General features: G+C 60.9%; 54 protein-coding genes and 3 tRNA genes (1 of these 57 only partly in view). 35 read left to right on the top strand and 22 right to left on the bottom strand.

From position 1 onward, the window contains the following. Positions 1–960: the 3' portion of a COX15/CtaA family protein gene (locus tag AC07E3_RS13280; protein WP_478362482.1), read on the top strand. 141 nt of this gene lie to the left of the window's left edge; the window shows 960 of its 1,101 coding nt (coding positions 142–1,101); its start codon lies beyond the left edge, outside the window; it ends in the stop codon at positions 958–960. Here the strand turns inward: AC07E3_RS13280 and AC07E3_RS13275 are convergent. The 6 genes from AC07E3_RS13275 to AC07E3_RS13250 all read right to left on the bottom strand — a co-directional run bounded on the left by AC07E3_RS13275 (position 954) and on the right by AC07E3_RS13250 (position 5,560). Beyond that, positions 954–1,808 (bottom strand): aminoglycoside phosphotransferase family protein, encoded by an 855-nt coding sequence (locus AC07E3_RS13275; protein WP_478362480.1) that lies wholly within the window; start codon positions 1,806–1,808, stop codon positions 954–956. The two genes, AC07E3_RS13280 and AC07E3_RS13275, sit on opposite strands and share 7 nt — an antisense overlap. Continuing rightward, a complete protein-coding gene (gene argC / locus AC07E3_RS13270) occupies positions 1,798–2,733 on the bottom strand; it encodes an N-acetyl-gamma-glutamyl-phosphate reductase (RefSeq protein WP_478362478.1) in 936 nt (311 codons plus the stop codon). The genes AC07E3_RS13275 and argC overlap by 11 nt, the downstream gene beginning before the upstream one ends. Before the next feature lie 90 nt (positions 2,734–2,823). Further along, entirely contained in the window at positions 2,824–3,771 is a 948-nt protein-coding gene (gene speB / locus AC07E3_RS13265) for an agmatinase (RefSeq protein ID WP_478362476.1), read from the bottom strand. A gap of 104 nt (positions 3,772–3,875) precedes the next feature. Continuing rightward, positions 3,876–4,358 (bottom strand): 30S ribosomal protein S9, encoded by a 483-nt coding sequence (gene rpsI, locus AC07E3_RS13260; protein WP_007007924.1) that lies wholly within the window; start codon positions 4,356–4,358, stop codon positions 3,876–3,878. Further along, complete coding sequence (rplM, locus tag AC07E3_RS13255) at positions 4,358–4,822, bottom strand: 50S ribosomal protein L13 (RefSeq protein WP_007007923.1); 465 nt, start codon at positions 4,820–4,822, stop codon at positions 4,358–4,360. Before rplM ends, rpsI begins: the two co-directional genes overlap by 1 nt. Before the next feature lie 279 nt (positions 4,823–5,101). Further along, positions 5,102–5,560 (bottom strand): PaaI family thioesterase, encoded by a 459-nt coding sequence (locus AC07E3_RS13250; RefSeq protein ID WP_065817689.1) that lies wholly within the window; start codon positions 5,558–5,560, stop codon positions 5,102–5,104. A 131-nt stretch (positions 5,561–5,691) separates the two neighbouring features. Between AC07E3_RS13250 and AC07E3_RS13245 the strand changes: the two genes are divergently transcribed. Continuing rightward, positions 5,692–6,510: an enoyl-CoA hydratase gene (locus AC07E3_RS13245; RefSeq protein ID WP_478362471.1), complete on the top strand. Its 819-nt coding sequence runs from the start codon at positions 5,692–5,694 to the stop codon at positions 6,508–6,510. A 60-nt stretch (positions 6,511–6,570) separates the two neighbouring features. Here AC07E3_RS13245 and AC07E3_RS13240 read toward each other — a convergent pair whose 3' ends face one another. Continuing rightward, entirely contained in the window at positions 6,571–6,855 is a 285-nt protein-coding gene (locus tag AC07E3_RS13240) for a hypothetical protein (RefSeq protein ID WP_478362468.1), read from the bottom strand. Between the two features lie 222 nt (positions 6,856–7,077). Next, the gene (locus tag AC07E3_RS13235) at positions 7,078–7,410 is read right to left on the bottom strand and encodes a hypothetical protein (RefSeq protein WP_336065321.1); all 333 of its coding nucleotides are present in this window, start codon (positions 7,408–7,410) and stop codon (positions 7,078–7,080) included. Positions 7,411–7,583: 173 nt separating this feature from the next. Between AC07E3_RS13235 and AC07E3_RS13230 the strand changes: the two genes are divergently transcribed. After that, the gene (locus tag AC07E3_RS13230; protein ID WP_336067545.1) at positions 7,584–8,105 is read left to right on the top strand and encodes a CoA-binding protein; all 522 of its coding nucleotides are present in this window, start codon (positions 7,584–7,586) and stop codon (positions 8,103–8,105) included. Positions 8,106–8,206: 101 nt separating this feature from the next. Further along, positions 8,207–9,490 carry an O-acetylhomoserine aminocarboxypropyltransferase gene (locus tag AC07E3_RS13225; protein WP_478362465.1) on the top strand — a complete coding sequence of 428 codons (1,284 nt, stop codon included), beginning with the start codon at positions 8,207–8,209 and terminating at the stop codon, positions 9,488–9,490. 83 nt (positions 9,491–9,573) lie between these two features. On the opposite strand, the gene AC07E3_RS13220 is transcribed toward AC07E3_RS13225, so the two are convergent. Next, positions 9,574–10,824 carry a cytochrome P450 gene (locus AC07E3_RS13220; RefSeq protein WP_478362463.1) on the bottom strand — a complete coding sequence of 417 codons (1,251 nt, stop codon included), beginning with the start codon at positions 10,822–10,824 and terminating at the stop codon, positions 9,574–9,576. A gap of 213 nt (positions 10,825–11,037) precedes the next feature. Between AC07E3_RS13220 and AC07E3_RS13215 the strand changes: the two genes are divergently transcribed. The 4 genes from AC07E3_RS13215 (at position 11,038) to hupB (ending at position 16,646) form a co-directional block, all read left to right on the top strand. After that, positions 11,038–11,670, top strand: a complete 633-nt coding sequence (locus AC07E3_RS13215; protein ID WP_065817681.1) for an ATP-dependent Clp protease proteolytic subunit — start codon at positions 11,038–11,040, stop codon at positions 11,668–11,670. Between the two features lie 319 nt (positions 11,671–11,989). Then, positions 11,990–13,264 carry an ATP-dependent Clp protease ATP-binding subunit ClpX gene (gene clpX, locus AC07E3_RS13210; protein ID WP_336065313.1) on the top strand — a complete coding sequence of 425 codons (1,275 nt, stop codon included), beginning with the start codon at positions 11,990–11,992 and terminating at the stop codon, positions 13,262–13,264. Positions 13,265–13,594: 330 nt separating this feature from the next. Continuing rightward, a complete protein-coding gene (gene lon / locus AC07E3_RS13205; protein ID WP_336065311.1) occupies positions 13,595–16,018 on the top strand; it encodes an endopeptidase La in 2,424 nt (807 codons plus the stop codon). 352 nt (positions 16,019–16,370) lie between these two features. Then, complete coding sequence (hupB, locus tag AC07E3_RS13200; protein WP_007007911.1) at positions 16,371–16,646, top strand: DNA-binding protein HupB; 276 nt, start codon at positions 16,371–16,373, stop codon at positions 16,644–16,646. An 87-nt stretch (positions 16,647–16,733) separates the two neighbouring features. Here hupB and AC07E3_RS13195 read toward each other — a convergent pair whose 3' ends face one another. After that, on the bottom strand, positions 16,734–17,180 hold the full coding sequence (locus tag AC07E3_RS13195) for an acetyltransferase (protein ID WP_478362459.1): 447 nt from the start codon (positions 17,178–17,180) through the stop codon (positions 16,734–16,736). Positions 17,181–17,271: 91 nt separating this feature from the next. Beyond that, positions 17,272–17,347, bottom strand: a tRNA-Val gene (locus AC07E3_RS13190). Positions 17,348–17,531: 184 nt separating this feature from the next. Here AC07E3_RS13190 and AC07E3_RS13185 point away from each other — a divergent pair. Next, positions 17,532–17,608, top strand: a tRNA-Asp gene (locus AC07E3_RS13185). 195 nt (positions 17,609–17,803) lie between these two features. Here AC07E3_RS13185 and AC07E3_RS13180 read toward each other — a convergent pair. Further along, positions 17,804–17,962, bottom strand: coding sequence for a hypothetical protein (locus AC07E3_RS13180; protein WP_336065306.1), 159 nt, complete (start codon positions 17,960–17,962; stop codon positions 17,804–17,806). 160 nt (positions 17,963–18,122) lie between these two features. On the opposite strand from AC07E3_RS13180, the gene AC07E3_RS13175 reads away from it, so the two are divergent. Next, a complete protein-coding gene (locus tag AC07E3_RS13175; RefSeq protein ID WP_478362456.1) occupies positions 18,123–19,559 on the top strand; it encodes a GGDEF domain-containing protein in 1,437 nt (478 codons plus the stop codon). 300 nt (positions 19,560–19,859) lie between these two features. Here the strand turns inward: AC07E3_RS13175 and AC07E3_RS13170 are convergent, their stop codons facing one another. The 4 genes from AC07E3_RS13170 to AC07E3_RS13155 all read right to left on the bottom strand — a co-directional run bounded on the left by AC07E3_RS13170 (position 19,860) and on the right by AC07E3_RS13155 (position 24,149). Further along, positions 19,860–20,099: a hypothetical protein gene (locus AC07E3_RS13170; RefSeq protein WP_478362454.1), complete on the bottom strand. Its 240-nt coding sequence runs from the start codon at positions 20,097–20,099 to the stop codon at positions 19,860–19,862. A 204-nt stretch (positions 20,100–20,303) separates the two neighbouring features. Beyond that, a complete protein-coding gene (locus AC07E3_RS13165; RefSeq protein ID WP_478362452.1) occupies positions 20,304–22,010 on the bottom strand; it encodes a pilus assembly protein TadG-related protein in 1,707 nt (568 codons plus the stop codon). Positions 22,011–22,068: 58 nt separating this feature from the next. Further along, positions 22,069–22,497, bottom strand: coding sequence for a TadE/TadG family type IV pilus assembly protein (locus AC07E3_RS13160; protein WP_478362450.1), 429 nt, complete (start codon positions 22,495–22,497; stop codon positions 22,069–22,071). A 437-nt stretch (positions 22,498–22,934) separates the two neighbouring features. Further along, entirely contained in the window at positions 22,935–24,149 is a 1,215-nt protein-coding gene (locus tag AC07E3_RS13155; protein ID WP_478362448.1) for a winged helix-turn-helix domain-containing protein, read from the bottom strand. A gap of 368 nt (positions 24,150–24,517) precedes the next feature. Between AC07E3_RS13155 and AC07E3_RS13150 the strand changes: the two genes are divergently transcribed. From AC07E3_RS13150 to AC07E3_RS13045, 22 genes are all read left to right on the top strand, one after another. Beyond that, positions 24,518–24,883, top strand: coding sequence for an NADH-quinone oxidoreductase subunit A (locus AC07E3_RS13150; RefSeq protein WP_007007904.1), 366 nt, complete (start codon positions 24,518–24,520; stop codon positions 24,881–24,883). Then, a complete protein-coding gene (locus AC07E3_RS13145) occupies positions 24,874–25,449 on the top strand; it encodes a NuoB/complex I 20 kDa subunit family protein (RefSeq protein WP_007007903.1) in 576 nt (191 codons plus the stop codon). Before AC07E3_RS13150 ends, AC07E3_RS13145 begins: the two co-directional genes overlap by 10 nt. 8 nt (positions 25,450–25,457) lie before the next feature. Next, complete coding sequence (locus tag AC07E3_RS13140; RefSeq protein WP_065817673.1) at positions 25,458–26,060, top strand: NADH-quinone oxidoreductase subunit C; 603 nt, start codon at positions 25,458–25,460, stop codon at positions 26,058–26,060. A gap of 44 nt (positions 26,061–26,104) precedes the next feature. Continuing rightward, positions 26,105–26,473: a four helix bundle protein gene (locus AC07E3_RS13135; protein WP_336065288.1), complete on the top strand. Its 369-nt coding sequence runs from the start codon at positions 26,105–26,107 to the stop codon at positions 26,471–26,473. Positions 26,474–26,539: 66 nt separating this feature from the next. Next, positions 26,540–27,730, top strand: a complete 1,191-nt coding sequence (locus tag AC07E3_RS13130) for an NADH-quinone oxidoreductase subunit D (RefSeq protein WP_478362443.1) — start codon at positions 26,540–26,542, stop codon at positions 27,728–27,730. Continuing rightward, on the top strand, positions 27,731–28,858 hold the full coding sequence (locus AC07E3_RS13125) for an NADH-quinone oxidoreductase subunit E (RefSeq protein ID WP_478362441.1): 1,128 nt from the start codon (positions 27,731–27,733) through the stop codon (positions 28,856–28,858). It begins immediately after the preceding gene. An 11-nt stretch (positions 28,859–28,869) separates the two neighbouring features. Continuing rightward, positions 28,870–30,174, top strand: a complete 1,305-nt coding sequence (gene nuoF / locus AC07E3_RS13120) for an NADH-quinone oxidoreductase subunit NuoF (RefSeq protein WP_478362439.1) — start codon at positions 28,870–28,872, stop codon at positions 30,172–30,174. 48 nt (positions 30,175–30,222) lie between these two features. Further along, entirely contained in the window at positions 30,223–32,304 is a 2,082-nt protein-coding gene (gene nuoG / locus AC07E3_RS13115; protein ID WP_478362437.1) for an NADH-quinone oxidoreductase subunit NuoG, read from the top strand. 6 nt (positions 32,305–32,310) lie between these two features. Next, entirely contained in the window at positions 32,311–33,354 is a 1,044-nt protein-coding gene (gene nuoH / locus AC07E3_RS13110; protein WP_336065278.1) for an NADH-quinone oxidoreductase subunit NuoH, read from the top strand. A gap of 43 nt (positions 33,355–33,397) precedes the next feature. Continuing rightward, a complete protein-coding gene (gene nuoI, locus AC07E3_RS13105) occupies positions 33,398–33,889 on the top strand; it encodes an NADH-quinone oxidoreductase subunit NuoI (RefSeq protein ID WP_065817666.1) in 492 nt (163 codons plus the stop codon). A 122-nt stretch (positions 33,890–34,011) separates the two neighbouring features. Beyond that, positions 34,012–34,632: an NADH-quinone oxidoreductase subunit J gene (locus AC07E3_RS13100; protein ID WP_478362433.1), complete on the top strand. Its 621-nt coding sequence runs from the start codon at positions 34,012–34,014 to the stop codon at positions 34,630–34,632. Between the two features lie 5 nt (positions 34,633–34,637). Continuing rightward, positions 34,638–34,946, top strand: coding sequence for an NADH-quinone oxidoreductase subunit NuoK (gene nuoK, locus AC07E3_RS13095; protein ID WP_025030250.1), 309 nt, complete (start codon positions 34,638–34,640; stop codon positions 34,944–34,946). 10 nt (positions 34,947–34,956) lie between these two features. Next, positions 34,957–36,942 (top strand): NADH-quinone oxidoreductase subunit L, encoded by a 1,986-nt coding sequence (nuoL, locus tag AC07E3_RS13090; RefSeq protein WP_336065271.1) that lies wholly within the window; start codon positions 34,957–34,959, stop codon positions 36,940–36,942. Between the two features lie 3 nt (positions 36,943–36,945). Continuing rightward, a complete protein-coding gene (locus AC07E3_RS13085) occupies positions 36,946–38,460 on the top strand; it encodes an NADH-quinone oxidoreductase subunit M (protein WP_336065270.1) in 1,515 nt (504 codons plus the stop codon). 15 nt (positions 38,461–38,475) lie between these two features. Continuing rightward, positions 38,476–39,912: an NADH-quinone oxidoreductase subunit NuoN gene (gene nuoN, locus AC07E3_RS13080; RefSeq protein WP_336065267.1), complete on the top strand. Its 1,437-nt coding sequence runs from the start codon at positions 38,476–38,478 to the stop codon at positions 39,910–39,912. Between the two features lie 3 nt (positions 39,913–39,915). Next, entirely contained in the window at positions 39,916–40,740 is an 825-nt protein-coding gene (locus AC07E3_RS13075; RefSeq protein WP_336065265.1) for a biotin--[acetyl-CoA-carboxylase] ligase, read from the top strand. A 13-nt stretch (positions 40,741–40,753) separates the two neighbouring features. Next, entirely contained in the window at positions 40,754–42,457 is a 1,704-nt protein-coding gene (locus tag AC07E3_RS13070; RefSeq protein WP_478362429.1) for a ribonuclease J, read from the top strand. A gap of 50 nt (positions 42,458–42,507) precedes the next feature. Next, positions 42,508–42,912 (top strand): methylmalonyl-CoA epimerase, encoded by a 405-nt coding sequence (gene mce / locus AC07E3_RS13065; RefSeq protein WP_478362427.1) that lies wholly within the window; start codon positions 42,508–42,510, stop codon positions 42,910–42,912. A 7-nt stretch (positions 42,913–42,919) separates the two neighbouring features. After that, positions 42,920–43,189: a DUF1467 family protein gene (locus AC07E3_RS13060; protein ID WP_478362425.1), complete on the top strand. Its 270-nt coding sequence runs from the start codon at positions 42,920–42,922 to the stop codon at positions 43,187–43,189. A gap of 462 nt (positions 43,190–43,651) precedes the next feature. Then, on the top strand, positions 43,652–44,983 hold the full coding sequence (gene proS, locus AC07E3_RS13055) for a proline--tRNA ligase (protein WP_478362423.1): 1,332 nt from the start codon (positions 43,652–43,654) through the stop codon (positions 44,981–44,983). A 47-nt stretch (positions 44,984–45,030) separates the two neighbouring features. Then, positions 45,031–46,344: a lipoprotein-releasing ABC transporter permease subunit gene (locus AC07E3_RS13050; protein WP_478362421.1), complete on the top strand. Its 1,314-nt coding sequence runs from the start codon at positions 45,031–45,033 to the stop codon at positions 46,342–46,344. Then, positions 46,344–47,030: an ABC transporter ATP-binding protein gene (locus AC07E3_RS13045; RefSeq protein WP_478362419.1), complete on the top strand. Its 687-nt coding sequence runs from the start codon at positions 46,344–46,346 to the stop codon at positions 47,028–47,030. Before AC07E3_RS13050 ends, AC07E3_RS13045 begins: the two co-directional genes overlap by 1 nt. Before the next feature lie 472 nt (positions 47,031–47,502). Here AC07E3_RS13045 and ggt read toward each other — a convergent pair whose 3' ends face one another. Both ggt and lipB read right to left on the bottom strand, forming a co-directional pair. Then, positions 47,503–49,260: a gamma-glutamyltransferase gene (gene ggt / locus AC07E3_RS13040; protein ID WP_478362417.1), complete on the bottom strand. Its 1,758-nt coding sequence runs from the start codon at positions 49,258–49,260 to the stop codon at positions 47,503–47,505. 132 nt (positions 49,261–49,392) lie between these two features. Continuing rightward, complete coding sequence (gene lipB, locus AC07E3_RS13035; protein WP_478362415.1) at positions 49,393–50,109, bottom strand: lipoyl(octanoyl) transferase LipB; 717 nt, start codon at positions 50,107–50,109, stop codon at positions 49,393–49,395. Between the two features lie 184 nt (positions 50,110–50,293). Here lipB and AC07E3_RS13030 point away from each other — a divergent pair. Further along, a tRNA-Leu gene (locus AC07E3_RS13030) sits at positions 50,294–50,378 on the top strand. Between the two features lie 140 nt (positions 50,379–50,518). Here AC07E3_RS13030 and AC07E3_RS13025 read toward each other — a convergent pair. Further along, entirely contained in the window at positions 50,519–51,487 is a 969-nt protein-coding gene (locus AC07E3_RS13025; protein ID WP_478362413.1) for a hypothetical protein, read from the bottom strand. A 333-nt stretch (positions 51,488–51,820) separates the two neighbouring features. Between AC07E3_RS13025 and nudI the strand changes: the two genes are divergently transcribed. Beyond that, positions 51,821–52,252 carry a nucleoside triphosphatase NudI gene (gene nudI, locus AC07E3_RS13020; protein ID WP_336065246.1) on the top strand — a complete coding sequence of 144 codons (432 nt, stop codon included), beginning with the start codon at positions 51,821–51,823 and terminating at the stop codon, positions 52,250–52,252. 497 nt (positions 52,253–52,749) lie between these two features. Here the strand turns inward: nudI and AC07E3_RS13015 are convergent, their stop codons facing one another. From AC07E3_RS13015 to AC07E3_RS13005, 3 genes are all read right to left on the bottom strand, one after another. Further along, positions 52,750–52,932 carry a hypothetical protein gene (locus tag AC07E3_RS13015; RefSeq protein ID WP_478362411.1) on the bottom strand — a complete coding sequence of 61 codons (183 nt, stop codon included), beginning with the start codon at positions 52,930–52,932 and terminating at the stop codon, positions 52,750–52,752. A 95-nt stretch (positions 52,933–53,027) separates the two neighbouring features. Beyond that, positions 53,028–53,819: a maleate cis-trans isomerase family protein gene (locus tag AC07E3_RS13010; protein ID WP_478362409.1), complete on the bottom strand. Its 792-nt coding sequence runs from the start codon at positions 53,817–53,819 to the stop codon at positions 53,028–53,030. 224 nt (positions 53,820–54,043) lie between these two features. Then, on the bottom strand, positions 54,044–54,295 hold the full coding sequence (locus tag AC07E3_RS13005; RefSeq protein WP_478362407.1) for a hypothetical protein: 252 nt from the start codon (positions 54,293–54,295) through the stop codon (positions 54,044–54,046). A gap of 337 nt (positions 54,296–54,632) precedes the next feature. Between AC07E3_RS13005 and AC07E3_RS13000 the strand changes: the two genes are divergently transcribed. After that, positions 54,633–56,078, top strand: coding sequence for an alanine/glycine:cation symporter family protein (locus tag AC07E3_RS13000; protein ID WP_336065239.1), 1,446 nt, complete (start codon positions 54,633–54,635; stop codon positions 56,076–56,078). Positions 56,079–56,217: the final 139 nt, after the last annotated feature.

Genomic DNA, 56,217 nt, shown 5'->3' with positions numbered 1-56,217 from the left:
GAATCGGGCCTTTCCATCACCGAATGGAAGCCGATTCACGGCGTCATCCCGCCGCTGAGCGAGGCCGAATGGCAGGAGGAACTGGAGAAATACCGCCAGATTCCCGAATACCAGCAGATCAACAAGGGCATGAGCCTCGATGATTTCAAGACCATCTTCTGGTGGGAGTGGGCGCACCGGCTGCTGGCGCGCGGTGTTGGCTTCGTTTTTGCGCTGCCGCTGGCCTTTTTCTGGTTGACGGGGCGGCTCGAAAGCAGCCTGAAGCCGAAGCTTCTTGGCATTCTGGCGCTGGGTGGCCTGCAGGGTGCGGTCGGCTGGTGGATGGTCGCCTCCGGCCTGGTCGACCGGGTCGATGTGAGCCAGTACCGGCTTGCAACGCATCTCACCATCGCCTGCCTGATCTTCGCCGCGACCGCGCTCGTCGCGCGTGGCCTCGCGCCACACTCGGCGGGAAGGGCGGATGAGGGCATACGCCGCTTCGCCGGCTGGATGGTGGTGGCGGTGCTGTTTCAGATCTATCTTGGCGGCCTTGTTGCCGGTCTGCGTGCGGGCATGACCTACAACACCTGGCCGTTGATGGACGGTGCGCTGGTGCCCGGAGGTCTCTTCGCGCAGACGCCGGCCCTGATCAATTTCTTCGAGAACCCGAAGATGGTGCAGTTCGTGCACAGGCTGGGTGCCTATGCGCTGCTCGTTCTGGCGCTCTGGCAGATGGTGTTCGCGATCCGCCGCGCGCCGGGGACGACACATGCGCGCCGCACGATCCTCTTTGCGGTTCTGGTTCTGGCGCAGGCGGCCATCGGCATCGTGACACTCATCATGGTCGTGCCGATCGATGTTGCGTTGACCCATCAGGGCGTGGCGCTCGTCGTGCTCTTCTTCGCCTGTGCGCATTGGCGGGCAACCAAGGGGCCTTATCCTCTGCCGGCGCAGCGCCAGACGGAAGACGAGATTTACTGAAGCGCTGCTTCCAAAGCACGCGCGACGGCAAGGCTGCGCGCGGCTTCCTCCCCGTTGCCGTCTTCTAGGTGCCACGAAGCCGAGAGGCAGGCGTGGCCGAAGCCGTAGCGCAGGAAATCGCCCGCATCGCGTCCGAGTCGGCGCGAGAGGAGCGCGGCAAGCCGCGCGGCGCGGTCCGGATCGTTGCGCAGATCGTCGCGCTCCAGCGGATTGTAGAAAAGGTTGGCTGCGTCGTAGCAGGCGTCGCCCACAACGCCCGTCGGATCGATCAGCAGCCAGCCGCGAGGGCCGAGCATCATGTTCTCGTGATGGAAGTCGCCATGCAGGGGGCGCACGTCGCGCTGGTTCGACAAGAGGTCGTCGACGATGGATGCCGCGCGCGTCAACGGCGTTTCCCGGCCAGAGCCGCGGTCCTGGCGGGCCTTCGCGAACAGGCTGCGGAAATGGTCCCGCAGCGGCGTCAGACCTGGGGGCACAGGCGGACCGGCATCGCCGGCCAGCCGGGCAAGCATCTCGGCCGCCAGCGTGTTCGCCGCCTCGTCACCGCTCCCATCGAGCACGTCGAGCAGCGTGCGATCACCCGCGTGCTCGAGCAGATGGGCGTTGTTGTGCCGGTCGATCAGCTGCACCGCATCGCGGCTCGCCCGCCATAGCAGGAGGAGCGCGCCGGTCTCGTAATTCTCCAGCCCGGCGGGCTTGTGGTCCTTGACCACGGCGATGTCGCCGCCGCGGCGTGTCACTTCCCAGATATGGCTTGCCGGCGTGTCCGCCATGAGCCGGGCCGAGACGATGTCCCAGTCTGGCGGAAAGTCTGGTGGCAGGGGCGCTGCTGTGGCGTTATCGGCCATCGCTTCCGATCATCAGATCCATGTTCTGTACGGCCGCGCCCGAAGCGCCCTTGCCGAGATTGTCGTAGACGGCGACGAGCAGAGCCTGCGCGCGGGCGTCGTTGGCAAAGACGTGCAGCGTCATTGTGTTGGTGTCGTTGTGGATCTCGGGATCGATATCCGCCGTGCGTTCGATTGACGCGAGCGGGGCAACCTTTACCACACCGCCCTCAATCGCGCCGTAATGGTCGGCGAGTGCTGTGTGGAGTTCCGCGCCCGAGGGCACGCGGTCGAGATGGCCGAGCTGCAGGGGCAGGGCGGTCAGCATGCCCTGGGCAAAATTGCCCACTGCCGGCTGCATCAGCGGCACACCGGCAAGCTTGGCATAGGTCTGCAGCTCCGGCAGGTGCTTGTGGTTGAGCGTCAGCCCGTAAGGCATGAATTTGGGCGCGTCGGCGCCTCTGGCCTCATAATCTTCGATCATGTTGCGGCCACCACCCGAATAGCCCGAAATGCCGTTGACAGTGACAGGCAGGTCGGCCGGCAGCAGGCCGGCACCGATCAGCGGACGCAGGAAGGCGATGGAGCCCTGCGGCCAGCAACCGGGATTGGCAACACGTTTGGCATTGCGGATCGCAGCGCTTTGAGCCTTGTCCATCTCGGCAAAGCCATAGACCCAGCCTTCGGCGACGCGATGGGCCGTGGAGGCATCGATGACGCGCGTTGTGTCATTGTCGATCAGCGAGACGCTTTCGCGCGCTGCATCGTCCGGCAGGCACAGAATGGCGATGTCGGCGGCGTTGAGGAATTCCGCACGCGCTGCCGGATCCTTGCGCTTCTCGGCGGGGATGGAGATCACTTCGATGTCGCGGCGTTCGGCCAGAGGTGCCCTGATCTGCAGGCCGGTGGTGCCGTGTTCGCCGTCGATGAAGATTTTCGCCGTCATGATGTCAGTCCTGAAAAAGAGTCGTATTTCAACTGGTTGCGCACGCGTTCGGAATCAACCCGTAAAGCGCCTGAATCGATGCTTCAGCTCTCATCGTCGTTTTCGCGCCGCGAGAAGGCCGAGATAGTGCATGGCGATGGTCGCCCCCGCGATGGCTGTCACATCCGCGTGGTCATAGGCAGGAGCCACCTCAACAATATCCGCGCCAACAATCTCCAGCGCGCCGAGCTGGCGCAGCACTGAAAGCATCTTCGCGCTGGATGGGCCGCCGGCCACCGGCGTTCCGGTGCCCGGCGCGAAGGCCGGGTCGAGGCAGTCAATGTCGAAGGTGACATAGGCGGGGCGATGGCCGACGCGTGCGAGAATGGCTTCGGCGATTTCGCCGGCCTTCATTTCTTCCACGTCATAGCCATGCAGGATGGCGATGCCGCAATCCTCCGGCGCGTGGGTGCGAATGCCGACCTGGATGGATGCCGCCGGATCGATCACGCCGTCGCGCACCGCGCGCCCGACAAAGGATCCGTGGTCGATCCGCCTGCCATCGTCGTGCCATGTGTCCTGATGCGCATCGAACTGGACGAGGGCGAGGGGCCCGTGCTTTGCCGCATGCGCTTTCAAAAGCGGCCAGGTGACGAAGTGATCGCCGCCGAGTGAGAGAAGGAATGCGCCGGATTTGAGAATTTTCGCAGCTTCCCGCTCGATCGTCGCCGGCGTCTTCTGATGATTGCCATAATCGAGCAGGCAGTCGCCATAGTCGATGACGGACATCGTCTCGAACAGATCCGCGCCAAATGGGTATTGCGGATCATTGTCGAAGATCGCCGAGGCGCGGCGGATCGCCTGCGGGCCGAAGCGCGCGCCGGGGCGGTTGGATACCGCTGCGTCGAACGGGATGCCCCAGATCACTGCATCCGCGCCTTTAAGCGACTTGGTGAATTTGCGGCGCATGAAGGAGAGCGCCCCCGCATAGGTGGGGTCGCTGGCAGCGCCCGTCAGCGTGCGGGCGGTGAAAGCGTGGTCGATCGAGTTCGACGGCATGGGCTCCTCCTGTGGCGACCCAAATGGGTAGGGTCAAGCCAGAATCTGCGCAAGAAAAAAGCGGACCCGAAGGCCCGCTTTTCGTATCCGGCAGTTCTGGAAGCTTAGCGCTTGGAGAACTGGAACGAGCGGCGAGCCTTTGCCCGGCCATACTTCTTGCGCTCGACCACGCGGCTGTCGCGGGTCAGGAAGCCACCCTTCTTGAGGACGCCTCGCAGCGCCGGCTCGTAATGGGTCAGGGCCTTGGAGATACCGTGACGAACGGCACCGGCCTGGCCGGACAGACCGCCGCCGACGACGGTTGCGACGATGTCGTACTGACCGTTGCGGTCGGCAGCGACGATCGGCTGCTGCAGGATCATCTGCAGAACCGGGCGTGCGAAATATGCCTGGAACTCCTTGCCGTTGACGGTGATCTTGCCGGAGCCCGGCTTGACCCACACGCGGGCAATGGCGTTCTTGCGCTTGCCGGTGGCGTAAGCGCGGCCCTGGGCGTCCAGCTTCTGCACATGCACCGGAGCTTCCTGCTCGGCGGTCTGCGCAGCGGTTGCCGCACCCAGCTCTTCGAGGGAATTGATTTCGGCCATTACTGGGCCCTCACATTCTTCTTGCTCATGGCGGCGACGTCGAGCGTCTCCGGGTTCTGGGCGGCGTGCGGATGCTCGGCGCCGGCGTAGACGCGCAGATTTTTCATCTGGCGGCGGCCAAGCGGACCGCGCGGGATCATGCGCTCAACGGCCTTCTCCAGCAGACGCTCGGGGAACCGCCCCTCGAGCAGCTGGCGCGCGGTGCGCTCCTTGATGCCGCCGGGATGGCCCGTGTGCCAGTAGTATTTCTTGTCGGTGTATTTCTTGCCGGTCAGCACAACCTTGTCGGCATTGATGATGATGACATTGTCGCCATCGTCAACATGCGGGGTGAAGGTGGGCTTGTGCTTGCCGCGGAGACGGTTTGCAACGATGGAAGCGAGACGGCCGACAACAACGCCTTCGGCGTCGATCAGGATCCACTTCTTCGTCACTTCCGCAGGCTTCTGCGAAAAGGTTTTCATGGGTCGTTTTCCACTTTCATGAACCCGGCCCTGAGGCTGGGCGTTTCTTGTTGCTTGTGTTTGCGACCGTCTCGCCCGTGGGGCCGCGATCAGTTCAAACCATTGCAGCACCACATTTGAGGTGCAGCGCTGGTTACCTATAGGGGCGCGGGATGGGCGTCAAGTGCAATATTTTGAATGTCGTCGTGAAAACACCAATAAAAACAACATGTTAAAATTAAGGTATTTAGATACCGCTATAAATCAGCGCTGTTTGCCGCATTTCTGAGGCAAAACGGCTCATTCGGCGGGCGGGATCGAGTAGGTGCCGGTGGCGTGAGCGACGGTTTCGCCTGTATCGCCTGCCACCAGTTCGGCCTCGAAAACCATCAGCCGTCGGCCGAGTTTCAGAATGCGGCAATGGCCGTCCACCGTGCCGGGGCCGGCCTTGCGCATGAAGTTAATGTTGAGGTTGGTGGTCACGGCGAGCGCCTTGCGGCCGATATGGGAGAGCGCGCACACATAGCCGCCGATATCGGCCAGCGCGAAGAGTGATGGGCCGGAAACCGTGTCGCCGGGACGCAGATGCCGGAACCCGGCCTCAAGCCGCACCGTACAGCCACCCGGAGAGACATTGAGCGCGCGATAATCGGGAACCTCACCGCTGCAGGCCTGCGGAAACACGTCGCGCAGATAGAGATTGACCTCCTCGGCGTCCATCACCGGCTGAAACGTGCTCGATCCGCTTCGGGCATCCATAAACACTGTCCTCCCATTCTTTCCTGGCTGGCGCTTTGCGACGGCGGCCGGCAAGTGAGAGAATTGCCGGATTGCAGCAACAACACAAGCGGCACTAAGGTGACGACGCATTTGACCCAGGGAGGAAGACCATGGCCGACGCGGCAGCAGTTCAGGAGACGATAGAGGCACCGGTCGCGGTGAGCGAGGCGGGCGGGATCCTGCAGCTGACGCTTGCAAGCCCGCCTGCCAACGCGCTGTCGATTGCCATGATGGAGGCGCTGAAGGGCGCGCTCGAGCGCGCCCGCGACGACGACGCGGTGCGTGTCATCGTTCTGCGCTCCGAAGGCAAGGTGTTTTGCGCGGGCCACGATCTGAAGGAACTGACGGCGCATCGGGCCGACGCCGACCGGGGCAGGGAATTCTTTGAAGAAACAATGCGTCTCTGCGCCAGCCTGATGCAGACCATCGTGCGTCATCCCAAGCCGGTGATCGCCGAGGTGAGCGGGGTCGCCACCGCCGCCGGCTGCCAGCTCGTCGCCTCCTGCGATCTTGCGGTGGCAGGCGAGACGGCGCGGTTTGCGACGCCCGGCGTCAACATAGGTCTTTTCTGTTCGACGCCGATGGTGGCGCTGTCGCGGAATGTTTCGCGCAAACACGCCATGGAGATGTTGCTGACGGGAGAGATGATCGATGCGCAGACCGCGCTTTCGTTCGGTCTCGTCAACCGCGTGGTGCCGCAGGAGGTCTTGAATCAGACTGCGATGAATTTCGCACAAACCATTGCTTCCAAATCACCTTTGACGCTCAGGATCGGCAAGGAAGCGTTTTACGCACAGGCCGAAATGGCGCTTTCGCAGGCCTATGACTACACGGTCCGGGTGATGGTGGAGAACATGATGGCGCGGGACGCGGAAGAAGGCATCGGTGCCTTCATCGAGAAGCGTGCGCCTGAATGGCAGGGCAAATGAGATGTGCAGGCTGCGGGCGGTAGACGTGCCACCCGCAGCGGGCACCGCCCCCCACCGGCGTCAATCATTGTTCCAGCATATGTGCAGGGGACAGGCATCGGTATCGAGGGTGGGGACGTGCCGGATCTTCAATGTATTGAATGCGGCAGGGCATTCATTGAGGTTCGCCACGAACCGGTCATAGCGTTGGATGGGCCCGCCATTGCCCGATGGATAGCGAAGGATGATGGATCCGTGTTCCCTGATGGCTGCCTGGATCTGCTGGCAGGACTGACCGGCTGCCCATGTGCTGTTGTTTGGAAACAGCAAGACCACACCGACGATTACGACCAACGACTTGCGCATAGCTTCCCTTTCTGAGCATCGTTACAGGACGGCGCCTCTCCGATGGAACGTGGCGTTCGGGAGAGGGGCGGCGGGAAGTAATGCCGCAGGTCAAATGGAGACAAAAGCGGTTATAAACATAAATAAATAAAGGATTTTTTCTGTTCCCAAATATATCAATTCAGGGTGCGTCGGAGGCTGGCCAAAATGCGCAGTCCTGGTCATGCGCGATGCTGTGGCAGATCAGTTCGAGAACACCCAGGGGTGCCGGAAAAGCCGCTCCCTTATCTCCGGCTTGCAACGCAGCACCGGACAGTGGGCGCGGTCTGCGGTGGGAATGGTGTCGCGTGCGCCGATATGGCCGACGGGGCAAAGCCGCTCGTTCGCCACATAGCGGTCATAGCGCGGGAGGCTGGGGTTGTTGCGCGACTGGTAGCGCATTATCGCAGCGCCTTCGGAGGCGATCCTCGCTTGCACCTCGGCGCAGCTCATGGCAGTTGAGGTGTAACGGGATATGGCTTCGGCCGGGCTGGCGATGATGATCGCTCCGAAGGCCAGTACTGCATATCTCAACATGTTCGACCCCCTTGTTTATCCGCGGCTGTGCTGAGCGGAAACCATATCATGAACTGCGTTTGCGCCGACAATGAGGTTGGCCGTGATTTTCAGGGCCGGCGCAGGCGACCATGCTGCCAGTGGCACCGCGCGGCGCGGCGGGCGTTCTGACACTGCAAATTCCGGGAGCAACGATGAACCACGACAAATACGACGACGCCTACATCTCCAATATTTTGAACACGGTGAAGACCGTCGCCATTGTCGGCGCGTCGGCCAATGAGGTGCGCCCGAGTTTCTTCGTGACGAAATATCTAATCGACAAGGGCTATACCGTGTTCCCCGTCAATCCGGGGCAGGCGGGCAGGGAGATCGCCGGCCGCCCGGTCGTTGCCCGGCTCGCCGATCTGCCGGAGCCGGTCGACATGGTCGACATCTTCCGTCCCTCCGCAGCCATTCCCGGCGTGACGGATGAAATCCTGGCGATGGACCCGCTCCCCGGGGTTGTGTGGATGCAGCTTACCGTACGCGACGACGCCTCGGCCGCGAAGCTGGAGGAAAAGGGCATCAGGGTGGTCATGGACCGCTGTCCCAAGATCGAATATGCGCGGCTTTCACGTGAAATCGGCTGGAATGGCGTCAACAGCCGGGTCATTTCCTCGAAAAAGCCCATCATGCGCAAAGGTTTTCAGAGTTTCGGCATTCGTCAGCGCTGATTTTTCAGGCGCGTGCGGCCGGCAGGGACAAAACGCCTTTTCCTGCGACGGCGCGCTCTGTATTGATGCCCCACCGAATATTTGTTTATGGAGGAATAGTCATGAGTGAGCGTACGCCCGGTTTCGACACGCTGGCGGTGCATGCAGGAGCCCAGCCCGATCCGGCGACAGGCGCACGCGCCACGCCGATCTACCAGACCACCTCCTATGTCTTCGACGATGCGGACCATGCCGCCTCGCTGTTCGGCCTCAAGGCATTCGGCAATATCTACACCCGCATCATGAACCCGACCCAGGCTGTGCTTGAAGAGCGCGTCGCGGCCCTTGAGGGCGGCACGGCGGCACTCGCGACAGCGTCGGGCCATGCCGCACAGCTTCTGACGTTCCACACGATCATGAAGCCGGGTGCGAATTTCATCGCGGCCAAAAAGCTTTATGGCGGTTCGATCAACCAGTTCGGCCATGCCTTCAAGAATTTCGACTGGCATGTGCGCTGGGCCGATCCGGAGGATCTCGACAGTTTCGAAAGCCAGATCGACGAAGATACGCAGGCGATCTTTGTCGAAAGCCTCGCCAATCCCGGCGGCACCTTTGTCGATCTGGAGAAGATCGGCGACATCGCCCGCAGGCACGGCCTGCCATTCATTGTCGACAACACGATGGCATCGCCCTATCTGTTGCGCCCCATTGAGCACGGCGCGGATATTGTTCTGCACTCGCTGACCAAGTTCATGGGCGGCCACGGCAATTCCGTGGGCGGTGTGCTGGTCGATGGTGGTACGTTCGACTGGTCGAAGTCGGGCAAATATCCGATGTTGTCCGAGCCGCGCCCAGAATATGGCGGCATGGTGCTGCACGAGACCTTTGGCAATTTTGCCTTCGCGATTGCCGCCCGCGTGCTTGGCCTGCGCGATTTCGGCCCGGCGATCTCACCCTTCAACGCGTTCCTGATCCTCACAGGTATTGAGACGCTCGCGCTCCGCATGCAGCGCCACAGCGACAACGCGCTCAGGGTGGCCGATTGGCTGAAGGGCCACGACAAAGTGTCCTGGGTTTCCTATCCGGGCCTGCCCGACGATCCCAATCACGGCCTCATGAAAAAATATTCGCCCAAGGGGGCGGGTGCTGTCTTCACTTTCGGCCTGAAAGACGGTTTCGATGCCGGCGTGAAGGTGGTGGAGAGTGTCGAGCTCTTCTCGCATCTGGCCAACATCGGCGACACCAAGTCGCTCATCATTCACCCTGCCTCCACCACACATCGCCAGCTTTCCGACGAGCAGAAGGCTGCAGCTGGTGCAGGCGTCGATGTTATCCGTTTGTCGATCGGCATCGAGGATGTGGAAGACATCATCGCCGATCTGGAGCAGGCATTGGCCCAGATCTGAACCAGATACGCTTGCTTGGCTTTTTTATGTGGCGCGGGCTCTTTGGCCCGTGCCGTTTCCATTTCGCGCGAGACCGAGCCTCGTCAAGAGCCAGTGTTCCAGCGGCAGTCGAGCCGCTCAAGTCCATGAAAGTGATAGGTGTCGCCATAGGCCGGTGGCGCCTTCAGAGCGAGCGAGGGCAGGCGTTCGAACAGAACTTTCAATCCCACCTGCATTTCCAGTCGCGCCAGCGGCGCACCTATACAGAAATGGATGCCGGCACCGAACGAGACGTTCTTTTGATCTCCACGACCGGGCCGGAAGTTGCGCGGATGATCGAAGGCGCGCGGGTCGCTGTTGGCCGCACCCAGCATCAGCCCCACGGTTTCGCCGGGATTCAGGGTGAGGCCAGCCGTGACCTCAACTGTCTCGTAGGCGTAGCGTGTGAACATGTGCAGCGGCGGATCGTAGCGCAGGCATTCCTCGACCGTGGCCGCCGTCTCGGCCTCGGAGGCGAAGAAGCGGCGCGGGTCGCCGCCCTGCGCAAGAATGGTGGATATGGCATTGCCGAGCTGGTGCACGGTCGCTTCGTGTCCCGCATTCAGGAGCAGGATCGCAGAAGAAGCGAGTTCATCTTCGGAAAGCTGCTCACCATCTTCTTTCGCGGAGATCAGAAGGCTTAGCAGGTCATCGCCGGGAGAGGCACGCCGCTTCACGGCATGGGCACGGATGAAGGCGGAGAAGTCGCGTGCGGCCGCGTCGGCGCGGCGCTGGGTTTCCTCATCCGAGCCATGCATATACATGGCCACCATACGGTGCGACCACTCGACCAGTTGCGGCCCCATTTCGCCCGGAACGCCAAGCATTTCCGTGATGATGACCAGCGGTATGGGCGTTGCGTAGGCGGCAAGGAGCTCCGCCTCGCGATCCCGCTCGAAGCCGGTGATCAGGTCATGGCAAAGTGCTTCGACGCGCGGGCGCAGGCGCTCCACCTGACGCGAAACGAAGGCGCGGTTGACGAGTTTTCTGAGCCGCGTGTGGACTGGCGGTTCCAGCTCAAGCATGGAGTTCGCCTCGACCGCGTCGAAATGGGCAAGATGCGTTCGGGACGCAGGATCCGGCTTGCGCCCGTCGGGCTGCTGGCGCCCGAGGCGCCGGTCGCGCAGCGCGCGATTGACGCCGTCATGATCGATCAGGCACCAGAAGCCGTAATTTTCCCAGAAGAAGGCCGGTTCCTGCGCATGGAGGAACGCGTAGGCGTCATAAGGATTGCAAACGAATTCCGGCTGGTGCGGGTCGAGCTGGACGGATTTTCGATCAGCGTCGAACTGGAGATAGGCAGGCCTGGTGTGCATTGTGGTGGCGATCCGGCTTCCAGAATGTGCGGTGTCGTGCGGCGCAGGTCGCTATTCATACCCGGCGAATCGGCGGCCGACGACCATCTTGATAAGCGCTTGCTCTTGCGTCAGGGGAAGGGGGCATCCTATCTATCCCGTTGAACCAAACGATTCTGCCGCTTTGCGCGCGCCAGATTTGCGGCGTGCGACTTCCAACCGAAAGGTATTTTCATGCCGAATCCCGTCGATACCGCCATGAATCTGGTGCCCATGGTCGTCGAGCAGACGAACCGGGGTGAACGGGCTTACGACATCTTCTCGCGTCTTCTCAAAGAGCGCATCATCTTCATCACCGGCCCAATCGAGGATGGCATGGCCTCGCTGGTCTGCGCGCAGCTTCTTTTTCTCGAGGCCGAAAACCCAAAGAAAGAGATCGCGCTCTACATCAACTCGCCGGGTGGTGTGGTGACCTCGGGCATGGCCATTTACGACACGATGCAGTTCATCCAGCCCCCGGTCTCCACGCTGTGCATCGGTCAGGCCGCGTCGATGGGCTCGCTGCTTCTTTGTGCGGGTCACAAGGACATGCGCCTTGCAACGCCCAATGCGCGTATCATGGTGCACCAGCCTTCCGGTGGCTTCCAGGGGCAGGCGTCCGATATCGAACGCCACGCGCAGGACATCATCAAGCTGAAACGCCGCCTGAATGAAGTCTATGTGAAACACACGGGTCAGGATTACGAGACGATCGAGAAGACGCTCGACCGCGATCACTTCATGACCTCGGACGAGGCGCTGGCTTTCGGCCTGATCGACAAGGTGGTCAGTTCGCGCGACGCGACCGAGAAAGCCTCTGATTCCTGATTCCCGATCAGGCTTTCATCAACGGACGGCCCGGCCTGGTGCCGGGCGGCACGCGTTTCGCCCGCATTTGCGGTCGATTGCGTCAATTCTGTCACATTTTTGTGTTTGCAGCCGGTGTGTGAACGCCTACGTTAAGCCTATATTGAGTTTCCGAAGCCAAGGTCTGGACAGGGGCTCGGTATGGTTGCCGCGTTTTCGGATTTGTGTTTCGTTTCGAAGACAGAGCGTGGACCGCCTGGGGGCTATTCCGTCTTCGGGTGCCATGACCGCCCGGCAGGTACGGGGCGACATGCCGGTGGGTAGTGAAAGGACGTAAGACATGAGCAAGGCCAGCAACGGCAGCGGGGACTCCAAGAACACGCTGTACTGCTCCTTCTGCGGCAAGAGCCAGCACGAAGTCCGCAAACTGATTGCGGGACCGACTGTCTTCATCTGCGATGAGTGCGTTGAACTGTGCATGGACATCATCCGCGAGGAAAACAAATCCTCGATGGTGAAGTCGCGCGAGGGCGTGCCCACACCGCAGGAAATCATCGAAGTGCTCGACGATTATGTGATCGGCCAGAGCCACGCCAAGCGTGTGCTGTCCGTGGCGGTCCACAATCACTACAAGCGCCTTGCCCACGCCTCGAAGAATGCGGATGTGGAACTGGCCAAGTCGAACATCCTGCTGATCGGCCCGACGGGCTGCGGCAAGACATTGCTGGCGCAGACGCTGGCCCGCATCATCGACGTGCCCTTCACCATGGCCGATGCGACGACGCTTACCGAAGCCGGCTATGTCGGTGAGGATGTCGAGAACATCATTCTCAAGCTGCTGCAGTCAGCCGATTACAATGTCGAGCGTGCGCAGCGCGGCATCGTCTATATCGACGAGATCGACAAGATTTCGCGCAAGTCCGACAATCCCTCGATCACGCGTGACGTGTCAGGCGAGGGCGTGCAGCAGGCGCTCCTGAAGATTATGGAAGGCACGGTCGCTTCCGTCCCGCCGCAGGGCGGACGCAAGCACCCCCAGCAGGAGTTCCTGCAGGTGGACACGGCCAACATACTCTTCATCTGCGGCGGCGCATTTGCCGGTCTCGACCGGATCATCTCCGACCGTGGCCGCAAAACCTCCATCGGCTTTGGCGCGACGGTGGCGTCACCGGAGGATCGGCCGACGGGCGAACTGTTCCGCCAGGTTGAGCCGGAGGACCTTCTGAAGTTCGGCCTCATTCCCGAGTTTGTCGGTCGTCTGCCAGTTCTGGCGACGCTGGAAGACCTGGACGAGGCCGCTCTTGTACAGATCCTGAGCGAACCGAAGAACGCCCTGGTCAAGCAGTATCAGCGTCTGTTCGACATGGAGAATGTGGAACTCACCTTCCATGAAAACGCGCTCGCCGCGATCGCCCGCAAGGCGATCGAGCGCAAGACGGGTGCCCGCGGCCTGCGTTCGATCATGGAGGCGATCCTGCTCGACACCATGTTCGAACTGCCGGCGCTGGAAGGCGTTCAGGAAGTTGTGATCTCCGACGAGGTCGTCGCCGGCAATGCCCGCCCGCTCTACATTTACGCAGAGCGCGAGCAGGAAAAGGGCAACGCCAGCGCCTGACGAATCACCTTTGTCTGTAAGTGTTTGTGTTCATGTCTGCGTCACCGGGGCCTGGCCCCGGTGACGTTCGTGTTTTGTGGTGTTGATAACCACCAGATCGCCCCAATCGGGATGGCCAGAGGCTGCAGGCTGTGTGTCCGGTCCACGCAACCTGCCTAAGCCCTTGATCTTCTCGGTTCATGTCTCCAACTAAGGGAGGAGCAAAGGTGGGGTGGTTTCCATTCACGCATCGCGCAACAATGCGGTTGCTTCTGGTGGATAACGCTCTGGCCGGATAGACTGAAGCCCGCGACTGGCTCTTGAGCGGTCGCGGTTTGAAAAGGCTGAAACATGACTGATACCCCCAAGACCGCTGGTGGCGCTCCTTATCCCGTATTGCCCCTGCGCGATATCGTGGTGTTCCCGCACATGATCGTTCCGCTCTTCGTCGGCCGCGACAAGTCGATCAAGGCGCTGGAAGAGGTGATGGGTGCCGAGCGGCAGATCCTGCTGGCCACGCAGATGAACGCTGCGGATGATGATCCGGAGCCCAGTGGCATTTACGACGTCGGTACGCTTGCCAATGTGCTGCAGCTTCTGAAATTGCCCGACGGCACGGTCAAGGTGCTCGTCGAAGGCACCTCGCGTGCGCGCATCTCGCAGTTCACCGACCGTGAGGAGTTTCACGAGGCCACGGCCGATCTTCTTCCCGAGCCGGAAGAGGACCAGGTGGAGATCGAGGCGCTGGCGCGGTCCGTGGTCTCCGACTTTGAGAATTACGTAAAGCTCAACAAGAAGATTTCGCCCGAAGTGGTGGGCGCCGCGACCCAGATCGAGGATTACTCGAAGCTGGCCGATACAGTTGCCTCACATCTGGCGATCAAGATTCCCGAGAAGCAGGAAATGCTGGCCACGCTCTCCGTTCGCGAGCGGCTTGAAAAGGCCATGGGCTTCATGGAAGCCGAGATTTCCGTGCTGCAGGTGGAAAAGCGTATCCGTTCGCGCGTCAAGCGTCAGATGGAGAAGACTCAGCGCGAGTACTATCTGAATGAGCAGATGAAGGCCATTCAGAAGGAGCTCGGCGAGGGCGAGGACGGCCGCAACGAGGCTGCCGAACTGGAAGAGCGCATCAGCAAGACCAAGCTCTCCAAGGAAGCGCGCGAAAAGGCCGAGGCCGAGCTGAAGAAGCTCAAGACCATGTCGCCCATGTCGGCCGAGGCCACGGTGGTCCGCAACTATCTTGACTGGCTGCTCTCCATTCCGTGGAAGAAACCGAGCAAGATCAAGAACGATCTCGAATTCGCCGAGAACGTGCTCGACACCGATCATTTCGGTCTTGAGAAGGTCAAGGAGCGTATTGTCGAGTATCTGGCCGTCCAGAGTCGTCAGAAGAAGCTCAAGGGTCCGATCCTGTGCCTCGTCGGACCGCCCGGCGTCGGCAAGACCTCGCTCGCCAAATCCATCGCCAAGGCCACAGGACGTGAATATGTCCGCATGGCGCTCGGCGGTGTGCGCGATGAGGCTGAAATCCGCGGTCACCGCCGCACCTATATCGGCTCGATGCCCGGCAAGGTCGTCCAGTCGATGAAGAAGGCGAAAAAGTCCAACCCGCTCTTCCTGCTCGACGAGATCGACAAGATGGGCATGGATTTCCGTGGTGATCCCTCTTCGGCGCTGCTTGAGGTTCTCGACCCGGAGCAGAATTCAACCTTCATGGACCACTATCTCGAGGTGGAATATGACCTGTCGAGCGTGATGTTCGTCACCACGGCCAACACGCTGAACATTCCGCCGGCGCTGATGGACCGCATGGAGATCATCCGCATCGCCGGCTACACCGAGGATGAGAAGGTGGAGATCGCCAAGCGGCACCTCCTGCCCAAGGCCGTGCGCGAGCATGCGCTCGAGGCGCGCGAATTCTCCGTGACCGATGGCGCGCTGCAGCAGATCATCCGCACCTACACGCGTGAGGCCGGTGTCCGCAATCTCGAGCGCGAGCTGATGAAGCTCGCCCGCAAGGCGGTGACGGAAATCCTGCGCAACGCCAAGAAGGACGGCGGCAAGGACAAGGTCGAAGTGACCGAGGACAACCTGTCGGATTATCTGGGCGTGCAGCGCTTCCGCTTCGGTCAGGCCGAGGGCGAGGATCAGGTGGGCGTCGTGACCGGCCTTGCCTGGACGGAGGTCGGCGGCGAGCTTCTCACCATCGAAGGTGTGATGATGCCCGGCAAGGGCAAGATGACCGTCACCGGCAATCTGCGCGACGTGATGAAGGAATCGATTTCGGCAGCGGCATCCTATGTCCGCTCGCGCGCTGTTGATTTCGGCATCGAGCCGCCCGTCTTCGACAAGAAGGACATTCACGTGCACGTGCCGGAAGGCGCGACGCCCAAGGATGGCCCTTCGGCAGGCGTTGCCATGGCGACCTCCATTGTGTCGATCATGACCGGCATCCCGGTGCGCAAGGACATCGCCATGACCGGCGAGATCACCCTGCGCGGCCGCGTGCTGCCCATCGGCGGATTGAAGGAAAAGCTCCTTGCGGCGCTGCGTGGCGGCATCAAAAAGGTGCTTATCCCCGAAGAGAACGCGAAGGACCTGGCCGATATTCCCGAGAATGTGAAGAACGGTCTCGAAATCGTACCGGTCAGCCGCGTTGGAGAAGTGCTCGAACATGCGCTCACCCGCACGCCCGATCCGATTGATTGGGTCGAGCCCGTGGAGCCGGCAAAGGTGGCGGCCGGTGAGGGTGAAGGGCAGACGATCGCCCATTAGAGCAGTTTGCAGTCAGGCGGATCGCCTGACGTCCGCGCAAATGCGGGAAATGCAGACAGATTGAGCGGAGCGGCGTTTCCGGAAAATCGCTCTAAGGCTTTCCCCAGGGCCGGTTCGGCAGGCGCGCTGAACCGGTGCAGCGCAAGGGATCGCCCCATTATGATGCCGCTTTTTCGGCAAAACTCTCAAAAGCCGGGCTTTGTGCCCGGCTTTTCTGTCGAAAACCGCAGAAAACATCGGTTTTGGGTGGGTTCTAAAGCATTTCGTGCTTGGTGGCGGCAAATGTTCTCCCTAGACTGCCTCGAGCCGAGTGAGTCGCATCACTTGGTCCTTATCAGGAAGGGGTAATTACATGAACAAGAACGAGCTCGTATCCGCAGTCGCAGAAGAGGCAGGCCTCTCGAAAAGCGATGCCCAGTCCGCGGTCGATGCAGTTTTCGCCGTCATCGAAGGCGAACTCAAGAAGGGTGGGGACGTGCGCCTCGTCGGCTTCGGCAACTTCTCCGTTTCGCGGCGTGAGGCCTCCACGGGCCGCAACCCGCAGACCGGCGCCACGGTTCAGATCCCGGCCCGCAACGTGCCGAAGTTCTCGGCCGGCAAGGGCCTGAAGGACGCAGTCAACAGCTGATTGCGCCCTTGAATGACTGCAAGAAAAGCCGGGTTTCGACCCGGCTTTTCTTTTGGCCGTATGGCTTCCCGTTCTTTTTGAGTGCGATCAGGGCGCGCGCAGGCTCATATGCAGTAGCGGATATGGGCGGCCGTCGCCATCGCGCGGGGAACGTCCCGTCACCGCGAAGCCCATCTTCCGATAAAAGCCGAGCGCCTGCTCGTTCTGCTCGTTGACATCGAGTGTAAGCCGCCTGGCGGCGACCTGACGGGCATGGGCAATAAGCTGTGCGCCGAGGCCTTTCCCGCGCGCATCCGGGTCGACAAACAGGCTGTCGACATGCGCTGCCGTCAAACCCATGAACGCGAGGGGAGAATCGCGTCCATCCACTGCGACCCAGAGCCTGGCCTCCGGCAGATAGCTACCGGCAACATCGGCTTCGATTGCGCGGAAATCCGATTCGGATAGAAAATCATGAGTGGCGCGAACTGACCGCCGCCAGATCTCCATCAGGTCGACGAGGTCATCTTTCCGGGCCTTGCGAATCTCGGGCACGTAACGCGCTCCCTGAGGAAGGAAATGATGGCCTGGAGCAGGGCGAAATCGGAGAGCCGATAAAAATGCGGTCCAGTAAGGGAGGGAGGAATGGTGGGCGATGACAGGCTCGAACTGCCGACATCTTCGGTGTAAACGAAGCGCTCTACCAACTGAGCTAATCGCCCATTCCAAGCGGATCGTTTAGGGCGTTCGCGCACGGATCGCAAGCAAAAAACGGCTTCTCCAACGCATATTGGAACAACATCAAGAAAGTTTCACAAACTGCAGATTGGCTGCTTGACACCACATCAAGAACCCCCTAATTCAGCGCTCATCGACGCGTTGCTGCTTCGGCACAACGCCTCAAGCGCGGGTGTAGCTCAGTTGGTTAGAGTGCCGGCCTGTCACGCCGGAGGTCGCGGGTTCGAGCCCCGTCACTCGCGCCACTTCTCACATAAAATGAAGAAGTGGTGCTCGGAGGAAACCTCCGAAGCTGGAATGAAAATCTCCCTGCACTTTTCCGCGAATTCCATCGCTCTCAAGCGTTAAAGCACGGCGCTTCTGCCCTGAGATTTTGGCACGTCTTGTGTGCGCATGTGGCCGGGAAAACGGCCTGCCAGAGCTCCCAAGATGCGCCGCAGTCAGCGGATTGTGGCTGTGCGGAAGGGATCCACGCTCGGAAAATCGTTCGTTCGCTCCGCACTGTCGAGAAGATAGACGAACATGATCACCGCCGCAGCCGCCGGTGACAGCAGGAGCGCAGCGCGCAACACATACGAGAACAGTTTGATCGGGCTCATGGTGCCAGAGAGTAAAGCCCGAACTTTAATGGACCCTGCACGCTTGTGTTAACCATGGCTCGTAATGTTCGGCAGACATGGTTTCCGCAGCCCGTTTTAACCCGACTGACAGCATTCAATGCTAGTCTGCCATCTCAGTTTGTGGGGGTCGCAGCCAGTGGTGACCAATTCAATAGCCAGCGAACGAACGCCGAAGCGATCGATCGTAGCGACAATCCAGGCCGCCATTTTGCTCGGCCTTGTCGTGTTCGGCACCTGTCTCTTTGGAATCTACACGCGCCCGGTCGATTTCCTCGCGACGGTATGGCCCGCCAATGCCGTCATGCTCGGCCTGCTTTTGCGGATGCCTGCCACGGCATCGCGCTATGGCTGGGGCGCTGCGACGGCCGGGTTCGTTGCGGCTGACCTTCTCACCGGCTCTCCACTTGGCAAGACGCTCATACTGACGGGTGCAAACCTTGCCAGCATCGGCGGGGCCTTTGTGGTTCTGCGGATGTTTCCGCGGGAGGCGATCCGGCTGCAGACACCGGAATCGGTTCCCCAGCTTGTTTCGGCGATCGGTTTTGGCGCCTGTCTGGCGGGGCTGGTCGGGGCGGTGGCAAATCCGGTTCTGTTCAGCGGTACCGCCCTGGGCGGCTGGACATTCTGGTTCGTCACCGAGTTTGCGAACTTTGTCGCGATCCTGCCGGTCATTCTCACCGCCCGCGTGATTCCGTTCCCGCGCGGCGCGTCGGCGAAGCGGCTGGCCTATCTCGCGACGCCGATGATTGCACTCGCTCTCACATGCTTTGCCAGTTTTCAGATCGGCGGTCCTGGCGCCGTCGCGTTTCCCGTGCCGGCCCTCCTGTGGGCGGCGATCGTGTATCCGCGTTTCGTCACGGTCCTCCTGACGTCGGTGTTCAGCTTCTGGAGTCTGATCGCGCTCTCGGCAAACCTGTTCGACAAGATGGTTGATGTCTCCGCGGAAGGCGCTCTGATCTCCATGCGGCTTGGCGTCAGCCTGATCACCCTTGCCCCCCTTATGCTCGCAAGTGCGATGGCAAAGCAAAAGGATCTGATTGCCCAGCTCTCCCATCTTGCCCGGCACGATCCTTTGTCCAGTCTCCTCAACCGGCGCGCTTTCGGGGAAGAGGCGTTGAGGCTCGCGCGGTCCTGCGCCAGACAGGCTCTGCCCTATTCCGTCCTCATGCTGGACATCGACCACTTCAAATCCATCAACGACCGCTTCGGTCATGCGGCCGGAGACCAGGTGATTTCGATCGCAGCGGCAAGGATTTCTGCGTGTCTGCGCGGCAACGACATCATCGGACGGGTCGGTGGCGAGGAATTCGCCATTCTCCTCCCCAAATGCCGCCGCGAACAGGCGCTTGAGGTGGCCGAACGCATCCGCAGCGCCTTCTCACAGGCACCCGTAAAGCCGGACAGGCAGGTTGCTATCCCCGTGACGGTCAGCGTCGGGCTGGCAGCATCGGAAGACGGTTCAGCCGTGATTGAGGCGCTCTTGGAGGAAGCCGACAGGGCGCTCTATCGCGCCAAGCATCTCGGCCGCAACCGCGCCGAAATACACGGACATGCACCGGGCTGGAAATCGGTTTAGTCGTTGCGGCAGGTATATGGCCCGGGTCTCGTGGGCCAGCCCTCTCAACGGATGGAGTTTTTTTCATAAGTCCTCTTGCAACGGTCAGCCCTCGCCACCACATGGGGATAAGCGGTGGCTGAGCCGGTGCGGGGCGTCCTGCAAGATGTGTGGCGAGGTTCCCCGGGCAGCCGCTGTATTCGACCTGAACGACCCTGTGGTGACCATGAAGGTACCGGCACCCGGTTGGCTCTCAGGAGCGAAGGAAGCGGGCCAAGGCCCGCTTTTTTGTTTTCTGCGGCAAGCCGCCCGGTGTCGAGACTACAGGCCGAGCAGGGCCTTGGCTTCCTCAAGACTCGACATGGACGCGTCGTGATCGCCAGCCTTGTGCTGCTCCTCGCCCAGGGCGCGCAGCTCCTGGACCCGGGCCCTGTCGCTGTCCGAGAGCGATGCTGTCGGCATTGCCTGGTCGATTTCACCCATCAGGACCGGGCATGAATGTGCATAGGCCGCTGTCGGCGATAGGCCGATCAGCGCGACAAGAAGTGCATAGCGTTTCATGATCTCCTCCACATTGCCATATGTTCCACGCTCCAGTCGTGGCATATGTCGGGAAGCCGCGATTATACACCGTTTTGTTCCCCGGCACCAACGGGCGGTTATGTGCGCTGTTACGGTTGATCGGCAGGACCGATCTTTGGCGGGGAATAAAAAAGCCCCGCAAGCCGGGTTGCGGGGCAGGTGGCTGCACGTTTCTCCGGTGCTTTATTGTACGAGCACCGGGCGTTCGCAGCTCACGCCGGTTACCCTCACATCGGCTTCGCCGATCTTCACCCCGGCCAGTGCAAGTACATTGTAGAGGAGTTCGTCGATCGGTTCCGACAGGCTCGAGAGAAGCGTCTTGACGGTGCCTTTAACAAGCGTGTTGTTGAGGAGCGTTCCGCCCAGAAGCGATCCACCCAGAACCTTGACGTCGAGCTGCAGATTATCGAGCAGCGAACTGGTCGTGGAACCCAGCACGTCGCGCGTCGACACGTTTTGAACGCGGGCGTTCTGGATGTCGGAGCTTGAGAAGCGCAGACGGGAAGGCTGCATGTTCTGCGTTTCCACATGCGCCATACCTTCCACCGATACGCTCAAAAGGCCGCCGACATCGATCATCTTGGCGGGCGTGACCCGTGCCTGATCCGAGAAGGTGGACAGAACACGGTCATCGACCTCGCCAAGCGCAATCTCAAGCAGGCCCGGCATCGCATCCACGACGACGCTGCCTCTGTTCGGGTGGGCGGGGCTGCACTGGATATCGGCAAGCCGTGCCTCCGCATGCGCCACTTCCACATAGAGCGGCACCCGCAGTTTCGTTTTCAGAACCACAAGGTCTATGCCGACTTCGAAGGAGACCTTGAGGCGCGTCTGCGCCGTGCGCACGGCGGTGCCGATGGGGCCAAGCGCATGACTGGGGGTGCCCACAGGCGGTTCACCGATGGCGAGCTTGACCGAGAGACTGGTGAGGGGAGGAAGGTTGAGGCCTGTATCGACCGCGATCTGGTTTTCGCCATTGGCAAGCGCGGCGCTCGCGGTAATCATTTCCAGCGCCGAAATCTTCATGTCCCAGGGGGCATCGGTAGCGATGGTCAACGGCCCTTTCGGATCGAGATTCAGGATCCGTTCCAGCCTGATCTTGCTGCTGTTCTTCGAGGTTGCCGTCTCGAGCGTCTTGAGAACGCTCTGCACCGTTGGCGGGACGCCGCTCGTCAGACGCATTGTAGACAGCAATTGCGGCAGGGTGAGTTCTGTTTCCAGGATCTCGCTATAGGTCAGGGCGTTCAGGTCCAGGCGTGTCGCAAGGGTCTGCATGAAGGAGAGGATGTTGATGTCGGTGTCGAGCAACCCCTCATAATCCATCACCTTCAGCGAAATCGTCGTGCCCAGAAGGCCGCCCAGGAGGCCGTTCAGTATGCCTCCATTGAGGCTTGCGAGACGGGAGCCTACGGAAAAGCCGGCGAGCTTCTCTGCCGAAGCCGTGCCGACCGCGGAGAGTTGCGGCGGATCGGTGAACATTGCGCCAAAGTAAAGATCGCCAAGTTTTCTGATTGTCACCTTCGCCGCATCCGGCGACGTTTCCATCTCGACGAAGCGCAGATTGCTGGCGATCGATGGATCGGGGTAATAGCGCCCGCGCACGAGCCGCGCTATGCCGCGCTTTTCCTGATCGATATACTCTTCGGCGGACAGGTAGCGCTCATCAAGCAGGAGCCCGCGGTCGGTTTCAACGGCGATGTCCTGATTATTCAGGGCAAAGAACCTGGCAACGGCCTCCTCGGCTTTGGTGATGTCCGCGGCCGCGACAATCGAGGCGAGGTCCGCCGTCTTCTGCAGCTTTCGGTCCTGCAGTGTGAGATTGCCGTAGTCCACGCCGAGTGCCACACAGCCGATCATGATCGGCAGGAAAAGCGCAAACAGTGTCGCCACATTTGCCCGCCGATCTCGGGCGAACCTGCATAAGGCGCTCTTTTTTTCAAAGGACATGTCAGAGTCCCCCGAGCCTGATTGTCGAGAAGCCGACGATCTCCTTGTCGGGCATGGCGTAGGAATAGAGCGACCAGATAGGCAGATCTGCGGCATCATACCTGACGGTGACAGTAAACTGACTGGGGTTTGTCGCGTCGTCGGCGACCTGAATGTTGAATTTCCGGACGTCGATAAATGGATGCTTGATCATCGACCGCTCGATGAAGTCGCGCGCCAGCTTCTGCCTTTCTGGCTGTGAAAGCCCTGCAACTGCGGCTCGGGCAGCGTCTGCGCTGACCTGCTGTACGGAATGAGACGCGCTCAGATAGATTCCGTAAGCAATCATGGAAAAGACAGTGAGGAAAAACACCGGTGCTATGATTGCAAACTCAAGCGCGGCGGTGCCATCTGATCGATGGAAAAATTTTATGAAAAGTCTTCTGTTCATTTCCAATACTCCCAAGCCCGGGAATAGGATTCAGGAGCAGAAATAAACAAAGCTTAAACAGAGAAAGTGGATTCAAATACTGATGATTGTTGGAATTTGGTTGCAGAAAAATTTCATGCAACCTTTGATTTATATGATATTTATATTGTTGAACAACTCAAGGTTACACAAGTCAGGATTGTGGTTTTCTGGTTTTCCCGGGAGTGCAGGGTTTCATTGCAGTGGGGCGACTCGATCTGGATCGGTTATTTCGCCTTTAAATTGAGGAAATAGAAATTTGGCGAATTAGGAACAGTTGTCGATCCAGTGATACAATATGTGCTTCCTGAAAATCAGCGATCGAAAAAAAACTCAAAAAATTTCGTAACTCCATAGTAAAAAAGCCGGAAGTTGCAAAAATTTTTATTGTAACCTGAAATTTGGATGCGTTCCCGGTGTCAGTCCCGATGCCTGGAAGCCACGGCTTTTAGGCGGTCCGCGAGATCTCCGCGCGGCATGATGTCGATGGTATCCATATCCAGCCATTGCGACAGACGCTGAAGTTCCGCGTAGAGGGCTTCTGCCGTGTGTGCCGGTGCGTGCCGTTCCGCATGGCTCGACTGGACAAGGAGAACCCGTCCGGCGCGATCCGCTTTGAGATCGACGCGGGCGACAATGCGATCCCCCAGGAGAAAGGGCAGGACATAGTAGCCATGCACACGTTTGTGGGCAGGCGTGTAAATCTCGATCCGGTAGCGAAATCCGAAAATGCGCTCGGCCCTGTCGCGCTCCCACACGACCGGGTCGAAAGGGGCGAGGAGGGCGGGTCTGTCGATACGGCGCGGGAGCTGTGCGTCCCTGTGGAGATATGCGGGGTGACGCCAGCCCTTGATCTCCACCGGCTGCAGCGCACCCTCTTCCACGAGCTCGGCGACGCGCGCCTGGGAGGTGGCGGGCTTCAGTCGAAAATAATCCCTGATGTCCGGTTCGCTGGCAACACCGAGCGCGCGCGCCGCGATGTCGACGAGGGCGCGTTGCGCGTCGTCTTCACGCGGTGTGGGCGTCTCGAGGACGTCTCGCGGCAGAACACGTTCGGGAAGATCATAGAGGCGCTCGAAACTGGGGCGGCGCGAATGCGTGGTGATGCGCCCGCACCAGAAAAGCCATTCAAGCGCCTTCTTGGTCTCGCTCCAGCCCCACCAGCCGCCGCTTCCCGTCTCTCCCTCGAAGTCGGATGCGGCCACGGGGCCGCCGGTCTCCACCTGCCTGTAAACACGGTCCACGAGTTCGCGCCTCTCGCGGGCAAAACGAACGAGCCCCTTGTAGACACCTTCACCACGCGCCGCGCGCTCCATTCGCCAGCGCATGAGGGGCTGGGTCTCGACCGGCAGGAGCGAGGCCTCGTGCGCCCAGTATTCAAAAAGCATGCGCGGCTTTTTCGACTGCGCGCGGCCAAGAAGATCGACCGGATAAGGGCCCAGCCGCGCATAGAGCGGCATGAGATGCGCGCGCGCCAGAACGTTGACCGAGTCGATCTGCAGGAGCCCGGTGCGGCCCAGCATGCGCTTTATATGTTGCCGGGTAACGGTTCCCCTGGGTGGAATGGTGGAAAACCCCTGGGCACCGAGGGCAATTCGCCGCACCTCGCCCGATGTGAGTCGCTCTCTTTGCATCCGCGGCGCCCCGTCCTGCTTTTTGTCCTGTACAAGACCTAGACAGTGGATGGATCAGGCGCCACCCGATTGTTCCAAAAGAGCGGAGTCTCCTGACAGGAAACGCATAACGCTTTACACACGGCTTTTATGCGTTAAGTCCGCTGTTGCAGCACGTCGGGAGGGCGTAGTGTGTGAACAATGGCGGATATGCGTGCGACAATGCCGCAATCTGGCCAAGGTTTGACTTGCGTCGCCAAGCGCCCTGCGCTAACCCTCGCCGCGTTGCAACATGAGCCTAGCCTTGCTGCCTTGGCCGTAGGCGCAAAAACCCGGTCACGGGCCTTGATACGCAGCCTCGCCCGCGGCGGGCAACGGAAAGTCGGACCATGAATGAGCTTCTGAGTTCATACCTACCTATCGTTATTTTCATCGGCGTTGCGCTTGTCGTCGCTCTTGCGCTGGTGGTTGCGCCATTCCTGGTGGCCTATCGCAATCCGGATCCTGAGAAGCTGTCGGCCTATGAATGCGGTTTCAACGCGTTTGATGATGCCCGCATGAAGTTTGACGTGCGTTTCTATCTGGTGGCGATTCTCTTCATCATCTTTGATCTGGAAGTGGCCTTCCTCTTCCCGTGGGCGGTGGCGTTCGGAGATATCGGCTGGCTCGGCTTCTGGTCGATGATGGTGTTCCTCGGAATTCTCACCATCGGCTTCATTTACGAATGGAAGAAGGGAGCGCTGGAATGGGACTGAACAACGACACGCTCGTAGCGCCCCGGCCCAAGGGATTGATCGATCCGAACACCGGCAACCCGGTCGGTTCGGATGATCCTTTCTACACAGGCATCAACAACGAACTCTCCGACAAGGGCTTTCTCGTCACCTCGTCCGAGGCTCTCATCACTTGGGCGCGCACCGGATCGCTCATGTGGATGACCTTCGGCCTGGCGTGCTGCGCCGTGGAGATGATGCACATCTCCATGCCGCGCTATGATGCCGAGCGTTTCGGCATCGCCCCGCGCGCATCGCCGCGCCAGTCGGACGTGATGATCGTCGCGGGAACGCTGACCAACAAGATGGCGCCGGCGCTGCGCAAGGTCTATGACCAGATGCCCGAGCCGCGTTACGTCATCTCCATGGGCTCCTGCGCCAATGGCGGCGGCTATTATCACTATTCCTATTCGGTGGTGCGCGGCTGCGATCGCGTCGTGCCTGTCGACATTTATGTGCCCGGCTGCCCGCCAACGGCGGAAGCGCTGCTTTACGGCATTCTTCTTCTGCAGAAGAAGATCCGTCGCACCGGCACGATCGAACGTTAGAGGCGGATATGAGCGAAGCGCTGAAGGACCTGGCGGCCTACGTCACGGAAAAACTCGACGCGCAGATTCAGGATGCGGTCGTTGCCTATGGCGAACTGACCTTCCTGGTCGAGCCGGGCGACATCGTTGATGTGCTCAATTTTCTGAAGAACGACGTCCAGTGTCAGTTCTTCGCATTCGTCGACATTTCGGGAGCGGACTACCCCTCGCGCCAGAAGCGTTTCGAGGTGGTCTACCATCTCCTATCGCCGCGCCAGAACCAGCGTGTCCGCGTGAAGCTGTCGACGGATGAGGACACGCCTGTGCCTTCGGCGATCGAAGTGTTTCCGGCCGCCAACTGGTTCGAGCGCGAAATCTACGACATGTACGGTGTTCTTTTCACCGGGCATCCGGACCTGCGGCGCATCCTCACCGACTATGGTTTCGAGGGCCACCCGCTGCGCAAGGACTTCCCGCTGACCGGCTTTGTCGAGGTGCGGTACGACGACAATCTGAAGCGTGTTGTCTACGAACCCGTCGAGCTGCGACAGGAATTCCGCAATTTCGATTTCCTTTCGCCATGGGAAGGCACGGACTATGTGTTGCCGGGCGATGAAAAGGCGAAAGAGTGAAGGAAGCGAATAGGGAGTAGCGAATAGCGAATAGAGAGGCTCGGTTGACGATCAACTCGTACAGGGACCTTCTGATATGGAAAGCAGCGATGGATCTGGCTACGGATTGCTATCGTGCAACCAGCGACTTTCCAAACACAGAGATTTACGGTCTTACGAGTCAGATACGCCGCGCGGCCGGTTCAGTACCGGCGAACATTGCTGAAGGGCATGGGCGCGAACTTACCGGAGCCTTTATTCAGTTTCTGCGCGTTGCGCAGGGTTCGCTGAAGGAATTAGAGACGCATCTGATGTTGGCGTCGCGTTTGAATTTGTTGGAAGAAGGCAGGCTGCAGGAACTGCTCCAGGCGGCTGAAGAGATTGGAAAGATGATCAGATCAATGATCCGGCGACTACAGGAAAAATCGGCATGACGGGATCGCTTTCTATTCGCTATTCGCTATTCGCTATTCGCTCTGGCCACGAAGGGGCCATGCGTCATGACTGAACACTCCGTCCGCAACTTCAACATCAACTTCGGCCCGCAGCATCCGGCGGCGCACGGCGTTCTGCGCCTCGTTCTGGAGCTCGATGGCGAGGTGGTCGAGCGGGTCGATCCTCACATCGGCCTGTTGCATCGCGGCACCGAAAAGCTGATCGAGCACAAGACCTATCTGCAGGCCGTGCCTTATTTCGACCGGCTCGACTATGTGGCGCCGATGAACCAGGAACACGCGTTCGCGCTGGCCGTGGAACGGTTGATCGGCATTGACGTTCCGATCCGGGGCCAGCTCATCCGCGTGCTCTTTTCCGAGATCGGCCGCATTCTGAACCATCTTCTGAACATCACCACGCAGGCGCTGGACGTGGGCGCGCTCACCCCGCCGCTGTGGGGCTTTGAAGAGCGCGAAAAGCTGATGGTGTTTTACGAGCGGGCCTGCGGCGCGCGCATGCACGCGGCCTATTTCCGTCCCGGCGGCGTTCATCAGGACATTCCCGACCAGCTCGTCGAGGACATCGGCAAGTGGATTGAGCCGTTCCACAAGACGGTGGACGATCTCGACAGTCTTCTGACGGGCAACCGCATCTTCAAACAACGCAATGTCGATATCGGCGTTGTGACGCTGGAAGACGCGTGGGCCTGGGGCTTTTCCGGCGTCATGGTGCGCGGTTCGGGTGCAGCATGGGATCTGCGCAAGAGCCAGCCCTATGAGTGCTATCCGGAGATGGAATTCGACATTCCGGTCGGCAAGAACGGCGACTGCTATGACCGTTATCTCATCCGCATGGAAGAGATGCGCCAGTCGGCGAAGATCATGCGCCAGTGCGTCGACCGTCTTCTCGGCACGGAGCGTGTGGGGCCGGTCTCCAATACTGACGGCAAGATCGTCCCGCCCAAGCGTGGCGAGATGAAGCGGTCGATGGAAGCGCTGATCCATCACTTCAAGCTCTACACGGAAGGCTACCACGTCCCCGAAGGCGAGGTTTATGCCTGCGTGGAAGCGCCCAAGGGCGAGTTCGGCGTCTATCTGGTCTCCGACGGCTCCAACAAGCCCTATCGCTGCAAGCTGCGCGCACCGGGCTTTGCTCATCTCCAGGCCATGGATTTCCTGTGCCGCGGTCATCTTCTGGCCGACGTCGCCGCCGTTCTTGGCTCCCTCGACATCGTGTTTGGTGAGGTAGACAGATAAATGTCAGTCCGCCGTCTCGCAGACGAAGCCGTCCAGCCCGAGAGCTTCGCTTTTTCCCGTGCCATGAACGGGGAGGTGAAGCGCTGGCTGGGCAAATATCCGAAAGACCGCAAGCAGTCGGCGGTGATCCCGCTGCTCATGCTGGCGCAGGAGCAGGAAGGCTGGGTCACGCGCGCAGCCATCGAGCATGTGGCCGAAATGCTGGACATGCCGCTGATCCGCGTTCTGGAAGTGGCGACCTTCTACACCCAGTTCCAGCTCGCGCCCGTCGGCACCCGCGCCCACATTCAGGTCTGCGGCACCACGCCCTGCATGCTGCGCGGTTCCGGCGAACTGATCGAGCTTTGCAAGAAGAAGATCAATCCCGAACCCTTCCACCCAAATGCCGACGGCACGCTGTCGTGGGAAGAGGTGGAGTGTCAGGGTGCCTGTGTGAACGCGCCGATGGTCATGATCTTCAAGGACACCTACGAAGATCTGACGCCGGAGCGTCTGGAAGAAATCATCGATGCATTCGAGGCTGGCAAGGGCGACACGATCAAGCCCGGTCCGCAGATCGACCGCATCTATTCGGCACCGGCGAGCGGCCTGACGGCGCTGACCGACGAGAAGGCCGTTACGGGCAAGGCGAAGGCCGGCAGCAGGGCGAAAGCCGCAGGCACCGAGGTGCCGCCGTCGCGCGCCGCAAAGCCCGACACGTCCGCAACCGAAACCGACCCGGCCATCAAGTCGCCGTCTCCGGTCAAGGCGGACAATGGCAAGACATCGGCAGCCGCTGCTGTTTCCGCCAAAGCCGCGCCGAAGAAAAAGCCTGCTGCAGCGAAGAAGGCGGAGAAGCCGTCTCTGGAAGACAAAAACCGTCCGGCCGGCATCGAGCGTCCGGCAGACCCCGACGACCTCAAGATGATTTCCGGCGTCGGCCCGAAGATCGAGGGCATTCTGCACGATCTCGGCATATTCACCTTCGAGCAGGTTTCGAAGTGGAAGAAGGCCGAGCGCGAATGGGTCGATGGTTATCTGAGCTTTCATGGCCGCATCGAGCGCGAGGACTGGGTCAAACAGGCCAAGGCGCTCGCCAAAGGCGGCGAAGCCGAATACATCAAAGTTTTCGGCAAGAAGCCGAGGTGAGGGACTGAGTCATGCTCCAGGATAAAGACCGCATCTTCACCAATATCTACGGCCAGTTCGACCGTTCCCTGAAGGGCGCGCAGTCGCGCGGTCTGTGGGACAACACGAAGGGCCTGATCGACAAGGGCCGCGACTGGATCATCAACGAGATGAAGGCGTCGGGCCTGCGCGGGCGCGGCGGCGCCGGCTTCCCGACCGGTCTCAAATGGTCGTTCATGCCGAAAGAGCCGGGCGACCGCCCGCATTATCTCGTCGTCAATGCCGACGAATCGGAGCCCGGCACCTGCAAAGACCGCGATATCATGCGCCACGACCCGCACACGCTGGTCGAGGGATGCCTGATCGCCGGCTTCGCCATGGGCGCGCACACCGCCTATATCTACGTGCGCGGCGAGTTCATCCGCGAGCGCGAGGCGCTCGAGCGTGCGATTGCCGAGTGTTACGAGGCGGGCCTTCTCGGCAAAAACAACAAATGCGGCTGGGACATGGACGTTTTCGTCCATCACGGCGCCGGCGCTTATATCTGCGGTGAGGAAACGGCACTTCTCGAAAGCCTTGAAGGCAAGAAGGGCCAGCCTCGCCTGAAGCCGCCATTCCCCGCGAATGTCGGCCTCTATGGTTGCCCGACCACCGTGAACAACGTCGAATCCATCGCCGTTGCGCCAACCATTCTTCGCCGGGGCGCATCATGGTTCTCCTCCTTCGGGCGCGAGAACAACAAGGGCACGAAGCTTTTTTGCATCTCCGGCCACGTGGAAAACCCGTGCACGGTGGAAGAGGAGATGTCGATCCCGTTCCGCGAGCTGATCGAGCGCCATTGCGGCGGCGTCCGTGGCGGCTGGGACAATCTTCTGGCGGTCATTCCGGGCGGCTCTTCGGTGCCGCTGGTGCCGGCCAGTGAGATCATCGACACGCCGATGGACTTCGACAGCCTGCGCGAACTGAAGTCCGGTCTCGGCACCGCCGCGGTGATTGTCATGGACAAGTCGACCGACATCGTGAAGGCGATTGCGCGGCTTTCCTATTTCTACAAGCACGAGAGCTGCGGCCAGTGCACGCCGTGCCGCGAGGGCACGGGCTGGATGTGGCGCGTGATGGAGCGCCTGGTGATCGGCCAGGCCCAGAAACACGAAATCGACATGTTGCTCGATGTGACCAAGCAGGTGGAAGGCCACACGATCTGCGCCCTTGGCGATGCGGCCGCGTGGCCGATCCAGGGCCTCGTGCGCCATTTCCGCCCGGAGATCGAGCGGCGCATCGACGAGTTCACCCGCAATGCGCATCAGGCCCGGCCGGCGCTGGTGGCGGCGGAATAAAAGTGAAGGTTTGCTCCGTAAGGGGCGAGAGGTAAGCGGACAGCGACCATGGCAAAATTGAAAGTCGACGGCACGGAGATCGAGGTTCCCGATCACTACACGCTGCTGCAGGCCGCCGAGGAGGCGGGCGCGGAGGTGCCGCGCTTCTGTTTCCATGAGCGTCTGTCGATCGCCGGCAATTGCCGCATGTGCCTTGTGGAAGTGAAGGGAGGGCCGCCCAAGCCGGCCGCATCCTGCGCTATGGGCGTGCGCGATCTGCGCCCCGGACCCAATGGCGAGGCGCCGGAAATCTTCACCAACACGCCGATGGTCAAGAAGGCTCGCGAAGGCGTGATGGAGTTCCTGCTCATCAACCATCCGCTCGACTGCCCGATCTGCGATCAGGGCGGCGAATGCGACCTGCAGGATCAGGCGATGGCGTTCGGCGTGGATTCGTCCCGCTACAAGGAAAACAAGCGCGCCGTCGAAGACAAATATATCGGACCGCTCGTCAAGACGATCATGACGCGCTGCATTCACTGCACGCGCTGCGTCCGCTTCACCACCGAGGTGGCCGGCATTTCGGAGCTTGGCCTGATCGGCCGCGGCGAGGATGCCGAGATCACCACCTATCTTGAGGAGGCGATGACGTCCGAACTTCAGGGCAATGTCATCGACCTGTGCCCGGTCGGCGCGTTGACGTCGCGCCCCTATGCGTTCCAGGCGCGACCGTGGGAGCTCAGCAAGACCCAGTCCATCGACGTGATGGATGCGGTCGGCTCGGCCATCCGCGTCGACACGCGCGGCCGCGAAGTCATGCGCATCATGCCGCGCATCAACGAGGCGGTGAACGAGGAGTGGATTTCCGACAAGACCCGCTTCATCTGGGATGGCCTGCGCACGCAGCGCCTTGACCGCCCCTATGTACGCAGGGACAACCGCCTGCAGCCGGCCTCGTGGGGCGAGGCGTTCGACGCTATCGCAAAGGCCGTATCGAAGGCTCAGCCGGAGAAGATCGGCGCAATCGCCGGCGATCTTGCAGCGGTCGAGGAAATGTACGCACTCAAAGCGCTGATGCAGTCGCTCGGCTCCCCGAATTATGACTGCCGCCAGGATGGCGCAGCGCTTGATCCGGCGCTTGGGCGTGCGGGCTATCTCTTCAACCCGACCATCGAGGGCATCGAGGAGGCCGACGCGCTTCTGATCGTCGGCGCCAATCCGCGCTTCGAGGCGTCGGTTCTCAACGCCCGCATCCGCAAGCGCTGGCGCATGGGCGATTTCCCCATCGGCGTCATCGGCGAGATGGGTGATCTGCGTTACGAATACGACATGCTCGGCGCCGGGGCCGAAACGCTCAAGGAACTGGCCGAAGGCAAGGGCAAATTCGCTTCGGTCCTGAAGAAGGCCAAGCGCCCGATGATCATCGTGGGGCAGGGGGCTCTGGCTCGCACCGACGGTGCGGCGATCCTCGGTCTTGCGGCAAAGCTGGCCGGTTCAGTCAAGGCGGTGTCTGCCGAATGGAACGGTTTTGCCGTGCTGCATACGGCGGCCTCCCGCGTCGGCGGTCTCGATCTCGGCTTCGTGCCCGGTAAAGAGGGCAAGGACGTGAAGGGTATGATGGGCGCGATGGACGTGCTCTTCCTGCTCGGCGCCGACGAGATCGACATGAATGCGATCGGCGAGGCCTTCACCGTCTATATCGGCACCCATGGCGATGCCGGTGCACACCGCGCCGATGTCATCCTGCCGGCAGCCACCTATACGGAAAAGTCCGGCACCTATGTGAACACCGAGGGCCGGGTTCAGACGACCAACCGCGCCGGTTTCGCGCCGGGTGAGGCGAAGGAAGACTGGGCCATTCTTCGGGCGCTGTCCGATGTGCTTGGCCACAAGCTGCCCTTCGATTCGCTTGGCGCCCTTCGCGCAGCACTTTATGCCGAGTTCCCGCATTTCGCGGCCATCGACGCCGTTGCGCCTGCCGATCAGGGCGATGTCGAAAAGCTTGCGAAGCTTGGCGGGCGGCTTACCAAGGCTCCCTTCACCTCGCCGGTGAAGGATTTCTATCTCACCAACCCGATCGCCCGTGCCTCGGCCGTTATGGCCGAATGTTCGGCACTGGCGCGCGGCGAAGTAAAACAGGCGGCCGAGTAGAGACGAATGGATACTTTCTTTTCAACCTACGTCCTTCCGGGGCTTCTGATCCTTCTGCAGTCGGTGGCGATGATCGTCATCCTGTTGATCTTCGTCGCCTATATCCTTTACGCCGACCGCAAGATCTGGGCCGCCGTGCAGCGCCGCCGTGGTCCGAACGTGGTCGGCCCGTGGGGGCTGTTCCAGGCGTTTGCCGACCTTTTCAAGTTCGTCTTCAAGGAGCCGGTGATCCCATCGGGCGCCAACAAGGGCGTCTTCCTGCTGGCGCCGGTCGTTGCCTCGGTTCTGGCGATTGCCGCATGGGCGGTGATCCCGGTCAATGAAGGCTGGGCCATTGCCAATGTGAACATCGGCATTCTCTACGTTTTCGCCATCGCTTCGCTGGAAGTCTATGGCGTGATCATGGGCGGCTGGGCCTCCAACTCGAAATATCCATTCCTCGGCGCGCTGCGCTCGGCGGCACAGATGGTCTCTTATGAAGTCTCCATCGGCTTCGTGATCGTCACCGTACTGCTCACGGTCGGCTCGCTCAACCTGACAGACATCGTACTCGCGCAGGGCGACGGTCTCGGCACCATGCTCGGCCTGCCCAACACGTTCCTCGACTGGAACTGGCTGGCGCTGTTCCCGATGTTCATCGTGTTCTTCATCTCGGCGCTCGCCGAGACGAACCGTCCGCCCTTCGATCTGGTGGAGGCCGAATCCGAGCTCGTGGCCGGTCACATGATCGAGTATTCCTCGACGCCGTTCCTGCTTTTCTTCCTCGGCGAGTATGTGGCCATCGTCCTGATGTGCGCGCTCACCACCATCCTGTTCCTGGGTGGCTGGCTGCCGCCGCTCGACTTCGCGCCCTTCACCTGGGTGCCGGGCGTCATCTGGTTCGTGTTGAAGATGTGTATGGTCTTCTTCATGTTCTCGCTGGTGAAGGCATTCGTGCCGCGCTACCGCTACGACCAGCTCATGCGCCTTGGCTGGAAAGTGTTCCTGCCCCTGTCGCTGTTCATGGTTGTCGCCACCGCGGCGTTCCTGAAATTCACGGGGATGGCATGACGATGAATGTTTTCATCCCTGAAACACGCTTCGGAGAAAATCGATGAGTGCGCTTGCACAGGCAGCCAAATCGCTGCTTCTCAAAGAGTTCGTCGGGGCTGTCATCCTGTCCATGCGGCAGTTCTTCGCGCCGAAATACACGCTGAACTATCCGCATGAAAAAGGCCCGGTCAGCCCGCGCTTTCGTGGCGAGCACGCATTGCGCCGCTATCCCAATGGCGAAGAGCGCTGCATCGCGTGCAAGCTGTGCGAGGCGATCTGCCCGGCGCAGGCGATCACCATCGAGGCAGGTCCTCGCCGCAATGACGGCACCCGCCGCACGGTGCGCTACGACATTGATATGGTGAAGTGCATCTATTGCGGCTTCTGCCAGGAGGCCTGCCCGGTCGACGCAATCGTCGAGGGGCCGAACTTCGAGTTCGCGACGGAAACGCGCGAGGAACTTTATTACGACAAGGACAAGCTGCTCGCCAATGGCGACCGGTGGGAGCGGGAGCTGGCGCGCAACATCGCGCTGGATGCGCCATACCGGTGACGGTTTGACCCGTGGACGGGGGCGGGGCGCCCGTCTAAACGAAGCATCGTGAATGCCCGGCTTGCCGGGTTTCTTGAAAAGCCGGAGCGCTCTGCTTCGGCAGGCTAGGTACCGAGGGAACCATGCTGACAGGACTTGAGGCGATTTTCTTTTATCTGTTCGCCTTCCTAACCGTGGCGGCGGCCTTTATGGTCATTTCCGCGCGCAATCCCGTGCATTCGGTGCTCTATCTGATCGTCGCGTTCTTCAACTCGGCCGGTCTCTTCCTTCTGACGGGCGCTGAGTTTCTGGCCTTCATCATGCTGGTCGTCTATGTCGGCGCGGTTGCCGTGCTGTTCCTGTTCGTCGTCATGATGCTGGATGTGGACTTCGCGGAGCTGAAGAGCGGCGCGCTGCAGTATGCGCCGGTCGGCGCGCTGGTGGGCATCATCCTGGCCGCGGAGCTGATCATCGTTCTCGGCGGTTACGCATTCGCGCCCGAGCTTGCAGGCGAGGTTGCCCAGCCCACGCCGCCGATCGATGTGCGCCACAACACGGCAGCTCTCGGCGACATCCTCTACACGGATTACATCCATTTCTTTCAGATCGCCGGCATGGTGCTGCTGGTCGCCATGATCGGCGCCATCGTGCTGACGCTGCGCCACAAGGAAAACGTCAAGCGGCAGAACATCTCTGCCCAGGTCGCGCGCACGCCTGAAACGGCGATTGAAATCAAGAAAGTCGAAACGGGCGAGGGGCTCTGATCATGCTGGAAATCGGCATCGCACACTATCTGACCGTCTCGGCCATCCTGTTCACGCTCGGTGTGTTCGGCATCTTCCTGAACCGGAAGAACGTCATCATCATCCTGATGTCGGTCGAGCTCATCCTGCTTGCGGTCAACCTGAACTTCGTCGCCTTCTCCTCGGTTCTTGGAGATCTGGTCGGCCAGGTTTTCGCACTATTCGTTCTCACCGTCGCGGCGGCGGAAGCCGCGATCGGTCTTGCCATTCTCGTCGTCTTCTTCCGCAACCGCGGCACCATCGCCGTCGAAGACATCAACATGATGAAGGGCTGAGCATACGGCCATGTATCAAGCGATCGTATTTCTCCCGCTTATCGGCTTTCTGATTGCCGGGCTGTTCGGCCGCTCCATCGGCGCGAAGGGGTCCGAGCTGATCACCTGCGGCTTCATGGTCATTGCCGCGCTTTTGTCCTGGATTGCCTTCTTTACGGTGGCCATGGGCAGCGGCGAGGCATTCACCGTGCCGCTTCTCTCCTTCATCACCTCGGGCAATCTGGATGTGAGCTGGGCGATCCGCGTCGACACGCTGACCGCCGTCATGCTGATCGTGGTCAACACGGTCTCGGCGCTGGTTCACATCTATTCGATCGGCTACATGCACCACGATCCGCATCGGCCGCGTTTCTTCGCCTATCTGTCGCTGTTCACCTTCGCCATGCTCATGCTGGTCACATCGGACAATCTGATCCAGATGTTCTTCGGCTGGGAAGGTGTGGGCTTGGCCTCCTATCTGCTGATCGGTTTCTGGTTCAAGAAACCGTCGGCCAATGCCGCGGCCATCAAGGCCTTCGTTGTCAACCGCGTGGGCGATTTCGGCTTCCTGCTTGGCATTTTCGGCGTCTACATGCTGTTCGGTTCGGTGAACTTCAGCACCATCTTCGCCAATGCGGCCACCTATCTGCCCGCCGAAGGCGCAGAGGCTGGCGAGCCGGTCCTGACCTTCCTCGGCTACGCGCTGGACAAGGGCGGCGCGCTGACGGCGATCTGTCTGCTTCTGTTCATGGGCGCCATGGGCAAGTCGGCGCAGGTGCCGCTGCACACCTGGCTGCCGGACGCGATGGAAGGTCCGACGCCGGTCTCCGCACTCATCCATGCCGCCACCATGGTGACGGCCGGTGTCTTCATGGTCGCACGCCTGTCGCCGATCTTCGAACTGTCGCACACGGCTCTCACCGTCGTGACCTTCGTCGGCGCGTTCACGGCCTTCTTTGCGGCGACCGTCGGTCTGGTGCAGAACGACATCAAGCGCGTGATCGCCTATTCGACCTGTTCGCAGCTCGGCTACATGTTCGTGGCGCTGGGCACCGGCTTCTACAGCGCGGCCATCTTCCACCTCTTCACGCACGCTTTCTTCAAGGCGCTCCTGTTCCTCGGTTCCGGTTCGGTCATCCATGCCGTCTCCGACGAGCAGGACATGCGCAAGATGGGAGGTCTGCGGAAACTGATCCCTCAGACCTACTGGATGATGATCATCGGCACGATCGCGCTCACGGGCGTGGGCATTCCGCTGACGGTCATCGGCACGGCGGGCTTCTTCTCCAAGGACGCCATCATCGAAGGTGCTTTCGCGGCAGAGAACTATTTTGCCATGTTCTCATTCGTCCTGCTCACCGTGGCCGCCGTCTTCACGAGCTTCTATTCGTGGCGCCTGATCTTCATGACCTTCCACGGCAAGCCGCGCGCGTCTGCCGATGTGATGCACCATGTGCATGAATCGCCGCTGGTCATGCTCGTGCCGCTGTTCATCCTGGCTGTTGGCGCACTCTTCGCCGGCGTTGCCTTCAAGGAGTTCTTCGTCGGCCATGAGTATGAGCATTTCTGGAAGGGCGCGCTCTTCACGCTGCCGGACAACCACATGCTGGAAGAGTTCCATCACGTGCCCGTCTGGGTGAAGCTTGCCCCGTTCGTCGCCATGCTTCTCGGCCTCTATGTCGCCTGGGTCTACTACATCCGGTCGCCAGAGCGCCCCAAGCGGCTTGCACAGCAGTTCAGCGGGCTTTACGCCTTCCTGCTCAACAAATGGTATTTCGACGAGCTCTATGACTTCCTGTTCGTCCGTCCGGCCAAGCGCCTCGGCCATTTCCTCTGGAAAAAGGGCGACGGCATGGTCATCGACGGTCTCGGCCCGGATGGCATTTCGGCCCGTGTGGTCGATGTGACTAACCGGATCGTCAAGCTGCAGAGCGGCTATCTCTATCACTACGCCTTCGCCATGCTCATCGGCGTTGCTGCCCTCGTTACCTGGATGATGCTTGGAGGCACGTTCTAAGCCATGACCGACTGGCCAATTCTTTCCACGGTCACCTTCCTGCCGCTGGTGGGTGCGCTTCTCATCCTCCTGATCCGGGAGGACGGTGCCGGTGCGCGCCGCAACATTCGCAATGTCGCGCTTTTGACGACGGTCTTCACCTTCGTCCTGTCGCTGTTCATCTGGATCGGCTTCGATGCGTCGACGCCCGGTTTCCAGATGGTCGAAAAGCGCGAATGGCTGGGCTCCGGCATTTCCTATCACATGGGTGTCGACGGCATTTCCATGCTGTTCGTCATCCTGACCACCTTCCTCATGCCACTGTGCGTTCTGGCAAGCTGGGAGGCGGTGGAGCACCGCGTCAAGGAATACATGATCGCGTTCCTGATTCTGGAAACGCTCATGATCGGCGTGTTCTGCGCGCTCGATATCGTGCTCTTCTATGTCTTCTTCGAAGCGGGTCTGATCCCGATGTTCATCATCATCGGGGTGTGGGGCGGCAAGCGGCGCGTTTATGCGAGCTTCAAGTTCTTCCTCTACACGCTGCTGGGCTCGGTGCTGATGCTGCTCGCCATGATGGCGATGTACTGGCAGGCCGGAACGACGGACATCCCGACGCTTCTGACCCACGTCTTCCCGGAGGGCATGCAATACTGGCTATGGGTGGCCTTCTTCGCCTCCTTCGCCGTGAAAATGCCCATGTGGCCGGTTCACACCTGGTTGCCCGACGCGCACGTTGAAGCGCCGACGGCCGGCTCGGTCATCCTGGCGGGCATTCTCCTGAAGATGGGCGGCTATGGCTTCCTGCGTTTCTCGCTTCCCATGTTCCCGGTCGCTTCCATCGATCTGGCGCCGCTGGTCTTCACCCTGTCGGTCATTGCCATCATCTACACCTCTCTGGTGGCGCTGATGCAGGAGGACATCAAGAAGCTGATCGCCTATTCGTCGGTCGCCCATATGGGCTTCGTCACCATGGGCATCTTCGCGATCAACGAGCAGGGCGTGCAGGGCGCGATCTTCCAGATGCTCTCGCACGGCCTTGTCTCGGGCGCTCTCTTTCTGTGTGTCGGCGTCATCTATGACCGCATGCACACACGCGAGATCGCGGCCTATGGCGGCCTGGTCAACAACATGCCCAAATACGCCACCGTGTTCATGATCTTCACCATGGCGAATGTGGGCCTGCCCGGCACCAGCGGCTTCGTCGGCGAGTTCCTGACGCTTCTGTCGGTGTTCAAGGTCAACACCTGGGTTGCGCTCTTCGCCACCACCGGTGTCATCCTGTCGGCGGGCTATGCGCTCTGGCTCTATCGCCGGGTGATTTTCGGCTCGCTCACCAAGGAAAGCCTCAAGGGCATGCTCGATCTGTCGGCGCGCGAGAAGCTGATCCTCTACCCGCTGGTGGCGCTGGTCATCTTCTTCGGTGTCTACCCGGCACCGATCCTCGATGCGACGGCAGTTTCGGTCGAAGCACTTGTGAACAATGTCTCCCTGTCGGCCGACATGGCACGGGAAGCGGCAACCGCTGCCGCGCAGTAAACGGATTGAAAGCGAATGACGCCTGATCTGACGATAAGCCTGATCCTTGCAACGCCGGAGCTGATCCTGGCGGTGGGCGCTATGGCGCTCCTGATGGTCGGTGTCTTTTCCGGCCCCCGTGCCAATTCCACCGTCACCGGCCTTGCGGTCGCGCTTCTGGTCGCCGTGATCGCGCTGATGGTGATCTTCCCGGCCGATGGCCGCGCCTTCGGCGGCGCGTTCGTAAGCGATGCGTTCGCCCGCTTCATGAAGATCCTGACGCTGGTCGGCTCCGTCGTGACGCTTGTCATGTCTGTCGGTTTTGCCAAGGCGGAGAAGTTCGACAAGTTCGAGTTCCCGGTTCTCATCATGCTGGCCACGCTCGGCATGATGCTGATGATCTCGGCCAATGACATGATCGCGCTCTATCTCGGCATCGAGCTGCAGTCGCTTGCACTCTATGTCGTTGCCGCCATCAACCGCGACAGTGCACGCTCCACCGAAGCAGGCCTCAAGTACTTCGTGCTTGGCGCTCTGTCCTCGGGCATGATGCTTTACGGCATTTCGCTGGTCTACGGCTACACGGGCAACACCGGCTTCGACGTCATCGCCGCAACGCTGACGGGCGCAGAGCGCCAGCTTGGCCTTGTGTTCGGTCTGGTCTTCGTGCTTGCCGGTCTCGCCTTCAAGATTTCGGCAGTTCCGTTCCACATGTGGACGCCGGACGTCTATGAAGGCGCGCCGACGCCGGTCACCGCCTTTTTTGCTGCCGCGCCCAAGATGGCCGCCATGGCGCTTCTGGTGCGTGTCACCATGGGGGCGTTCGAGCCGATTGCCAGCGACTGGCAGCAGATCATCGTCTTCATCGCGATTGCCTCCATGATCCTTGGTGCTTTCGCGGCCATCGGCCAGCGCAACATCAAGCGCCTCATGGCCTATTCCTCCATCGGTCATGTGGGCTATGCGCTTGTCGGTCTTGCCGCGAATTCCGAGGCCGGCGTGAAGGGCGTGGCGATCTACATGCTCATCTATCTGGCCATGACGCTCGGCACGTTTGCCGTGATCCTGGCCATGCGCCGCAATGACGGCAATGTCGAGCAGATCGACGATCTCGCCGGCCTCTCGTCGACCAATCCGATGATGGCCACGATCATGACCATTCTCATGTTCTCGCTGGCCGGCATTCCGCCGCTCGCAGGCTTCTGGGGAAAATGGTATGTGTTCCTCGCGGCCATCGACGCAAAACTCTATGCACTCGCGGTCATCGGCGTGGTGAGCTCCGTAGTCGGCGCGTTCTATTATCTGCGCGTCATCAAGATCATGTGGTTCGACGAATCGGCGGGCGGCTTCCAGCCCATGGCGGGCGAACTGCGCTTCGTCATGCTCCTGTCGGGCGCCTTTGTGCTGCTCTACGTTCTGATCGGTGGCCCTGTCGGGCGCTTTGCCGAGGCCGCCGCAAAGACCTTCTTCTAGGTCATGGCCTTTCGTCTGGCGCCGTCGGCGGAAACGGCCGGTTATCGGCTGGAAGCCCATGAGAGCGTCGGCTCCACCAATGCGCTGGCGCTCGATCATGCGCGCGCCGGCGATCCGGGCAATCTCTGGGTTGTCGCCTCCAGACAGGAGAGCGGGCGAGGGCGTCGCGGACGGGAATGGGCGACACCGCCCGGCAATCTTGCAGCAACGCTCCTGAATGTCGGTCATTTCGAGCCGGCCACGGCGGCGACGCTCGGCTTCGTTGCAGGGCTGGCCCTGTCTGATGCGCTTCTGGCAGTCGTGCCGGAAAAGCGCATCGCGGTTGCTGCCGATGGCGGCGACCTGCCCGGTGGGCGCTTTGCGCTCAAATGGCCCAACGACGTTCTGGCCGACGGGGCGAAGCTTTCCGGCATTCTTCTGGAATCGACCATCCTGCCCGATGGTCGGTTCGCCATTGCGGTGGGCATTGGCGTGAATGTCATCTCTCACCCGGACAACACGCCCTATCCGGCAACCTCGCTCAGGGCGTTGGGGTTTGGCGGTGATGCGGGCGATCTGTTCCTTGCGCTTTCGGACGCCTGGGTCGATAACAGTCGCCTTTGGAATGGCGGGCGCGGGCTTGATGCCATTCGTAGCCGCTGGCTCAAGCGAGCGGCAGGGCTCGGCTCGCCTGTGTCCATCCGTGTCGACGGCCGCGTGGTGCGCGGCACATTCGAAACCATCGACGAGGCCTGTCGCTTCGTCATCCGCGAGGCGGACGGTTCATTGTTGAGAATTGCAGCAGGCGACGTGCATTTCGGCGCGGTCGCCTCTGCGCAGGCAGATTAAGAGAAAGGGACCCATGGCGCGTTCCAGCACAAAAAAGCCGGCCAAGAGCGGCGACCTGAAGAATGCCGAGCTGGTTTTCTGTCCGCTTGGCGGTGTCGGCGAGATCGGCATGAATTTCGGCCTCTATGGTTTCGGGCCCGCCGGCAAACGCGAATGGATCGTTGTCGATTGCGGCGTCACCTTTCCGGGGCCGGAGCTTCCGGGCGTTGATCTGGTTCTGCCCGACATCAGCTTCATTCGCGGTGAGGTCGACCGGTTGCGCGGCATCGTGATCACCCACGCCCATGAAGATCACTACGGCGCGGTGCTCGATCTCTGGCCGCTGCTCAAGGCCGATGTCTGGATGACGCCCTTTGCCGCCGGACTTCTGGAGGCCAAGCGCCAGTCCGAATCCGGTGCGCCCGATGTGCCGGTGAAGATATTCAGGGCCGGCGAAACCTTCGAGATCGGTCCGTTCAGCATCGAGGCCGTTGCCGTCGCGCACTCCATTCCCGAGCCGGTTTCGCTCGCCATCACGACCCCGCTCGGCAGGGTGGTGCATACGGGCGACTGGAAGATCGATCCGGCTCCCGCCATCGGGCCCAAGACCGACGAGGCGCGCTTCCGCGCGATCGGCGATGAAGGCGTTCTGGCGCTCGTCTGCGATTCCACCAATGCGATGCGCGAAGGCGAATCCCCCACCGAGCAAGCTGTGGGCGAAGGGCTGAAGGAAGTGATCGAGGCGGCGTCGGGCCGTGTGGTCGTGACCACCTTCTCTTCGAATGTCGGGCGCATCCGCTCCATTGCGGAGGCCGCGCGCGATGCCGGTCGCCAGCTTCTCGTGCTCGGCCGTTCCATGAAACGCGTTATCGATGTGGCGACGGAACTCGGCTATCTCGACGGCCTGCCGGAGTATCTGGACGAGGACGAATTCCAGCACGTCCCGCGCGACAAGGTCGTGGTGCTGTGCACCGGCAGCCAGGGCGAAAGCCGCGCCGCACTCGCCAAGCTCGCCCGTGATGAGATGCGCAATGTCGCGCTGACGGCAGGCGACACGGTCGTCTATTCCTCGCGCCTCATTCCCGGCAACGAGAAGGCGGTTCTGGAAACCAAGAACCGACTGATCGAGATGGGCATCGAGATCATCGAGGATGACGACGCGCTGGTTCATGTCTCCGGCCACCCCCGCCGCAGCGAATTGAAGCGCATGTATTCCTGGGTGCGTCCGCAGATCCTCGTGCCGGTGCATGGCGAGGCCGCCCATCTCGTCGCTCAAGGCTCGCTCGGCGCCATGGAAGGCATTCCCGAGGTCTCGCAGGTGCGCAATGGCGACATGCTGCGCCTTGCTCCCGGACCGGCCGAGATCATCGGCGAGGTGCAGCATGGGCGTTTCTTCAAGGATGGCCGGCTTCTCGGCGACGATGAAGAGATGGGCATCCGCGATCGCCGCAAGCTCTCCTATGCCGGCCATGTCGTGCTCAACGTTGTGCTTGATGAGCGCTTCAATCTCGATGGCGACCCCGATATCGTCGCCATCGGTGTGGCCGAACGTGATGCGCGGGGAGAGCTTCTCGAGGATATCATGCTGGACGCAGCATCCGGTGCTTTGCGCAGCATACCGCGCAACCGCCGCAAGGATCTCGACCTGGTGTCGGAATCGGTTCGGCGCGCCGTGCGCAATGCGGCAAATGCCGCATGGGGCAAAAAGCCCATTGTGACCGTATTCGTCACGCAATAAGCAGGGGGCGGGATGGAAAACCCGCCGCATTGCAGGAGAGAACCAGGCCGATGCTCGGAAAGCTCAATCACGTGGCGATCGCCGTGCCGGACCTTGAAAAAGCGTCTGCCCTTTACCGCGATACGCTGGGCGCCCGCGTTTCTGCCCCGCAGGCTCTGCCCGAGCATGGTGTTACGGTGGTTTTCGTAGAGCTCGACAACACCAAGGTCGAGCTACTGGAGCCGCTTGGCGAGGGATCGCCGATTGCCGGCTTCCTCTCGAAAAAACCGGACGGTGGCATGCATCACATATGCTATGAGGTGGCCGATATCATTGCCGCGCGCGACCGGCTGAGGGCGGATGGTGCGCGCATCCTCGGAGACGGACAGCCGAAGACCGGTGCCCATGGCAAGCCGGTGCTCTTCCTTCATCCAAAGGATTTCGCCGGCACTCTCGTGGAACTCGAACAGGTCTGAGGTTCTGATGAGCTGGATTTCTCTTTTGGCCGTTTTCTTCATCGTCTGGTGGACGGTGCTCTTCATCGCGCTGCCGTTCGGTCTGCGCACGCAGGAGGAAGACGGCGAGGTGACGCTTGGCACTACCGAAAGCGCGCCGCGCGGGCCGCATATGCTGCGCGCCCTGATCCGCACCACGATCATCGCCCTGGTGATCTGCGGTCTCCTGATCCTTGTGACACGGGGCCTTGGCTATTCGTTCGACGATATTCCAAGGGTCGTGCCCAGGTTCGACTGACGCAATCTGCAGCCGTCATGCGGCAAACGCTTCGGCGCGGCGAAAGCATCTCCTAAGACATCGGGGAATGGGCTTGGCCCAAAAAAAATGCAAGGCCAAGAGGCCTTGCTAACTCAACGCGTCCGATCCTTTACCGTATCATCGTCGGCGGCTGCGTGTAACCGCGCCTGGACCGCATCCTCCCAAGACTTTGACCGCGTAGTGAGGATGAATTTTCAGCTTCACCCTCTTGTTATGGGAGGGCACCATAGATCAAGTTGAGACGAAATGTCACGAGGAAAATCGCGTTTGAAATGCATTGTTATCAAATCCGTATGCTGCCGTCCTTTTGTGTGGCGAGCGGAGGGCGGTGCAAGGCTTCGGCTTTTCAATTCATTGCGAAATGGTTAAGACACCGGCCCTGAACCATTTGTCACTTTGATTCCGAACAGGCTCGTCCGAGCCGCTTCAATGGATGCGTTTATGCGACTGTCGCGCTACTTTCTGCCGATCCTGAAAGAAACCCCTCGTGAGGCCGAAATCGTCTCGCATCGCCTGATGCTGCGCGCCGGTATGATCCGCCAGCAGGGCGCCGGAAGCTTTTCCTGGCTACCGCTGGGCAAGCGCGTTCTGGACAAGGTGAACCAGATCATCCGCGAGGAGCAGAACCGGGCCGGGGCGCAGGAAATCCTGATGCCCACCATCCAGTCTGCCGATCTGTGGATGGAGAGCGGGCGCTATGACGATTACGGTAAGGAGATGCTGCGCATCACCGACCGGCACGAGCGCAGGATGCTCTACGGTCCCACCAATGAAGAGATGGTGACGGACATCTTCCGCTCCTACGTGAAGTCCTACAAGGATTTGCCGCTCAATCTCTATCACATCCAGTGGAAGTTCCGCGACGAGGTGCGCCCGCGCTTCGGCGTGATGCGTTCGCGCGAGTTCCTGATGAAGGACGCCTATTCCTTCGATCTCGACTTCGAGGGCGCGAAGGCCGCCTATAACCGCATGTTCGTTGCCTATCTGCGCACATTTGCCCGCATGGGGCTGCAGGCTATCCCGATGCGCGCCGACACCGGCCCCATCGGTGGCGATCTGAGCCACGAATTCATCATTCTCGCCTCCACCGGCGAGAGCGAGGTGTTCTGCCGCAAGGAGTTCCTAGAACTGCAGGTGCCGGGCGCCGATGTCGACTTCGGCAATGATGCGGAGATCGCCGACATCGTCACCACCTGGACCACGCCCTATGCGGCGACCGACGAGATGCACGACGAAGCCGCATGGAACGCTGTACCCGACGATGAGAAGGTTTCTGCGCGCGGCATCGAAGTCGGCCATATTTTCCACTTCGGGACCAAGTATTCCAAGCCCATGAACGCGACCGTCACCGGTCCGGACGGCAAGGAGCATCATGTGTCCATGGGATCCTACGGTATTGGTCCGAGCCGCCTTCTGGCGGCCATCATCGAGGCGAGCCATGACGAGAACGGCATCATCTGGCCGGAGAGCGTCGCGCCGTTCGATGTGGGCCTGATCAACATGAAGGTGGGCGACGAAGCCTGCGACCGCATCTGCGAAGAGCTTTATGGAAAGCTGCAGGCCGCGGGCAAGGATGTGCTCTATGACGATACGGACCAGCGCGCCGGCGGCAAGTTCGCCACTGCGGACCTTATCGGTCTTCCCTGGCAATTGGTGGTCGGCCCGCGCGGTGTCGCCAATGGCGAGGTCGAGCTCAAGAACCGGGCCTCCGGCGAACGGGTCTCCCTGTCGGTTGCGGATGCGCTCAACCGCCTTGCTCAGGGCGCAGCATGAGGCGGCGCCGCGATTTCTGTTTGCGCAAAAGCCTTTGAGGTCGAGCCATGAGTGAAGCCGCCACCAGCGGAGAAGCCGCGCAGAGCGCCCCGGGAAAACCCCTGGGCGCCGGACCGTTCTCCCGTTTCGAGCGGCTGATCGCCTGGCGCTACCTGCGCTCTCGCCGCAAGGAGACGGTGATCTCGGTGATCGCCTCGATCTCCTTCATCGGTATCATGCTGGGTGTGGCAACGCTGATTGTGGTGATGGCGGTGATGAACGGTTTCCGCGCCGAACTGCTGACCCGCATCCTGGGCGTCAACGGCCATCTCATCGTGCAGCCGATCGACATGCCGATGGATGATTATGAGGCTGTTGCCAGCCGCATCGAGGGCGTCGAGGGCGTGCGCCTCGCCATGCCGATGGTGCAGGGGCAGGTTCTCGTTTCCGGCCGCAGCGGCGCGGGAACCGGCGCCGTGGTGCGCGGTGTGCGGGCGGATGACCTGTCCCGGCTGGAACTGGTTTCCGACAACATCAAGGACGGCTCGCTGGTCGGCTTCGCCGCCGGCGAAGGGCTGGCGGTCGGCTCGCGCATGGCGCAGAATCTCGGCCTCACGGTCGGCGATTCCGTGACGTTGGTCGCCCCCGAGGGCGACATCACGCCCTTCGGCACCACGCCGCGCGTGAAAACCTATCCGATCTCTGCGACCTTCGAGATCGGCATGTCGGAATACGATTCCTCCATCATCTACATGCCGCTCCAGGAAGCGCAGCTCTATTTCAATGCAGAGGGGCTCGTGCAGTCGATCGAACTCTTCGTCGACAATCCCGATGCCGTGGACACGCTGCGGCCGAAGGTCGAGGAGGCCGCTCAGCGCCCCATCCTTCTCTCCGACTGGCGCCAGCGCAACAGCACTTTCTTCTCCGCGCTCGAAGTGGAGCGCAACGTCATGTTCATGATCCTGACCATGATCGTGCTTGTTGCCGCGCTCAACATCATTTCCGGTCTGGTCATGCTGGTGAAGGACAAGGGGCACGACATTGCCATTCTGCGCACCATGGGGGCGACAAGCGGCGCCATCATGCGCATCTTTCTGATGACCGGTGCGGCGATCGGCGTTGCCGGCACCGTCGCCGGCGTGATCCTCGGTGTCGTCATTTGCTGGAATGTGGAATCGATCCGCCAGTTTTTCTCCTGGCTGTCGGGCACCACAATCTTCGATCCCGAACTCTATTTCCTGAGCCAGTTGCCGGCCAAGATGGAAGCGGGCGAGACGGTGGCCGTTATCATCATGGCGCTGGTCCTGTCCTTCGTGGCAACGCTCTTTCCTGCCTGGCGAGCCTCCCGGCTCGATCCGGTCGATGCGCTGAGGTATGACTGATGGCGGGACCAATTCTCGAACTGAAGGGCATCGAGCGCAGCTATCGCGAAGGCGAGGGCAGGCTCACCATTCTCAAGGATGCAGCGTTTTCACTGAAACCGGGAGAGATGGTGGCGCTCGTCGCACCGTCGGGCGCCGGCAAGTCGACGCTGCTTCACCTCGCCGGTCTTCTCGAGGCGCCGGACGCGGGCGAGGTCACCATCGCCGGTCGGGCCTGCGGGCGGCTTTCCGATGACGCGCGCACGGCGATCCGCCGCAACGAGATCGGCTTCGTCTATCAGTTTCATCATCTTCTGCCCGAGTTCTCCGCCGAGGAGAACATCATGATCCCGCAGATGATCACCGGCATGGCGCCGGTCGAAGCGAAGGAGCGGGCGGGGCAGCTGCTCGACTATCTGCGTGTCGGCCACCGTGCGAGCCACCGGCCGGCCGAACTTTCCGGCGGCGAGCAGCAGCGCGTGGCCATCGCCCGCGCGGTTGCCAATGCGCCGCGCGTGCTGCTTGCCGACGAGCCGACCGGCAATCTTGATCCCAGGACGGCCGGCTATGTGTTCGATGCGCTCGAGGCGCTGGTGCGCCAGTCCGGCCTTGCCGCGCTGATCGCCACCCACAACCATGAGCTGGCCGCGCGAATGGATCGGGTCGTGACACTGGACGGCGGCAAGGTCGTTCCCTGGAAAGGCTGATTCCCGCTCCCGCTCCACTGTCCACGCAGCACATGCCGCCTCCGCATGGCTGCCGAAAACCCGTTGGATTAACCCTGCGTAAACCCTGACCGGCCCGAGCGGCATCGGGCGCGTCAGGCATGCTTGACGAAGGAACAAAAATAGAACATAAAGGGGTTATAAAGTGATCAGGAGGGATAAATGACCGATCTTTTTCAGGATGTCGTCTCGCTCGTTGCCGTCAGCTCCTTCATCATGATGGCCGCCGTGGTGATCGGCGCAATCTGACGTCTACCGGTGCCGCGCAGGGCTGCCGGCATCGTCTGAATGAAAAAGAGGCGGGAAGGCCCGCCTCTCTGTCCGGTGCTTTTTCAGATGCGAAGCGTTCTCGGCACATTGCACCGAAGCGGGAAAGCCGGTTTCCGGTTATCCCGATACTCCATCAATGGTTAGGGGCGCCTTTTCGGTGGCCGAGTTGGCGCCGCATGGCGACCTAATCTCCCACGGCCACGCCTTCGCGCCGCGGGTCCGCACCGCCTTCCAGCCCCTGCGCGGTGATGGTGATGCCGTGCAGGCCGGAGTTGAGATCGCCGATGGACGTCTTGAAGCCGAGTGCGTCGAGGTCGTTCTGCATTTCCTCGGCTCTTGTGCCGGCTTCCAGCGTGTAGGTGCCAAAGCGGTTGGTCAGATGCGGCAGGTCGATGGCCTGCTGCATGTTCATGTCCCAGTCGGTCAGCGCGATGATCGTGTTTGCCACATAGGGGATGATGTTGCTGCCGCCGGGCGAACCAAGCGCATGAAGCGGTTTTCCATCTTTGAGAACGATGGTTGGCGACATGGAGGAGCGGGGCCGCTTGCCGGGCTGAACCCTGTTTGCGACAGCCTCGCCATCGGCCTCGGGCGAAAATGAGAAATCCGTGAGCTGGTTGTTGAGGATGAAACCCGCCGCCATTTGGCGCGAGCCGAAAGCGCTCTCCACCGACGTCGTCATCGAAGCGATATTGCCATCCCTGTCGACGATCACGAAATGCGAGGTGGAGGGCTGTTCGAGGCTCATCCCGTCCATGCGCAGTTCCGCCTTGTCCCATGGCGGGTCGCCGGCGGTCACATCGTCCGCGCCAAGCGCGGTCGGTCGGCGGATCAGCGCCGCGCGAGCTTTTAGGTAATCCTGGTCGAGCAGGCCTTTCGGCATTTTGACGAAGTCGCTGTCGGCCATGTAGCGGCCACGGTCGGCAAAGGCGAGACGCGTTGCATCGCCGATAATGCGCCAGCTTTCGGGATCGTCAGGTCCGAGACTGCCTAGATCGAATGTCGAGACCATGCCGAGAATCTGCCCGACGGTCAGGGCACCGGAGGAGGGTGGCCCCATACCGCAGACCTCGAGCCCGCGATAGGGTGCGCACACGGCGTCACGCTCCTTGACCTCGTAACCCGCGAGATCGTCGAGTGTCAGAAGACCCGGATTGCCTTCGTGCGCTTTCACTGCCGCCACGATTTTCTCTGCGACCGGCCCTTTGTAAAAGCCGTCGGCACCGTATTCGGCGATTCGTTTCAGTGTTGCGGCATAGTCCGGGTTTTTGAGGATCGAGCCGGCCGCCAGCGCCTTGCCGTCACTGTCGTAAAAATAGGCGCGGGTGGCCGGTTGCGTGTCGAGGCGTCCCCTGTCGTCCTCGATCAGTGCATGAAGCCGCGGCGAGACAGTGAAGCCGCCCTCGGCAAGCCGGATTGCCGGTTGGAGAAGTGTTTGCCACTCGAGTTTGCCGGCGCGCTTGTGGACGGTTTCCATCAGGCGCACCACGCCGGGCGCGCCAACCGAGCGTCCGCCGACCACGGCGTCGAAGAAGGCGAGCGGCTCGCCCTGTTCGTTGAGGAAGAGGTTCGGTGTGGCCGCGGCGGGTGCGGTCTCACGTCCGTCGAAGGTCGTCACCTTGCCGCTTGCCGCGTCATACCAGACGAGAAATGCCCCGCCGCCGATGCCGGAGGACTGCGGCTCCACGAGGCCGAGCACAGTCTGCACTGCCACAAGCGCATCGGCCGCACTTCCGCCCTTGCGCAGGATGTCGAGGCCAGCCTCCGCCGCGAGCGGATTGGCCGCCGCGACCATCTGATCTTTTGCGTGAACCGTGGTTTTATCCGTCAGCCCGCTGGCGATCTCGGGCGCGTGGGCGTCCGTCGCCTGCTGGGCGAACGCCCCATGAGCCATGGTCAGGGAAACAAGGGCAAACGCCCCAAAGGCATGTGATAATCGCATTGCGCGCTCCTCCGTCAGAGCGCCGCCGCATCCGGGACCGGACCGTCGAAACGCTCTCAAGCCTTGAATGGCGCGGCTGCCGGCGATTTGCCGATCGCACCCCGCCTGTTCATGTCGGACCCGTCCTGGACGTCAACGGCTTTCCGCAGGGCCAAACACCTCCGCAAAAGCCGCCTTGAGCGCCAGGTCGAGATCCTCCATCGTCACCGGCAGGCCGAGATCGACCAGGCTGGTGACACCGTAACCGCTTATACCGCAGGGGACGATGCCGCCGAAATGAGCCAGATCCGGTTCGACATTGATCGAGATGCCGTGAAAGCTGACCCAGCGCCGCAGGCGAATGCCGATGGCGGCAATCTTGTCTTCGGCGGGCAGGCCGCCGGGCAGGGGCGGCTTGTCCGGTCGCGCCACCCAGACACCGACACGGTCCTCACGCCGCTCGCCCTTGATGTTGAACCGTTCCAGCGTGGCGATGATCCAGGCTTCCAGGGCGGCGATGAAGGCGCGCACATCCTCGCGGCGGGTCTTCAGGTCGAGCATCACATAGGCGACCCGCTGACCTGGCCCATGATAGGTGTATTCGCCGCCGCGACCGGTCTTGTGGACCGGGAAGCGGCCTTTTTCGAGCAGGTCGGCGCTGTTGGCGCTGGTGCCGGCGGTGTAGAGCGGCGGGTGTTCCACCAGCCACACCATCTCGGCGGCTTTTCCTTCGCGAATGAGGCCGGCACGCCCTTCCATGAAGGCGACGGCTTTCTCGTAATCGGTAAGCCCCGGTTCGATTCGCCATTCGACGGTTGGGCCCGCCATGCGCGGCAGGAATTCCGTGTCGATCTGGCCGCGTTCGCTCATCGCATCATCCCATCAGGTACTGAAACTGCCCGTCACATATGGAGATAAACCGGCTGCGGGTCCAGTGTGTGGCTTCTGTGGTTTTGTGGGTGTTTTTTTTCGTCTTTTTGAAGAAGGGCGCTTGTTTCCCCAAATCCGATTTGCTACATGCCCGGTGCCGGTGCGAACCGGCCTCCAGCTGCGTGCGGTCGTGGCGGAATTGGTAGACGCGCAGCGTTGAGGTCGCTGTGGGGCAACCCGTGGAAGTTCGAGTCTTCTCGACCGCACCAAGCTCTCTCCCAAAGAGTATGGTTTTCAACGGCACGGACATGAGAATGTCCCACGTCGGCCCCATGCGTGGGACACATTGATGCTTTCAATTGCTGATTTGGCCTGCTCCCGGCACTCCACGCACCGGGTTCTGCCGCAGCTATTTGCGGCTCCAGCACCTGATATCCACATCCGAGACCCTGCAGCCTTCATACTGCTTGACGATCACCCAGCGACCCCGGCTTACCGTGAATGAGGACCAATAGTAGCCTTTGAACAGAAATCCGAGGTTCAGGAGCTGGGCCATCGGTCGCATCTTCTTCGACGCTTCAATCTGGGCGTCGAGCTTGTATCGGCAATAGAATGGCCCATCCTTGGTCGACAAACATCTGTCCAGGTCAAGCGAATGAATCTTCAGCTTTGCATCCTTCAGAATCAGAGCATTCGCGATCTGCATGCGAAGCTGAAGGTTCCGATACTCCGCAGCTTCGATCTGCCGTGCGCTCGGGCCGCGCAGCAGGTCTATCCTGCCTGAATTCGCGTAGCGCTCTTCCTGCGGGTCAGGCGGAGCTTCTTCGGGCTCCCAGGGAATGACGGCGTAATCTTCATGGAGCGTGCCGCGCTTCACGGCAACCTTCAGCCTGGCAAGAGCGCCAGGCTCTCTTTGTCCTGCCCCACCTCGTCCTGCCCCACCTCGTCCTGCAATGTAGAAGGGAAACTTGACGCGAACCATTTCTTGCGGGCAGCGAGCACCGGCGGTGCGAACCCGTCCACGGAAAAACCCGTCCTTGGGGTGAACGCAGAATGAGTAGGGACCTCGGGACAACGAGTACTGCCCGCCCGCCCGGAAATCTGGATTGAATTGCACGGCGCCAAGGCGTCCCTGCCCATCTACGTAGGCCGCAAGAACCGACATTCTGTCCATTTTGGGCGCTTCGCGCCTCCAGCATCTGTTCGGTGTCAATTCCGTCCATCCGCCGACGGCGCGGTACGGTGAATTGAAGGAAGACTCCGCATGAGCGATGAAGATCGTTTCCTCACCTGAATTGCACACTTCCAGGTTCAGAGCGGAAACCGGCGCTGTCAGCGCGAGTTGAAACAGAAGCGCAAGAAGAACGAATGCTCTCATACCGTCTCGCCCAAGCCCCGTTTAGACTTGAGGAAACGATGGCGGATATCGATCCGAACGCAATTAGTGAAATTGACTTACCAGATTACCACTCCCGGCCAGAAATCAGCTTTGTTCATCCGCGCCCCGCTCGCCGGTCAATCAGGGAGGTCGCGCGACCCGGCATCGCCGCGATCACGTAATCCGTAAACTGCGTTTCCATCCTTTATTGAAAAACTTGAGATGGTCTGGGACTGCCATCATAGAGTGATGGTTGCTTTGGGGCTTGTGTGGTCATCACCACGATTTAAGAAACGGATATCTCCTTGAGCAGTCAGATAGGTTGAGAGAACCATGCGTCAAAGAATTATTGTTTGCCCATTGATCGAAAACGAAGGTGCTTACCTTCTCTGCAAGATGCCGGGTGACCGGGGAGTCTTTCCGGGGCAATGGGCGCTCTCTGGTGGTGGTCTGGAACAAGGCGAGAGCATAACGGAAGGGTTGCTTCGAGAGATCGAAGAAGAACTGGGTTCCGGCCTGACGATTGAGACAGTGCAGCCGTGGACGTTCCGTGACGATGTGAGGACAAAGACCTACCCGGACGGGACGTCCGAACAGATTTACATGATATATCTCATTTTTGATTGCAGGGCGGCCAACCGCAGCGTCTCCATCAGCGATGAGTTCGAGGATTTTGCATGGGTCCTGCCGGGCGATCTCGGGCAATACGATCTCAATGAGGCAACGCGCGTGACGTTGGAGGCCAAGGGGTTGATCGCCTCGTAACGCAGCGCAAACGCCTGCGGACGTAAGCCGCGGGACAAAGCCCCGCGTTCATCGTGTCGCAGCTATTCTATGGTTCCGGCGCCTCGTCCCAAAGCATACGGACGGCTGAATATACCCCGCCAGTGGCCGGAGCTTTCACTGCGCTCTCTGCCGAGCCTTCTTGTCCGCAATCCGGGACCGTTTTGGGAAAACTGTCGTGACGGGATGCGGCGGTGGCATGCAACCCGACAACCGACGGCCGGTTTTCTGGCAGGCAACCGGCCCGGCATCCCCAGCAATGACTGACAAACTTAACCTGTGTTAATTCGCGAAGTTTGTGTGCGTGCTAACGAGAGTCGTCCCGGCCGTTGGGGGTAATGGGGTGGGGCGCTTCACTCTCGTTCATCGATTGAGTGAACAAGGAATCTTCTTCGACTTGCGTCGGGGGAGATTTTTTGTTTGTCCCAAGATTTTCTATCTGTTCATGGAAAAGCCCGGACAGCGGAAAATGCGGCCAGTCAGTTCACACCACCAGTCAGTTCACACCGCGTGACGGGCAGGCGGGGCTGTCTGCGGAGATAGGTGTGGCTGACCACGCGTGACAGGAACTCCACCGTCGCGGTTGAAAGCACCACGAAGGAAATCATGAGGGCCAGTGCGTTCAGGAACTCCAGGAGCATGTCAATCGCTTCGCGCTGCATTTCGTCTGCAGGGTAATCCCCCGATCCGAAAAACGCTGCATCACGATTTCTTCCCGGTCTTAAGAATTCCAGGTGGTGGCCGCCGCAGCCGGCGGTCAGAAATGGCGAAAAAGCGCGCCATAGCCTGGGAGCGGATCCTCGATGCCGGCCAGCCGCAGGCAGTTCCACATCATTGCCTGATTGCTCACGACGACCGGTTTGCCGATCTTCTCTTCGAGCGCCTCGACGATCTCAAGTGACCGCAATGCGCTGCAGCTTATCAAGAGGGCCTCCGCCTCCGGCGTATCGAGACTGGCGGCGAATTCGAGCAGATAGTCGGGCGTGACCCGCACCATGTCGCGGTCGTAATCAAGACCAAGCCCCGCATAGGCGGTGATTTCGAAACCGGCTTCATCCTGCAGATAGCCCACCACAGTGTCGGTCAATTCGTGTGCGTAGGGCGTGCCGACGGCGATGCGACGCACCTGCAGCGCCTCCAGTGCCCTGGTCACGCTGCCCATGAGCGAGGTGGCGCGGGCGTTCGGCGCGCCCCTGTTCAGTTCATCGCAGACCCGAATCTCGCCGACAGCCACGGTTCCAGAGGTGCAGGCGAGGCAGACCACGTCGAGGCTGTCGTCGGGCAGAATGCGCCCGGCGGTTTCGGCAAGGCTCCCGGTGAGTTGGGCAAGCGTGGCGGTGGAAATTTCATGCGGCATGCGGGCTCTGGAGAAATAGACGCCAACCCCGGGCGGGGCCATGCGCACCATGTCCTCTTCCACCAGTTGGTCGTTCGGCAGGAGGACGAAGCCGATCTTGGCGCGTGCATTCCGTCCGGCGTCGAAGCGCACCGGCGTCTGCACTTCCCGTTTGCGCTGCTGCAAAGGTGTTTTCTCTGGTTGGTCGAGCATCTGGCCCTGTTCTTCTACATGTCTTTCGCCAAGCGTGAGGATCGCGGCTTTCGGGCATCCTGCGCCACCGGGCAATCGACGCTGCAGGGTCGTTTTTGCGGCAGGAGCATGCTTTTCGGGATCGTCATCTGCCGCACAGACATACACGGATTGACGCGCCGGCCCAAATGCCGGCGTGCGGTGCCTCGACTGTGCTGTCCCGGTGAAGCGAAACGAAGGTCCGGTCAGTCGGCAGCGGGGGCGGTGGCGCGCCAGGCGGTGCGCCGCATGCGGGCAAGTGTGACCATGTCGAGCTGCTCGGTCTTTATCGAGGCGATTGCGATTTCCATGAGCGCCAGATGAACCTGCTGGTGGCTCCAGCCGCGCTCCCGGGCGGACGCTACAATGCGTTTCAGTGCCGGCTCTATGGCGTCTCGGCAGGTCCGCGCCTCGGCGACAACGTCGACCGGCGCGCAGGTCTTAAATGCGAGCGACATGCTTTCCCCCCAGGGAACGTCATTTTTGTTCGGGTCGATTTTCAAGATGAATTGTGCTGGTGAAATAACACAACCTGGCCGTTGGGACGAGTAGGCTAATCGAGGTAGCCCGGCCTGCCGCCCATGAGCGTTACGAAAGCGTTAAGCGGCCGGCACTCCTTGCGCTGCAGGCATTCCCAGTGCGATGCAATACGGGTTCTTCCCACGGAAAACGCTTCCAAACCAGTTGGCTTTGGAGGGTGTATTTCTTCTGGTGTGCCGCTTTTGATTGTGGGTTATTCTGTCGCACATCAGCAGTGGGGACAAAGGTCCATTTGCGAAAAGCGAGGGTGCGACAGTGACTTTCATCGAGAACTTATTTGGCGTTATCGGAGACTTAACCTGGGGATGGTCGCTGATCCCCATCCTTGTCGTCCTGGGCATTTTCATCACCGCGCTGACCGGTTTCGTTCAGCTCCAGTTTTTCAGGCGCATGTTCCGCGTCCTCTCTTCCAAAAATCAAAGCGGAGACCCCAATGCGATCTCCGCGCGTGCGGCTCTCCTCGTTTCCGTTGGCGGGCGGGTCGGCGGCGGCAATATAGCTGGCGTCGCGGTGGCCATCACGCTCGGTGGGCCAGGCGCGGTGTTCTGGATGTGGGCGATTGCCCTGGTGGGCATGGCGACAAGCCTGGTGGAATGTTCGCTGGCGCAGCTCTACAAGCGGCGCGAACCGGACGGCACATTTCGCGGCGGCCCGGCCCGGTCGATCATTCATGGTCTGGGGGCCGAATACAAATGGCTCGCCGTGCTTTATGCGATCTGCCTGATCGCGGCGTTCGCCATCGGCTTCAACGCCTTTCAGGGCAACACGGTCGCCGGCGCGGCGCAGGAAAGCCTCGGCATCGACCGCATGTGGTCTGGCCTCCTGCTGACCGTCATCGCCGGTTTCATCGTCTTCGGCGGTATCCGCCGTATCGCCAAGGCAGCGGACATTGTGGTTCCCGTCATGGCGGTCGCCTATCTTCTGATGGCGATCATCGTCATTCTCATCAACATCACCGAACTTCCCGGTGTTCTCTATTCCATCGTCATGAATGCGTTCGGTCTCGAACAGGCGGTTGGCGGCGGCATGGGGGCTGCACTCGCACAGGGCCTGCGCCGCGGTCTCTTCTCCAATGAGGCCGGTCTCGGCTCGGCTCCCAATGTGGCGGCCACGGCCGATGTCCGCCACCCGATCAGCCAGGGCATCACCCAGTCCTTCTCGGTTTTCATCGACACGATCGTGATCTGCAGCTGCACGGCGTTCGTGATCTTATTGGGGGATGTCTACACGCCAGGCGCCGAAGCCATCGACGGCGTCGTTCTGACCCAGCAGTCGCTGGTCTCTCATCTGGGTGAGTGGACCCAGTATTTCCTGACCTTCATCCTTCTTCTCTTCGCCTTCAGCTCGATCATCTACAACTACTATCTGGGCGAGAACGCGCTGACGGTGATCAGCGAACACCCGCTGGCCATCAACGCCCTGCGTGCGATTGTGATGGGGATCGTCTTTCTTGGCGCCGTGGCGCCCGGTGCCACCGCGGTGTTCTTCTTCTCCGATCCGATGATGGGCATTCTGGCGCTGGTCAATCTCATCGCCATCATGATGCTCCTGCCCACATGCCTGCGGATATTGAAAGACTTCAGGGAGCAGTTGAGGGCGGGTGTCGAGCGACCGGTGCTTGATCCGGAAAAATTCCCGGATCTCGATATCGACCGTACGGCATGGACCGGAAGGGTGAGTGACGAACCAGCACGCGCCTGATTGCCGTGCCAGGATTGACGCGTTGAAAGGGCAGGGGATCCTGCCCTCAGACCACTGACAAACCCCGTCGATTTTCGGCGGGGTTTTGTTCAAGTGTGTGCGGTTTCTGGTTTTTGCCTGTCAGGAACAGGCGTCATCA

This window comes from Nitratireductor lacus (assembly GCF_056431025.1).
Note: the sequence above shows the minus strand (reverse complement) of the source record. Positions and strands in the feature narration are given on the sequence as shown.

Bases quoted from the DNA above. Each gene is read 5' to 3' on its own strand.
- AC07E3_RS13275 (WP_478362480.1), bottom strand. From the start codon at position 1,808: ATGGCCGATAACGCCACAGCAGCGCCCCTGCCACCAGACTTTCCGCCA.
- argC (WP_478362478.1), bottom strand. From the start codon at position 2,733: ATGACGGCGAAAATCTTCATCGACGGCGAACACGGCACCACCGGCCTG.
- speB (WP_478362476.1), bottom strand. From the start codon at position 3,771: ATGCCGTCGAACTCGATCGACCACGCTTTCACCGCCCGCACGCTGACG.
- rpsI (WP_007007924.1), bottom strand. From the start codon at position 4,358: ATGGCCGAAATCAATTCCCTCGAAGAGCTGGGTGCGGCAACCGCTGCG.
- rplM (WP_007007923.1), bottom strand. From the start codon at position 4,822: ATGAAAACCTTTTCGCAGAAGCCTGCGGAAGTGACGAAGAAGTGGATC.
- AC07E3_RS13250 (WP_065817689.1), bottom strand. From the start codon at position 5,560: ATGGATGCCCGAAGCGGATCGAGCACGTTTCAGCCGGTGATGGACGCC.
- AC07E3_RS13245 (WP_478362471.1), top strand. From the start codon at position 5,692: ATGGCCGACGCGGCAGCAGTTCAGGAGACGATAGAGGCACCGGTCGCG.
- AC07E3_RS13240 (WP_478362468.1), bottom strand. From the start codon at position 6,855: ATGCGCAAGTCGTTGGTCGTAATCGTCGGTGTGGTCTTGCTGTTTCCA.
- AC07E3_RS13235 (WP_336065321.1), bottom strand. From the start codon at position 7,410: ATGTTGAGATATGCAGTACTGGCCTTCGGAGCGATCATCATCGCCAGC.
- AC07E3_RS13230 (WP_336067545.1), top strand. From the start codon at position 7,584: ATGAACCACGACAAATACGACGACGCCTACATCTCCAATATTTTGAAC.
- AC07E3_RS13225 (WP_478362465.1), top strand. From the start codon at position 8,207: ATGAGTGAGCGTACGCCCGGTTTCGACACGCTGGCGGTGCATGCAGGA.
- AC07E3_RS13220 (WP_478362463.1), bottom strand. From the start codon at position 10,824: ATGCACACCAGGCCTGCCTATCTCCAGTTCGACGCTGATCGAAAATCC.
- AC07E3_RS13215 (WP_065817681.1), top strand. From the start codon at position 11,038: ATGCCGAATCCCGTCGATACCGCCATGAATCTGGTGCCCATGGTCGTC.
- clpX (WP_336065313.1), top strand. From the start codon at position 11,990: ATGAGCAAGGCCAGCAACGGCAGCGGGGACTCCAAGAACACGCTGTAC.
- lon (WP_336065311.1), top strand. From the start codon at position 13,595: ATGACTGATACCCCCAAGACCGCTGGTGGCGCTCCTTATCCCGTATTG.
- hupB (WP_007007911.1), top strand. From the start codon at position 16,371: ATGAACAAGAACGAGCTCGTATCCGCAGTCGCAGAAGAGGCAGGCCTC.
- AC07E3_RS13180 (WP_336065306.1), bottom strand. From the start codon at position 17,962: ATGAGCCCGATCAAACTGTTCTCGTATGTGTTGCGCGCTGCGCTCCTG.
- AC07E3_RS13170 (WP_478362454.1), bottom strand. From the start codon at position 20,099: ATGAAACGCTATGCACTTCTTGTCGCGCTGATCGGCCTATCGCCGACA.
- AC07E3_RS13160 (WP_478362450.1), bottom strand. From the start codon at position 22,497: ATGAACAGAAGACTTTTCATAAAATTTTTCCATCGATCAGATGGCACC.
- AC07E3_RS13155 (WP_478362448.1), bottom strand. From the start codon at position 24,149: ATGCAAAGAGAGCGACTCACATCGGGCGAGGTGCGGCGAATTGCCCTC.
- AC07E3_RS13150 (WP_007007904.1), top strand. From the start codon at position 24,518: ATGAATGAGCTTCTGAGTTCATACCTACCTATCGTTATTTTCATCGGC.
- AC07E3_RS13145 (WP_007007903.1), top strand. From the start codon at position 24,874: ATGGGACTGAACAACGACACGCTCGTAGCGCCCCGGCCCAAGGGATTG.
- AC07E3_RS13140 (WP_065817673.1), top strand. From the start codon at position 25,458: ATGAGCGAAGCGCTGAAGGACCTGGCGGCCTACGTCACGGAAAAACTC.
- AC07E3_RS13130 (WP_478362443.1), top strand. From the start codon at position 26,540: ATGACTGAACACTCCGTCCGCAACTTCAACATCAACTTCGGCCCGCAG.
- AC07E3_RS13125 (WP_478362441.1), top strand. From the start codon at position 27,731: ATGTCAGTCCGCCGTCTCGCAGACGAAGCCGTCCAGCCCGAGAGCTTC.
- nuoF (WP_478362439.1), top strand. From the start codon at position 28,870: ATGCTCCAGGATAAAGACCGCATCTTCACCAATATCTACGGCCAGTTC.
- nuoG (WP_478362437.1), top strand. From the start codon at position 30,223: ATGGCAAAATTGAAAGTCGACGGCACGGAGATCGAGGTTCCCGATCAC.
- nuoH (WP_336065278.1), top strand. From the start codon at position 32,311: ATGGATACTTTCTTTTCAACCTACGTCCTTCCGGGGCTTCTGATCCTT.
- nuoI (WP_065817666.1), top strand. From the start codon at position 33,398: ATGAGTGCGCTTGCACAGGCAGCCAAATCGCTGCTTCTCAAAGAGTTC.
- AC07E3_RS13100 (WP_478362433.1), top strand. From the start codon at position 34,012: ATGCTGACAGGACTTGAGGCGATTTTCTTTTATCTGTTCGCCTTCCTA.
- nuoL (WP_336065271.1), top strand. From the start codon at position 34,957: ATGTATCAAGCGATCGTATTTCTCCCGCTTATCGGCTTTCTGATTGCC.
- AC07E3_RS13085 (WP_336065270.1), top strand. From the start codon at position 36,946: ATGACCGACTGGCCAATTCTTTCCACGGTCACCTTCCTGCCGCTGGTG.
- nuoN (WP_336065267.1), top strand. From the start codon at position 38,476: ATGACGCCTGATCTGACGATAAGCCTGATCCTTGCAACGCCGGAGCTG.
- AC07E3_RS13075 (WP_336065265.1), top strand. From the start codon at position 39,916: ATGGCCTTTCGTCTGGCGCCGTCGGCGGAAACGGCCGGTTATCGGCTG.
- AC07E3_RS13070 (WP_478362429.1), top strand. From the start codon at position 40,754: ATGGCGCGTTCCAGCACAAAAAAGCCGGCCAAGAGCGGCGACCTGAAG.
- mce (WP_478362427.1), top strand. From the start codon at position 42,508: ATGCTCGGAAAGCTCAATCACGTGGCGATCGCCGTGCCGGACCTTGAA.
- AC07E3_RS13060 (WP_478362425.1), top strand. From the start codon at position 42,920: ATGAGCTGGATTTCTCTTTTGGCCGTTTTCTTCATCGTCTGGTGGACG.
- proS (WP_478362423.1), top strand. From the start codon at position 43,652: ATGCGACTGTCGCGCTACTTTCTGCCGATCCTGAAAGAAACCCCTCGT.
- AC07E3_RS13050 (WP_478362421.1), top strand. From the start codon at position 45,031: ATGAGTGAAGCCGCCACCAGCGGAGAAGCCGCGCAGAGCGCCCCGGGA.
- AC07E3_RS13045 (WP_478362419.1), top strand. From the start codon at position 46,344: ATGGCGGGACCAATTCTCGAACTGAAGGGCATCGAGCGCAGCTATCGC.
- ggt (WP_478362417.1), bottom strand. From the start codon at position 49,260: ATGCGATTATCACATGCCTTTGGGGCGTTTGCCCTTGTTTCCCTGACC.
- lipB (WP_478362415.1), bottom strand. From the start codon at position 50,109: ATGAGCGAACGCGGCCAGATCGACACGGAATTCCTGCCGCGCATGGCG.
- AC07E3_RS13025 (WP_478362413.1), bottom strand. From the start codon at position 51,487: ATGAGAGCATTCGTTCTTCTTGCGCTTCTGTTTCAACTCGCGCTGACA.
- nudI (WP_336065246.1), top strand. From the start codon at position 51,821: ATGCGTCAAAGAATTATTGTTTGCCCATTGATCGAAAACGAAGGTGCT.
- AC07E3_RS13015 (WP_478362411.1), bottom strand. From the start codon at position 52,932: ATGCAGCGCGAAGCGATTGACATGCTCCTGGAGTTCCTGAACGCACTG.
- AC07E3_RS13010 (WP_478362409.1), bottom strand. From the start codon at position 53,819: ATGCTCGACCAACCAGAGAAAACACCTTTGCAGCAGCGCAAACGGGAA.
- AC07E3_RS13005 (WP_478362407.1), bottom strand. From the start codon at position 54,295: ATGTCGCTCGCATTTAAGACCTGCGCGCCGGTCGACGTTGTCGCCGAG.